The organism is Prauserella aidingensis, assembly GCF_024171865.1.
GTDB lineage: Bacteria > Actinomycetota > Actinomycetes > Mycobacteriales > Pseudonocardiaceae > Prauserella > Prauserella aidingensis.
Genome location: NZ_JAMTCN010000033.1, coordinates 1 through 46568 on the forward strand (window position 1 = coordinate 1; position 46568 = coordinate 46568).

44 protein-coding genes are annotated in these 46568 nt (G+C 70.9%); 13 read left to right on the forward strand and 31 right to left on the reverse strand.

Features of this window, described 5'->3' with window-relative positions:
• Positions 1 to 320: integrase core domain-containing protein (locus LY13_RS22790; protein ID WP_253830605.1), on the forward strand; the 320-nt coding region annotated here is incomplete at its 5' end.
• A gap of 63 nt (positions 321 to 383) precedes the next feature.
• Here LY13_RS22790 and ggt read toward each other — a convergent pair.
• Both ggt and LY13_RS22800 read right to left on the reverse strand, forming a co-directional pair.
• Positions 384 to 2240: a gamma-glutamyltransferase gene (gene ggt / locus LY13_RS22795; protein WP_253830606.1), complete on the reverse strand. Its 1857-nt coding sequence runs from the start codon at positions 2238 to 2240 to the stop codon at positions 384 to 386.
• A 92-nt stretch (positions 2241 to 2332) separates the two neighbouring features.
• Positions 2333 to 4198: a glycoside hydrolase family 2 protein gene (locus tag LY13_RS22800; RefSeq protein ID WP_253830646.1), complete on the reverse strand. Its 1866-nt coding sequence runs from the start codon at positions 4196 to 4198 to the stop codon at positions 2333 to 2335.
• A gap of 408 nt (positions 4199 to 4606) precedes the next feature.
• On the opposite strand from LY13_RS22800, the gene LY13_RS22805 reads away from it, so the two are divergent.
• The gene (locus LY13_RS22805) at positions 4607 to 5875 is read left to right on the forward strand and encodes a glycosyltransferase family 4 protein (RefSeq protein WP_253830607.1); all 1269 of its coding nucleotides are present in this window, start codon (positions 4607 to 4609) and stop codon (positions 5873 to 5875) included.
• A 194-nt stretch (positions 5876 to 6069) separates the two neighbouring features.
• Here LY13_RS22805 and LY13_RS22810 read toward each other — a convergent pair whose 3' ends face one another.
• From LY13_RS22810 to aceA, 5 genes are all read right to left on the reverse strand, one after another.
• Entirely contained in the window at positions 6070 to 6882 is an 813-nt protein-coding gene (locus LY13_RS22810; RefSeq protein ID WP_253830608.1) for a serine protease, read from the reverse strand.
• A 359-nt stretch (positions 6883 to 7241) separates the two neighbouring features.
• On the reverse strand, positions 7242 to 7640 hold the full coding sequence (locus LY13_RS22815) for a DUF5313 family protein (RefSeq protein WP_253830609.1): 399 nt from the start codon (positions 7638 to 7640) through the stop codon (positions 7242 to 7244).
• A 96-nt stretch (positions 7641 to 7736) separates the two neighbouring features.
• A complete protein-coding gene (locus LY13_RS22820; RefSeq protein WP_253830610.1) occupies positions 7737 to 8723 on the reverse strand; it encodes a Pr6Pr family membrane protein in 987 nt (328 codons plus the stop codon).
• Between the two features lie 141 nt (positions 8724 to 8864).
• Positions 8865 to 10472: a malate synthase A gene (gene aceB, locus LY13_RS22825; protein WP_253830611.1), complete on the reverse strand. Its 1608-nt coding sequence runs from the start codon at positions 10470 to 10472 to the stop codon at positions 8865 to 8867.
• Positions 10473 to 10622: 150 nt separating this feature from the next.
• Positions 10623 to 11900: an isocitrate lyase gene (aceA, locus tag LY13_RS22830; protein ID WP_253830612.1), complete on the reverse strand. Its 1278-nt coding sequence runs from the start codon at positions 11898 to 11900 to the stop codon at positions 10623 to 10625.
• Between the two features lie 225 nt (positions 11901 to 12125).
• On the opposite strand from aceA, the gene LY13_RS22835 reads away from it, so the two are divergent.
• Positions 12126 to 13559 carry a short-chain fatty acyl-CoA regulator family protein gene (locus LY13_RS22835; RefSeq protein WP_253830613.1) on the forward strand — a complete coding sequence of 478 codons (1434 nt, stop codon included), beginning with the start codon at positions 12126 to 12128 and terminating at the stop codon, positions 13557 to 13559.
• A gap of 52 nt (positions 13560 to 13611) precedes the next feature.
• Here LY13_RS22835 and LY13_RS22840 read toward each other — a convergent pair whose 3' ends face one another.
• The gene (locus LY13_RS22840) at positions 13612 to 14577 is read right to left on the reverse strand and encodes a GlxA family transcriptional regulator (RefSeq protein ID WP_253830614.1); all 966 of its coding nucleotides are present in this window, start codon (positions 14575 to 14577) and stop codon (positions 13612 to 13614) included.
• 52 nt (positions 14578 to 14629) lie between these two features.
• On the opposite strand from LY13_RS22840, the gene LY13_RS22845 reads away from it, so the two are divergent.
• Positions 14630 to 15049 (forward strand): cupin domain-containing protein, encoded by a 420-nt coding sequence (locus tag LY13_RS22845; RefSeq protein WP_253830615.1) that lies wholly within the window; start codon positions 14630 to 14632, stop codon positions 15047 to 15049.
• A 123-nt stretch (positions 15050 to 15172) separates the two neighbouring features.
• On the opposite strand, the gene LY13_RS22850 is transcribed toward LY13_RS22845, so the two are convergent.
• The 4 genes from LY13_RS22850 to LY13_RS22865 all read right to left on the reverse strand — a co-directional run bounded on the left by LY13_RS22850 (position 15173) and on the right by LY13_RS22865 (position 18890).
• A complete protein-coding gene (locus LY13_RS22850) occupies positions 15173 to 16465 on the reverse strand; it encodes a M14 family zinc carboxypeptidase (RefSeq protein ID WP_253830616.1) in 1293 nt (430 codons plus the stop codon).
• Between the two features lie 197 nt (positions 16466 to 16662).
• Positions 16663 to 17418 (reverse strand): acyltransferase, encoded by a 756-nt coding sequence (locus tag LY13_RS22855; RefSeq protein ID WP_253830617.1) that lies wholly within the window; start codon positions 17416 to 17418, stop codon positions 16663 to 16665.
• 138 nt (positions 17419 to 17556) lie between these two features.
• Positions 17557 to 17751, reverse strand: a complete 195-nt coding sequence (locus LY13_RS22860) for a hypothetical protein (protein ID WP_253830618.1) — start codon at positions 17749 to 17751, stop codon at positions 17557 to 17559.
• Between the two features lie 116 nt (positions 17752 to 17867).
• Positions 17868 to 18890, reverse strand: a complete 1023-nt coding sequence (locus LY13_RS22865; RefSeq protein WP_253830619.1) for a DUF222 domain-containing protein — start codon at positions 18888 to 18890, stop codon at positions 17868 to 17870.
• Positions 18891 to 19316: 426 nt separating this feature from the next.
• Here LY13_RS22865 and LY13_RS22870 point away from each other — a divergent pair, with 426 nt between their 5' ends.
• The 3 genes from LY13_RS22870 (at position 19317) to LY13_RS22880 (ending at position 22490) form a co-directional block, all read left to right on the forward strand.
• Positions 19317 to 20273 carry a nucleoside hydrolase gene (locus LY13_RS22870; RefSeq protein WP_253830620.1) on the forward strand — a complete coding sequence of 319 codons (957 nt, stop codon included), beginning with the start codon at positions 19317 to 19319 and terminating at the stop codon, positions 20271 to 20273.
• A 44-nt stretch (positions 20274 to 20317) separates the two neighbouring features.
• On the forward strand, positions 20318 to 21568 hold the full coding sequence (locus LY13_RS22875; RefSeq protein WP_253830621.1) for a C40 family peptidase: 1251 nt from the start codon (positions 20318 to 20320) through the stop codon (positions 21566 to 21568).
• A 67-nt stretch (positions 21569 to 21635) separates the two neighbouring features.
• Positions 21636 to 22490, forward strand: a complete 855-nt coding sequence (locus LY13_RS22880) for an alpha/beta fold hydrolase (protein WP_253830622.1) — start codon at positions 21636 to 21638, stop codon at positions 22488 to 22490.
• 42 nt (positions 22491 to 22532) lie between these two features.
• Here the strand turns inward: LY13_RS22880 and LY13_RS22885 are convergent, their stop codons facing one another.
• From LY13_RS22885 to LY13_RS22925, 8 genes are all read right to left on the reverse strand, one after another.
• Positions 22533 to 23771 carry a cytochrome P450 gene (locus tag LY13_RS22885; RefSeq protein ID WP_253830623.1) on the reverse strand — a complete coding sequence of 413 codons (1239 nt, stop codon included), beginning with the start codon at positions 23769 to 23771 and terminating at the stop codon, positions 22533 to 22535.
• A gap of 45 nt (positions 23772 to 23816) precedes the next feature.
• Positions 23817 to 24644: an ABC transporter permease gene (locus LY13_RS22890; protein ID WP_301299520.1), complete on the reverse strand. Its 828-nt coding sequence runs from the start codon at positions 24642 to 24644 to the stop codon at positions 23817 to 23819.
• Positions 24641 to 25597, reverse strand: coding sequence for an ATP-binding cassette domain-containing protein (locus tag LY13_RS22895; protein ID WP_253830625.1), 957 nt, complete (start codon positions 25595 to 25597; stop codon positions 24641 to 24643). The genes LY13_RS22890 and LY13_RS22895 overlap by 4 nt, the downstream gene beginning before the upstream one ends.
• Positions 25598 to 25853: 256 nt before the next feature.
• Positions 25854 to 26702, reverse strand: coding sequence for a DUF4097 family beta strand repeat-containing protein (locus tag LY13_RS22900; protein ID WP_253830626.1), 849 nt, complete (start codon positions 26700 to 26702; stop codon positions 25854 to 25856).
• A 95-nt stretch (positions 26703 to 26797) separates the two neighbouring features.
• Positions 26798 to 27325, reverse strand: a complete 528-nt coding sequence (locus tag LY13_RS22910; RefSeq protein WP_301299521.1) for a YlcI/YnfO family protein — start codon at positions 27323 to 27325, stop codon at positions 26798 to 26800.
• Between the two features lie 260 nt (positions 27326 to 27585).
• Entirely contained in the window at positions 27586 to 28758 is a 1173-nt protein-coding gene (locus LY13_RS22915) for an RNA polymerase sigma factor (RefSeq protein ID WP_253830627.1), read from the reverse strand.
• A complete protein-coding gene (locus tag LY13_RS22920; RefSeq protein WP_253830628.1) occupies positions 28755 to 29162 on the reverse strand; it encodes a YciI family protein in 408 nt (135 codons plus the stop codon). Before LY13_RS22920 ends, LY13_RS22915 begins: the two co-directional genes overlap by 4 nt.
• Positions 29163 to 29287: 125 nt before the next feature.
• Positions 29288 to 30199, reverse strand: a complete 912-nt coding sequence (locus LY13_RS22925) for an RNA polymerase sigma-70 factor (RefSeq protein ID WP_253830629.1) — start codon at positions 30197 to 30199, stop codon at positions 29288 to 29290.
• A 202-nt stretch (positions 30200 to 30401) separates the two neighbouring features.
• Here LY13_RS22925 and LY13_RS22930 point away from each other — a divergent pair, with 202 nt between their 5' ends.
• Positions 30402 to 30896 carry a carboxymuconolactone decarboxylase family protein gene (locus tag LY13_RS22930; RefSeq protein ID WP_253830630.1) on the forward strand — a complete coding sequence of 165 codons (495 nt, stop codon included), beginning with the start codon at positions 30402 to 30404 and terminating at the stop codon, positions 30894 to 30896.
• An 83-nt stretch (positions 30897 to 30979) separates the two neighbouring features.
• On the opposite strand, the gene LY13_RS22935 is transcribed toward LY13_RS22930, so the two are convergent.
• Positions 30980 to 31693 carry an SDR family oxidoreductase gene (locus LY13_RS22935; protein ID WP_253830647.1) on the reverse strand — a complete coding sequence of 238 codons (714 nt, stop codon included), beginning with the start codon at positions 31691 to 31693 and terminating at the stop codon, positions 30980 to 30982.
• 120 nt (positions 31694 to 31813) lie between these two features.
• Between LY13_RS22935 and LY13_RS22940 the strand changes: the two genes are divergently transcribed.
• Complete coding sequence (locus tag LY13_RS22940) at positions 31814 to 32161, forward strand: MerR family transcriptional regulator (RefSeq protein ID WP_253830631.1); 348 nt, start codon at positions 31814 to 31816, stop codon at positions 32159 to 32161.
• Between the two features lie 32 nt (positions 32162 to 32193).
• Here the strand turns inward: LY13_RS22940 and LY13_RS22945 are convergent, their stop codons facing one another.
• From LY13_RS22945 to glgP, 6 genes are all read right to left on the reverse strand, one after another.
• A complete protein-coding gene (locus LY13_RS22945; protein ID WP_253830632.1) occupies positions 32194 to 32619 on the reverse strand; it encodes a hypothetical protein in 426 nt (141 codons plus the stop codon).
• 106 nt (positions 32620 to 32725) lie between these two features.
• The gene (locus tag LY13_RS22950) at positions 32726 to 33916 is read right to left on the reverse strand and encodes a THUMP-like domain-containing protein (RefSeq protein ID WP_253830633.1); all 1191 of its coding nucleotides are present in this window, start codon (positions 33914 to 33916) and stop codon (positions 32726 to 32728) included.
• 31 nt (positions 33917 to 33947) lie between these two features.
• Entirely contained in the window at positions 33948 to 34952 is a 1005-nt protein-coding gene (locus LY13_RS22955; RefSeq protein ID WP_253830634.1) for a class I SAM-dependent methyltransferase, read from the reverse strand.
• Positions 34953 to 34954: 2 nt separating this feature from the next.
• Complete coding sequence (locus LY13_RS22960) at positions 34955 to 35734, reverse strand: enoyl-CoA hydratase/isomerase family protein (protein WP_253830635.1); 780 nt, start codon at positions 35732 to 35734, stop codon at positions 34955 to 34957.
• A gap of 63 nt (positions 35735 to 35797) precedes the next feature.
• The gene (locus LY13_RS22965) at positions 35798 to 36640 is read right to left on the reverse strand and encodes an ABC transporter ATP-binding protein (protein ID WP_253830636.1); all 843 of its coding nucleotides are present in this window, start codon (positions 36638 to 36640) and stop codon (positions 35798 to 35800) included.
• 171 nt (positions 36641 to 36811) lie between these two features.
• On the reverse strand, positions 36812 to 39367 hold the full coding sequence (gene glgP / locus LY13_RS22970) for an alpha-glucan family phosphorylase (protein ID WP_253830637.1): 2556 nt from the start codon (positions 39365 to 39367) through the stop codon (positions 36812 to 36814).
• Between the two features lie 122 nt (positions 39368 to 39489).
• On the opposite strand from glgP, the gene LY13_RS22975 reads away from it, so the two are divergent.
• Positions 39490 to 40962 (forward strand): neutral zinc metallopeptidase, encoded by a 1473-nt coding sequence (locus tag LY13_RS22975; protein ID WP_253830638.1) that lies wholly within the window; start codon positions 39490 to 39492, stop codon positions 40960 to 40962.
• 66 nt (positions 40963 to 41028) lie between these two features.
• On the opposite strand, the gene LY13_RS22980 is transcribed toward LY13_RS22975, so the two are convergent.
• Entirely contained in the window at positions 41029 to 41502 is a 474-nt protein-coding gene (locus tag LY13_RS22980; protein ID WP_253830639.1) for an Lrp/AsnC family transcriptional regulator, read from the reverse strand.
• Between the two features lie 91 nt (positions 41503 to 41593).
• On the opposite strand from LY13_RS22980, the gene LY13_RS22985 reads away from it, so the two are divergent.
• Positions 41594 to 42214 (forward strand): LysE family translocator, encoded by a 621-nt coding sequence (locus LY13_RS22985; protein ID WP_253830640.1) that lies wholly within the window; start codon positions 41594 to 41596, stop codon positions 42212 to 42214.
• Between the two features lie 106 nt (positions 42215 to 42320).
• Here the strand turns inward: LY13_RS22985 and trxA are convergent, their stop codons facing one another.
• Both trxA and LY13_RS22995 read right to left on the reverse strand, forming a co-directional pair.
• Positions 42321 to 43304, reverse strand: coding sequence for a thioredoxin (gene trxA, locus LY13_RS22990; RefSeq protein WP_253830641.1), 984 nt, complete (start codon positions 43302 to 43304; stop codon positions 42321 to 42323).
• A 161-nt stretch (positions 43305 to 43465) separates the two neighbouring features.
• The gene (locus tag LY13_RS22995; protein WP_253830642.1) at positions 43466 to 43768 is read right to left on the reverse strand and encodes a thiamine-binding protein; all 303 of its coding nucleotides are present in this window, start codon (positions 43766 to 43768) and stop codon (positions 43466 to 43468) included.
• A gap of 209 nt (positions 43769 to 43977) precedes the next feature.
• On the opposite strand from LY13_RS22995, the gene LY13_RS23000 reads away from it, so the two are divergent.
• Positions 43978 to 44478 carry a MarR family winged helix-turn-helix transcriptional regulator gene (locus LY13_RS23000; protein WP_253830643.1) on the forward strand — a complete coding sequence of 167 codons (501 nt, stop codon included), beginning with the start codon at positions 43978 to 43980 and terminating at the stop codon, positions 44476 to 44478.
• Positions 44479 to 44514: 36 nt separating this feature from the next.
• Here LY13_RS23000 and LY13_RS23005 read toward each other — a convergent pair whose 3' ends face one another.
• Positions 44515 to 44871, reverse strand: coding sequence for a DUF3817 domain-containing protein (locus LY13_RS23005; protein ID WP_253830644.1), 357 nt, complete (start codon positions 44869 to 44871; stop codon positions 44515 to 44517).
• Between the two features lie 321 nt (positions 44872 to 45192).
• Between LY13_RS23005 and LY13_RS23010 the strand changes: the two genes are divergently transcribed.
• Complete coding sequence (locus tag LY13_RS23010) at positions 45193 to 46314, forward strand: 5-methyltetrahydropteroyltriglutamate--homocysteine S-methyltransferase (RefSeq protein ID WP_253830645.1); 1122 nt, start codon at positions 45193 to 45195, stop codon at positions 46312 to 46314.
• Positions 46315 to 46568: the final 254 nt, after the last annotated feature.

Below are 46568 nucleotides of genomic sequence, written 5' to 3' on the forward strand. Positions count from 1 at the left end.
ACGGCGTGACCATCGAGCGAGTGCTCACCGACAACGCCTGGTCCTACCGCAAAAACACCTGGCAACAAGCCTGCGCCGACCTGGGCATCGCCCGACGGTTCACCCGCCCCTGGCGCCCACAAACGAACGGAAAAGTCGAGCGCTACCACCGCACCCTGCTCGACGAATGGGCCTACCAACAGCCCTACCACTCCGAAAACGAACGCCAGCGCGCGTTCGGTGACTGGCTCGACTGGTACAACTTCCACCGACCCCACACCGCAATCCACGGAGCCCCACCAGCCGACCGCGTCACCAACCTCTCCGAATCACACATCTAGCCGTACCGACGACGACGAAGCGCGGCCGTTGTGGCGGTGCCGCCCCTACCGCGGCAGCGGGCGCTACCAGCGCCCGGTCGGCCGCACCACGGCCGCGGAGCCACCGCCGTGCCGTTCCGGCTCCGCAACCGCTTGCGCCCTACCGCCGGGCAGGAGCTCGACCGCAGCCACGACGCCGATCGACGACGTCTCGGACACCTCGTGGCCGAGTGCCGTGAGCTCGTCACCGTAGGCGTCGACGAAGCCCGGCTCGGCCGTGACCCCGGCCGAGTTGTGCTGGTACGCCCGCGGCGCGGCCACCGCCGACGGCAGGTCCATACCGAGATCCATGCGGTTCACCATCGTCTGCGTGACCGTCGTGATGATCGTCGAACCGCCCGGGGAACCCAGCGCCAGCCACGGATCACCGTCCTCGAAGACGATCGTCGGCGACATCGACGACCGCGGCCGCTTGCCGCCCTCGATGCGGTTCGGATCGGTCTCGTCGTACACGTGGCTGAAATCGGTCAGCTCGTTGTTCAGGATGAAACCCCGATCCGGAACGGTGATGCCGCTGCCACCGGTCTGCTCGATCGTGAGCGTGTACGACACCACGTTGCCCCAACGGTCCGTGACACTCAGATGCGTCGTCGACGGGCCCTCCGAATTCGGCCGATCGGCACGCGGGCCCGTGGCCCCGTCACACGGCGTCGAGTAGTCGCCGTCCGCGTCCCCGGACGCCACCGGCTTGTCCGCAGCCCGGTTCGGATCCAGCTCGCACGCCCGCTCCGCCGCGAACTCGTCCGACAACAACTCCTCCAGCGGCATGTCCACGAAATCGGTGTCGCCGCTGTAGGCCGCGCGATCGGCATAGGCCAACGCGGACGCCTCGAGATAGTGGTGCATCGCGTCCGCCTCGGACATCGACGGCACGTCGAACTGCTCGAGAATGTTCAAGATCTCGGCCGACGTGTGCCCACCACTGGACGGCGGCGCCATCCCGTAGACCTCGTAACCCCGATACTCATGGCTCGTCGGCTCGGGCGTGTTCACCGCGTACTCGGCGATGTCCTCGGTCGTCATCTCCCCGGGCGCCACCGGCAGCTCGGCGCCCTCCACGGCCGGCGGGTTCTGCACGGTGTCGGAGATCTCCTCCGCCAAGGCGCCCCGGTAGAAACCGTCCATCCCCTCACGCGCCATCAAGCGGTACGTCTCCGCGAGATCGGGGTTGCGGAACGTCGAACCGACCGCGGGCGGTTCCCCGCCGGGCAGGAACAACTCCGCCGTCGACGAGATCGCGGCGAACCGCTCCTGATTGTTCGCCGTCATGCGATGGAACGTCTCGTCGACCTCGAAACCGTCCTCCGCCAACGTCGCCGCCGGCTCCACCGTGTCCGCCAACGAACGGCTGCCCCACGAATCCAACGCGGCCTGCCACGTGGCGGGCGTACCGGGCACACCGACCGAGACACCGCTGGTGACCATGTCGGGGAAGAACGGGTACGTCTCCCCCGTCTCCGGATCGATGAACGCGTCCTTCGGCATCGCCTCCGGCGCGGTCTCCCGACCGTCGATCGTCTCGACCTCGCCGGTCGCCGCGTCGTAGTGCACGAAGAACCCACCGCCACCGATCCCGGCGCTGTACGGCTCGGTGACCCCCAGTGCGGCGGCCGTCGCGACCGCCGCGTCCGTGGCGTTTCCGCCCTCGCGGAGAACCTCGATTCCGACGGCCGTGGCGTCAGCATCGACCGAGCTCACCGCACCGCCGCGTCCCTCCGCGACCCACTGTTCGTCCTGCTTACCCCGCTCCGGCGGGCCGACCCCGGCCGACGGGCCGACAGGGCCCGCCGCATTGGCGGAGCTCGCGACGACCACCCCGGTCCCCACGGCCACGGCGGACAGAACGGCCAGCGCTCGAGTGCGCGGACGGCGTGCAGACATCGACGCTCCTTCGGTTCCTCGTCGCGAAATTGTTGCCCTTCACGTGAATCGGGCACAAGGAACTTTCGAAGGCCGTCAGGACTGTTCCGACGTCACTCCGAACCGGCCTCGATGACCGCGCGGTTGGCCTCGGCCGCGGCATCGCGGTCGACCTTCACCACGCGCCGGTCGTAGGTCAGCAGGCCGTTGACCTCGTTCTCGACGTCGGTGGTCTGCGTGTAGACGGCCGCCGACAGGCCGAGGTCCCGCACCACGGTGCGCAGCTCTCGGGCCACCTCGACGTACCGCCGCGTCAACTCCTCGGCGGAACCGGTCATCTCGTAGGCCACGGGTTCGCCGGGCCACAGGTGCCCGTCGACGGCCAGCCCCAGCCCGCCGTACTCACCGTCGGCCGTGGCCCGGTGGTCCGTCGCGAGGGGCCTGCCCGGGCCGACGTAGGTGTGATCGTCGTAGACGTGTCCCGCGCCGGAGTCGGGGTGCGAATGGCAGCAGTTGACGCCGCTGTCGGCGACGACGAGCCGTTCCGGATCGGCCGCCATCAGCCTCTCGGTGATGCGGGCGGTGTCGTACTCGCCCCAGCCCTCGTTGAAGGGCGTCCACACGACGAGCGACGTCACCGAGCGCAGCGTGGCGACGATGCCGGCCAGCTCCTCCTCGAACCGTGCGCGGGCCCGGCCCACGGGTGGCGCCTGCGGCCCCGGTGGGTTGTCGAGCACGATCGGCAGCGACGGGATGTCCTGCCAGACGAGCAGCCCGAGCCGGTCCGCCCAGTGGTACCACCGGGCGGGCTCGACCTTGACGTGTTTGCGCACCGTGTTGAAGCCGTAGGTCTTCGCCTGCTCCAGGTCGTGGCGCAACGCCTCGTCGGTGGGGGCGGTGTAGATCCCGTCGGGCCAGTACCCCTGGTCGAGCGGGCCGTGGAGAAACGTGATCCGCCCGTTGAGAGCGATCCGCGGCCGTCCTTCCGCGTCGGGGACGAGACCGATCGTGCGCAGCCCGACGTGGCTGTGCACCTGGTCGAGGACGGCGCCCCCGGTGGTGCGCAGCCGGACGGTGACCTCGTACAGGTGCGGATCGTCCGGGCTCCACGGGCGCGGCGACGGCAGCTCGACCCGCACCGGCCGCTCGGCACCGCCCGTGACCGTCACCCCCGCGGCCTCGACCTCCACGACCGCGGCGATGTCCGGCTCACGGGCACCGGACACGTCTCGGGCGTCGGTGGGCTCCCCGGATCCGGTCGCCCCGGATGCGGTCGCCTCGGATGCGGTCGCCTCGGGCCCGCGGCGGTCCGGGCCGCCGCGGTGGTGCGCGGCGTCGGCCACGACGGCCGTGACGGTGAAGCCCGTGAGGTCCGGGGTGACGTCGAGCCGGTCGATGCGGGTGTGCGGCACGGCTTCCAGCCACACGGTCTGCCAGATTCCCGAGGCGCCCGTGTAGAGGATCCCGCCGGGACGGTTGGCCTGTTTGCCGACGGGGAAGGTGCCGCGGTTGCCAGTGTCCTCGGCGCGCACCACGATCTCCTGCTCCCCATCGACCCGGCCGTCGGTCGATACGTCCTGCGGGGCGTCGGCGCGGAGCACGTCCGTGATGTCGACGCTGAACGGTGTGAAGCCGCCCTCGTGGCGAGCGACGAGCTGATGATTGACCCATACCGTGGCGACCTGGTCGACGGCCCCGAAGTGCAGCAACGTCCGGTCGCCGCGCCAGTCCGCGGGCACGTCGAACGTGCGCCGGTACCACATCCGCTCGACCCGGCGGCCGATTCCGGAGAGTGCGGCTTCGGGCGGGAACGGGACGACGATCTCCTCCCTGCCGTGCGGCTCGCCGTCGCGGGCCGCGGCGGTGAACTCCCACCTGCCGTTGAGGGTGCGCCAGCGGTCCCCACGGATGAGGTGCGGGCGCGGGTGTTCCGGCAGCGGGTCGTCGGGGTCGACGTCGGCGGTCCAGGGCGTGCTCAGCGGCGCGACCGGCGAGCCGTCGGGACCGGTGGGCGCCGTGCGATCGTCGTCCGGAGCGTCGCCGGTCGGCGACCTGGCAGGCGAGGTCGGCGCCGAGGCCGCTGCCAACGCGGTCGCGTCGAGGCCCGCGGGAACAGGCGCCGCATCGGCACCATCACCGTCCGTGGCGCCGGGTTGAGCTGAATCCACGTGAGCTGAACCGGCGTGAGGGGCGCCGGTGTGAGGGGCGCCGGTGTGAGGGGCGGCGGCGTGGGTGGCGGCGTCATCCGTGGCGTCGGCGTTCATCGCCGTCGATGGTTCCAGAGACCGGAGGGGCCGTCGGGGTGCGGACGACCGCCGCATCCCCTCACCCGGCCGCTCCGGCGGGTGTCGCTGGCCGGTGCGCGTACCGATGAGTAACCTCCAACCATGCGCGTGTTGATGCTCTCGTGGGAGTACCCGCCGGTCGTGGTCGGCGGGCTCGCCCGGCATGTCCACGCCCTCGCCCGTCACCTCGTCGCCGACGGCCACGACGTGACGGTGCTGTGTCGGCACGTGGCGGGCAGCGATGCCGAGACGCATCCGACGTCCGACGAGGTCGCCGAGGGCGTGCGGATCATCCGCGTGGCCGAGGACCCGTTGCACGTGACGTTCGAACGCGATCTGGTCGCCTGGACGCTGTCCATGGGCCACGCCATGATTCGTGCCGGGGCGCGGTTGGTCCGCGAATGGCCTCCGGACGTGGTGCACGCGCACGACTGGCTGGTCACCAATCCGGCCGTCGCGCTCGCGGACACCGCGGACGTCCCGCTGGTCGGCACGATCCACGCCACCGAGGCCGGCAGGCACTCGGGGTGGCTGTCGCACCCTCTGAACCAGCAGGTGCACTCCGCGGAATGGTGGCTCGCCAACCGGTCCGACGCGCTCATCACGTGCTCACAGGCGATGCGACGCGAGGTGGCGCAGCTGTTCGACCTCGACACGGAGTCGATCAGCGTGATCCACAACGGCATCGAGGAGCGGGGCTGGCAGGTGCCTGCCGCCGAGATCACCACCGCGCGGCGGCACCACAGCCCGGACGATGCTCCCCTGCTGCTCTACTTCGGCAGGCTCGAGTGGGAGAAGGGCGTGCAGGACCTGCTCGAGGCCCTGCCCGCGGTGCGCGACCGGCATCCGGGCACCCGACTGGTCGTCGCCGGTGTCGGCAGGCACCACGACGAGCTCGTCGAGCAGGCCCACACTCTCGGCCTGGCGGAGGCGATCGACTTCGTCGGTCACCTGCCCGACCTACGGCTGCGGGCCGTACTCGCAGCCGCCGACGCCGTGGTGCTGCCCAGCCGCTACGAGCCGTTCGGCATCGTCGCGCTCGAGACGGCCGCGGCCCGGCGCCCGCTCGTGGCCTCCACCGCGGGAGGGCTCGGCGAGGTCGTGATCGACGGCGAGACCGGCCTGGCGTTCGACCCGGGCGACGTGCGAGCCATCGCGGAGGCGGTCGACACCGTGCTGGCCGACACCGGCGCCGCGGAGCGGCGTGCCCGCGCCGCACAGTCCCGGCTGGCGGCCGATTTCGACTGGGCACGCATCGCGGCCACCACCGCCGACGTGTACCGCCGCACGCGGCCCGGCGGCCCGCAGGATCTGCCCCGGCCGAAGATCCCGACCGGCAACGTCTTCGACCGCGACACCACCGAGGCATAGCCACCGAGGCACAGCCGCCGACACGTGAGCACCGAGCGCCACCGCCGACGTTCGGCCACCGGCCCCCGCCTGTTCGACCGGCCCCGCCTGCCCGACCTGCCCCTGCTCCGCATGCCGAAGCGCCGCTCGCGGCCGCTCCGCACCGTCGCGCCGAACGGGTGGGAACGCCTGCGAGCGGCGTCCCCACCCGGGCGTCACGCCCGGTCGGCAGCCAGCTGCCCGGCGATGTCGTCGGCGTAGGTGCCGACCCGCGCGTACACACCCGGATAGTTCGGCCGGGCGCAGCCGTTGCCCCACGACACGACGCCGGCCAGCCTTCCGTCGACGACCAACGGACCTCCCGAGTCACCCTGACAGGCGTCGACGCCGCCCTCGGGGAGACCGGCGCAGACCATGCCCTGGGCGTCGTACTCGGAGCCGTACGCCGCGGAACAGTCCGCGTCCGACCTGACCGGCACGGTCCCCTGCAGCAACGTGTCCGACGACGAACCGCCCTCCGACGTGGTTCCCCAGCCTGCGACCGTCGCGTCGGCACCCGGCGTGTAACTCGGGCCGCCGGGGGCGGAGGCGAGAGCGATCGGTCGACCGTCGGACACCGGCGAGGCGAGGGTGAGGACCGCGACGTCGGCGCCGGTGGTGACGCTGCTGTAGTCGGGGTGCACCCAGATGTCGCTGACGGGCGTCTCGCTGCCGTCGTTCGTGGTCAGATCGGTGCGGCCGGTGACGGCGACGACGTCGGCCGGGTCCTGACCCTCCGCGCAGTGCGCAGCCGTGAGGACCTTGTCCTCGGCGATCAGTGAACCGCCGCAGAACTGGAAGCCCGACGCGTCGGTGAGCGCGACGGCGTAGGGGAAATCGGCGATGTCCGCGGGCGATCCGCCGACGACGTCGGGTTTCACGCCGGCGTTCTCGTCGGCGTGGGCGACCGTGAGCGATCCGAATGCGACCGCGAGCACCACCGCGCTCACCCCCGCGGCGCGGGCGAAGGTGCGTGCGTTTCGAGCCATGGGAGCTGCCTCCAATGTGGGAAAGTCACTGACCGTCCACCCATGGCAGCGCACCGCGCCTCGCCCCGGCAAGCGACGGAAGGGCCGGCACAACCCGGGCCTTGCGTCGCCACGTGATCTGTGTTTTCGCAGCTTGGAGCAGTTCGGTGCAGGTCCGAACCGGTGCGAACGCCCGGTCGCCCCGCCGCGGGCCGTCGCCGTGGGTTCCTCACGCCGTCACGAACGGTCCACTCGCGGGCCCACACGACCACGCGAACGGCCCATTCGTGTGGCCCACAGGCGGTCCGGAACCGACCCGCCACCGTGCCCGCCCGGTGGGTGTCCTCAGCGCGCACGCCCGGCGGGCACCCTCGGCGGCGTCACGACCGGTAGATCGCCTTGTAGGTCTCCCAGCCCTCGGCGTCCGCGGCGTTCTCCCGCTCCCTGCGGACGGCGCGGGCCTGGCCGTACTCGTAGCCGTGCTTGGCGACGCGCAACTCGACGCTCTCGTCCCCGTAGGCCTGCGAGTAGAACACGCCCACCACCATCGCCATCAGCGACAGCGACAGTCGCAGGCCCAGCGGTCCGGGCAGCAGGAGCCAGACCGACGCGAGCGGAATCAGGTACACGAGGCTGCGCGCCGCGAGCCGCCAGCGCCACGCCCTGCTCGTCGCGTCCTTCAGCACCCACGGCGCCAGCTCCGCCGGCAGCCGGCCGCCCACCGAGTACCGGAGCCACTGCACCGGGCCGGGTCGCACCTTGTCCTCGCTCGCAGCCACGACAGCCAGGCTAACCGCAGGCGGCCCGGCGCCGACCCGCAGCGGCCTCACGTCACACGGTGGCCGCAGGGTCCGTGGTGCGGACTTCCCGTGTCGTCACGCAGGCGGACCGCCGTGCGCAGGGCCGGCGGTGGCCGCGGCCCGTACCGCGCCCTTGAGCTTGCCGATGCCGTAGAGCACGTACCCCACGCCGATCACACCCGCCAGCAGCATCGCGATCATGCCGGCGAACTCGTCGTCACCGGGGTCGAGGAAGCCGTAGCTGTCCAACCCCGCGGCGAGGTAGAAGACCAGATAGGCCAAGGGGAACGCGATCCACGTCAGCGGATGCCACCACCGCGCCTCGGACTGGTTCCGGCCCACCGCGCACCAGTCGACCAGCACCAGCAACGGCGTGACGATGTGCTCGAACGGCAGATGGTCGGCGTCGCCGCCCATGATCCCGAAGAATGCGCCGGAGACGAGCAGCAACAGCACCGTCGTGGCACCGCGCAGCCAGGGGCCACGAGGTTCGTGTCGTCTCCCTGCCGTGAACAACGGGTACGCCAGCAACCCGAGGTAGACGATCCCCGCGAGCAGGCTGGCGAGTTGGCTCAGTTCCTCGAAGTTCCGGCTCCAGCCGGTCGCGTCGCCGACGCCGTACAGCGCGCACCCGGCGATGAGCAGTCGCCACACGCTGACGCCCGCCAACACCGCGGGATGCACTCCGCCGGGCTGCGGCGCGGTGCCGTGCGGCGGCTGTGGCGGCGGGTACGGCGCCCCGGGCGGCGGGTACTGGGCCTGCGGGTACGGGGCCGCGGGATGCTGTGGCGACAGGTGGGGCGGCATGTGGGACGGCATGTGCGGCGGCCCGTGATGCGGAGGCCCACCCTGCGGACCCGGCTGAGCGTGCCCCTGCCGCCCCGGCACCGGCTGCCCCTGCGGAACCGGTGACGCCTGACCGGGACCGTGCTGACCGGGCTGGGCCTGGCCCGGCGGCACCTGACCCGGCGGTGGCCCGCCCGGCGGCATCTGCCGCGGGTCGCCGTGCGGCTGCTGCGGTCGGGGCCCGTACGCCGGCCCCTGCGGTGTCCACCCTGCCATTCACGCCATCGTGTCAGAGAGCGGTGGTACGGCGGTGGCGGGCGATCTCCCGCCACCGCCACCGCCGTGCCACGCGCACGCGAACGGGCACCGCCTGCCGCACGGCGGGATCGCGGCAGACGGTGCCCGGGGTTCGCGCTGTCAGACCGTGGCGTTGGTCAGGTAGCGCGCGTACGCACCCGTGGTGACGAAGCCCGGCAGCTTCTCCCCGAGCGCTGTCTCGACGAAGAGCTCGCGCGCGTCGGACAGCCGGGTCTCATCCCCAAGATCGGCACGCACCGCCGCGAGTTCCTCGTCGAGCCATTCGGTGACCAGCTCACGGCTGACGACGGTGCCGTCGGTGAGCTTGGTGTCGTGGCGGATCCACTGCCACACCTGGCAGCGGGCGATCTCCGCCGTGGCGGCGTCCTCCATCAGCCCGTGGATGGCGGCGGCGCCGGTGCCGCGCAGCCACGCGTCGAGGTACCGGAGCGTGACGTTGATGTTGCCGCGCACGCCCTCCTCGGTGACCTCGCCGCCCGCGCTGGCGACGTCGAGCAGGTCGGCGGCGGTGACGTCGACGTCGTCGCGCCGCACCGCGAGCTGGTTCGGCTCGTCGCCCAGGACGGCGTCGAACGCCTCCCGGCACGTGCCGACCAGGCCCGGGTGGGCGACCCAGGAGCCGTCGAACCCGTCGGCCGCCTCACGCTGCTTGTCCTGCCGCACCTTCTCGAACGCGGCGGCGTTCGCCTCCTCGTCCCGGCTCGGGACGGCCGCGGCCATGCCGCCGATCGCGTGTGCCCCGCGCCGGTGGCAGGTCTGCACCAGCCGCTCGGTGTAGGCCCGCATGAACGGGACGGTCATCGTGACGTCCGCGCGGTCGGGCAGCACGAAGTCCGCGCCGGCGTCGCCGAAGGTCTTGATCATCGAGAAGATGTAGTCCCAGCGGCCCGCGTTGAGACCCGCGGCGTGCTCGCGCAGTTCGTAGAGGATCTCGTCCATCTCGAACGCCGCGGTGATGGTCTCGATGAGCACGGTCGCGCGGATCGTGCCCTGCGGCAGACCGATCTCCCGCTGGGCCATGCGGAACACGTCGTTCCACAGCCGCGCCTCGTGGTGGCTCTCGAGCTTCGGCAGGTAGAAGTACGGGCCGAGCCCCTTGGCCACGAGCCGCTTGGCGTTGTGGAAGAAGTAGAGGCCGAAGTCGAACAGGCCGGCCGACACCGGGCGCCCGTCGATGCGGACGTGCTTCTCCACGAGGTGCCAGCCACGCGGGCGGACGACGGGTGTGGCGGGGTCCTCGCCGATCGTGTAGTGCTTGCCGCCCGATTCGAAGTCGATATTGCGACGGATCGCGTCGTAGAGGTTCAGCTGGCCGCCGACCACGTTCTCCCACGTGGGCGAGGTGGCGTCCTCGAAGTCGGCCAGCCACACCTTCGCACCCGAGTTGAGGGCGTTGACGGTCATCCTGCGGTCGACCGGGCCGGTGATCTCCACCCGGCGGTCCTCCAGCCCGGGAGCGGGCGCCGCCACCTGCCAGGAGGCGTCGTCGCGGATCGCGGCGGTCTCGGGCAGGAAGTCGAGCTTCTCCTCACCGGCCGCGATCCGCTCGCGGCGGTGACGCCGCACGTCGAGGAGCTCGCGGCGGCGCTCGGCGAAGGCGTTGTCCAGCTTCGCCACGAACGCGAGCGCGGCCGGGGTGAGGATCTCGTCGTAGCGGCCTGCGGTCTGGCCGGTGACGGTCAGCCTGTGGTCGAACCTGTCAGCCATGATCGGACCCCTCTCGGGCGGGCACTCCGGGCGACGGTCGCTGCGGAGTGGGGTGGAAAAACGGGTGGGCCGGTCCGGTGGAAGTGACCGGCCCACCCGCTATGGGGTGTCACGGGGAGCGCTACGCAACGGCCGTGACACGCTGTTTTCTCAGAACTGCGCTTCCTCGGTGGAGCCGGTCAGCGCCGTGGTCGAGCTCTCCGGGTTCAGCGCGGTGGACACCAGGTCGAACCAGCCGGTGCCGACCTCACGCTGGTGCTTCGTGGCGGTGTAACCCCGGTCCTCCGAGGCGAACTCGCGCTCCTGCAGGTCCACGTAGGCCGTCATGCCGTTGCGGGCGTAGCCGTGGGCCAGGTCGAACATCGAGTAGTTCAGCGCGTGGAAGCCGGCCAGCGTGATGAACTGGAACTTGAAGCCCATGGCGCCGAGCTCGCGCTGGAAGCGCGCGATCGTGTCGGCGTCGAGGTGCTTGCTCCAGTTGAACGACGGCGAGCAGTTGTAGGCGAGCATCTGGTCCGGGTACTCGGCCTTGACCGCCTCGGCGAACTTGCGGGCCACCTCGAGGTCCGGCGTGCCGGTCTCCATCCAGATGAGGTCGGAGTACGGCGCGTAGGCCTTGGCACGCTCGATGCAGGGCTCGATGCCGTTGCGGACCTTGTAGAAGCCCTCGGACGTGCGCTCGCCGGTGAGGAACTGCTGGTCGCGCTCGTCGACGTCGCTCGTCATCAGCGTCGCGGCCTCGGCGTCGGTGCGGGCGATGATGAGCGACGGGACGTCCATCACGTCGGAGGCGAGCCGGGCGGCGTTCAGCGTCCGCTCGTGGTGCTTCGTCGGGATGAGGACCTTGCCGCCCAGGTGGCCGCACTTCTTCTCGGAGGCCAGCTGGTCCTCCCAGTGCACACCCGCGGCACCGGCGCTGATCATGCCCTTCATCAGCTCGAACGCGTTGAGCGGGCCACCGAAGCCCGCCTCGGCGTCGGCGACGATCGGCGCGTACCAGTCGATGTCGGTGTTGCCCTCGGACCAGGCGATCTGGTCGGCGCGGCCGAGCGCGTTGTTGATGCGGCGCACGACGGCCGGAACCGAGTTGGCCGGGTACAGGCTCTGGTCCGGGTAGGTCTGGCCGGACAGGTTGGCGTCGGCCGCGACCTGCCAGCCGGACAGGTAGATCGCCTTGAGGCCGGCACGCACCTGCTGGACGGCCTGGTTACCGGTCAGCGCACCGAGGGCGTGGACGTAGTCCTCGGTGTGCAGCAGGTCCCACAGCTTCTCGGCACCACGGCGCGCGAGCGTGTTCTCCTCGACGACGCTGCCGCGCAGCTTGGCCACGTCCTCCGCGGTGTAGGCGCGCTCGACACCCTTCCAGCGGGGGTCGTTGTCCCACTTCTTCTTCAGCTCCGCGGCCGTCTGCTCCAGGTTCTGTGCCATCGAACTCTCCACCTTTGCGAACTTTGCGATTGACTCGCTGTGTAGATCGACCATGACATGCGCTGCGAAAACTCGGCCACATCTCCAATTTGCAAATTTCTGCAAAATTTCCGTAGGATGTTGTGAAGGTTGCGAACCAAGCATTCGCACGAACGGGAAAAGACGAAGACTGAACCGGTTACTTGACCGTTTCGGTACGAAAGATCTACGGGACGTGATGCTGCGATGGACAAGACTTTCGCCGGGGGCAAGCTGCGCCATCTGAGGGAAAGCCGGTCGATGAGCCAGGCGGACATGGCCAGACTGCTCGACATCTCGCCCAGCTACCTCAACCAGATCGAGCACAACTCCCGTCCGCTGACCGTTCCGGTGCTGCTGCGGATCACCGAGGCGTTCGGTGTCGACACCGAGTTCTTCTCCAACACCGACACCGCGCGCCTGGTCGCGGACGTCAAGGAGGCGCTGCTCGACGAGGCCGTCGGCATCGAGGCCACGACCGGCGAGCTCAACGAACTCGCCTCCAACCTGCCCAACGTGGCGTCCGCCCTGGTCAAGCTGCACCGCAGCTACCGCAACGCCGTCGAGACCACCGCCGCGCTGGTGACGGAGAACGGCATGGGCCAGCACGGCAGCGCCGCCGCTCCCCTCCCCCACGAGGAGGTGCGCGACTTCTTCTACGAACGCGAGAACTACGTCGGCGAGCTCGACGAACGCGCCGAGCGCATGGCCGCCGACATGGGCCTGCGCCGCGGCGAGACGGTGCACCGCACCCTGCTCGACCGCCTCACCGACCACTACGGCGTGCAGGTCACCAGCGACGGCATCGACGAGGCAGCCGGTCAGCAGCACCGCTACGAGCCGGACGCGAAGGTGCTGCGCCTGGCCCCGAGCCTGCGCATCGGGCAGCGGTCGTTCCGCATGGCCTCGCAGATCGCACTGCTCGAGTACGACGACCTGATCACCGAGCTCGCCGACTCGTGGGCGTTCTCCGGCCCCGCGGCGCGGTCACTGGCGCGCGTGGGACTGGCCAACTACTTCGCCGGCGCGCTGATCCTGCCCTACGGGCCGTTCCTGTCGATGGCGGAGAAGTACCGCTACGACATCGAGCGGCTGTGCGACGAGTTCGGCGTGGGTTTCGAGACGGTGTGCCACCGGCTGTCGACGATGCAGCGGCCGAAGGCGCGCGGGGTGCCGTTCTCGTTCGTGCGCGTGGATCGGGCGGGCAACATGTCGAAGCGCCAGTCGGCGGCGGGATTCCACTTCTCCCGGGTGGGCGGCGCCTGCCCGCTGTGGAACATCTACGAGGCGTTCACCTCGCCGGGCAAGGTCATCACGCAGGTGGCGACCTTGCCGGACGGCAAGAGCTACTTCTGGATCGCCCGGACGATCTCGCGCAACGTCGGCGGCTACGCCAGCCCCGGCAAGACGTTCTCGGTCGGCCTCGGCTGCGAACTGCGGCACGCCCGGCGGCTCGTGTACTCGGCGGGGCTCGACCTGGACGACCGCACCGCCGCCACGCCGATCGGCATGGGCTGCAAGGTGTGCGAACGCCCCGCCTGCCCGCAACGGGCGTTCCCCCACATCGGTAAGCAGCTCACGGTCGACGAGAACACCAGCACGTTCGTCCCCTACCCGGCCGTGCCGAAACCGGAGGAGTGATAGGCCGCCCGCGACCGGACCGCGGCGCGCGGGGCCCTGCGCAGGAGGCCGGTCACGCCGCGAAGGTGCGGCGGTAGGCGGTCGGCGTGAGGCCCGTGTGCTCGACGAGCCGGGTGCGCAGGTTGGCGGCCGTGCCCAGGCCGCTCCGGTGCGCGATCTGGTCCACGGCGAGATCCGTTCGCTCCAACAGCCGGCGGGCGTGCTCGACGCGGACCGCCGTCAACCACTGGTTCGGGGTGCAGCCGAGTTCGGCGCGGAACCGCCGGTGCAGGGTCGCCGGGCTCATGGCCGCCCTGGTGGCGATGTCGGCGACCGTGAGCGGTCCCGTCGCATGGTGTTCGGCCCAGGTCAGCGCTCCTGCGAGCGGGCTTTCCGCCTCCTTGGGAATGGGCCGTTCGACGAACTGCCGTTGTCCGCCGGGACGGTGTCCCGGAAACACGAGGCGTCGCGCGACGGCCGCGGCGATCTCGGCGCCGTGGTCGCGGCGCACGACGTGGAGCGCCAGGTCGAGGGCCGCGGCGCTGCCCGCCGCGGTGAGGATGTCGCCGTCGTCGACGAACAGGACGGCGTCGTCGACGACCACGCGCGGGAAGCGGTCGCGGAACTCGTCGGCCCACTGCCAGTGCATCGTGGCGCGGCGCCCGTCCAGGACACCCGCGTCCGCGAGGGTGAACGCCCCGCTGCACATCCCGATCATCCGGGCGCCGCGCTCGTGGGCACCCCGGATCGCGTGCAGCACGTCGGGGTGGTGCGGGGTGTCGGTGTCGGGGCGGTTGGGGACGATCACCGTGTCCGCGTCGTCCAGCGCCGACAGTCCCGCGATGCCGGTCATGGCGAAGAAACCCTGCCGCATCGGCACCGTGGGTTCGCGCGCACACAGCTGCACGTCGTAGAGCAGCCCGCCGACCTCGGGGCGGTCGATACCGAGGACCTCGGTCAGGCATGCCAGTTCGAAGGGGTTGGAGCCCTCGTCGACGAGCGCGACGACCCGGCGCACCCGCGAGGATTGTTGCGGCATACGCCATTCCTTGCACTGTCGAGCGAGAAGCGCAAGGCCGGAGGATCGGACCATGACGCATGCGACAGCGAACATCGACACCGTCCTCGCCTCCTTCGAGGAGCGGTGGAGCCCCCGTGTCCTCACCCGGGTCAACGACTACGACGTCCGGCTGGCCAAGGTGGAGGGCACGTTCGTGTGGCACTCCCACCCGGACACCGACGAGCTGTTCGTCGTGCTCGACGGCAGCCTCGACATCCACCTCCGGCAGCCCGGGCCCGGAAACGCCGGCCGGCACAGCGGCGCGACCGAGACCGTCGTGCACCTCGACCGCCACGACGTCTTCGTCGTGCCCCGCGGTGTCGAACACTGCCCCGCATCGGCCGAGGGCGCGGCGGTGATGCTGCTCGAGCCGACCGGAACCCTCAGCACCGGCGACTACGACGGCGACGTCCCCGACCACATCACCTCGACGACCGGCCTGTCCCCGTAGACCCGGGCCTGCGGGTGCGCCGGCGACTCAGCGGAACGGCACCGGCCGAGACGACGCCGAGGGCGGCCCGGAGTTCCGGGTCGCCCTCGGCGTCAGTCGGTACTCTCGGTTTCTCGGGGTGGCCTACGGCTCGGCGACCGTGCGCGCCGTGTCCCCGATACTCGGACCGCGCGGCGGGATCGCGTCGTAGACGGCCGGGTCGAGGTTGTCCACCTGACCGCTCGCCAGCGACGACAACATCCCGGACAGTCCCGTGTGGACGGTGCGCACGAGTTGTTCACGGTACTTCTGGCCGAGTGTCTGGGTCTGTCCCCGCACCTCGAACAACACCGCACCGCTGCCGTTCAACGCGAACGAGCCCAACCCCGTCCCCGGCAGGTTGATGTCCTGCGGGTAGAGGGTGATGTTGCCGAACAGCGGGTTGTTGTTCGCCTTGGCCTGCAACGCGTTGTAGGCCGCGACGTTGAGTTTCTTCGCGTAGTCGAGGTCGTACTCGTCGGCGTACTCCTCATGGCCCGGTGTCTGCGCCGGGTCGTCCACGAACTTGCCGGAGATCGACATCGTCACGAACCGGTCGGGGTCGTCCGGCATCACGTAGCACGCGCCCTGGTGATGGAGGTCGACGTACGTGTCTACGGTGCCGAACTCCTCCTCCAGCCCGACGTAGACGTCACGCACGGCGCGTGTCTCCGGCGAGAGGTACCAGCCGGTGTCGGCCGACGTCCCGGGGAAGTCCGCCGCCTGCGGTTCGTACGAGAGGTCGGGGTTGTAGTCACGGTTGATGTCGAAGCCGGGCCGCTGCGAGTAGTCGTCGCCCTGCAGCTCGCCGGTGTAGTAGTTCCACGCGGGCTCGGCGCCGGCGAGCTGGGGATACCGCTGGACCGCGTCGTCCCACGTCATGTCGTTGCCGCGGCGGTCGAGTTCGGCGGCGTCGGGATTCATCTTCGGGATCGCCACGATGGTCAGTTCGTCGCGCCAGCGCTCGGCCTTCGGGCTGTCACTGGTGCCGACGAAGCGGAGCAGCCGCAACAGTGCATCGGTACCGGTCTTCTCGTTACCGTGGATCTCGCTGGTCAGCAGGACGGCTGTCGGGCCACTGCCCGCGCGGGCCGACCAGATCTCGCGGCCGCGGTTGCTCCGGCCGATCTCGTCGACGTCGACCACGCCGCCGGACACGCTCTCGATACGCTGCAGCTCGTCTCCGAGTTCCCGGTGATCGGTGAACTCGTGGACGGGCAGGTCCCGCGGTTCGTCACTGCACTTCTGGGCTGCGGGTGCACCCGTGGCGGACTGAGTGGACTGAGCCGGCTGAGTGGACTGGGCCGGCTGCTGGGCCGTGGCGGGTGCGGCGGTGACGAGCGACAGCACGGCCACACCGGCGACGACGGCCGCCTTCGAACGCTCCGGTCTGGACACGGCACTCCTCTGGTGTCGGCGGGCCCCGTGGGACTCCGCGGGTTCGGCACGGAAATGTCGTGGTGGCGCCACCGGAAAAGTTAGTTATAACAGCTAACCACTTGCGGTGGGTGGTACCGAACCACCGAACGGGTGGACATGTCGTGAGTGGCCCACTGTCGCGGTGACGACGGCGCCCACGCCTTCGGGGAGGCGTGTCAGGATTCGTCGAGGGTCTGCCGCAGGGCTTCGTCGGCCTTGCGCGCCATGTCCTTGACGGCTTCCCGCCGCTCGGCGTCGGCCTCGTAGTCGGCCCTGCGGTCGCGCACGACCCGTGCGGGCGCGCCGACGGCGATGCCGAAGTCCTGGATGTCGCCGCGGACCACGGCGTGGGCACCGAGCACGCAGCCGCGGCCGACGCGGGTTCCCTTGAGGACGGACACCTTGGTGCCGATCCAGGTGTCGGGCCCGATCCGCACCGGCGCCTTGACGATGCCCTGGTCCTTGATGGGCAGGTTGATGTCGGTGGTCACGTGGTCGAAATCGGTGACGTACACCCAGTCGGCGATGATCGAGGATCCGCCGATCTCGATGTCCAGGTAGCCGTTGAGCACGTTCTGCTTGCCGAAGACCGTCTTGTCACCGATGCGCAGCGAGCCCTCGTGGCACCGGATCGCGTTGCCGTCACCGATGTGCACCCATCGGCCGATCTCCATGCGCCCGTACCCGGGGCGGGCGTGGATCTCGACGTTCTTGCCGAGGAACACCATCCCGCGCAGCACGATGTGCGGATTCGCGATGCGGAACTTCAGCAGCCGCCAGTACCGGACCAGATACCAGGGTGTGTAGGCCCGGTTGCGCAGCACCCAGCGCAGCGATTCCCTCGTCAGGAACCGGGTCTGATTGGGATCATTGCGCGTCCGTCGCCAGGCCTGGACGCGGTGCAGTACGGGCGAACCCCACATCGACGTCATGCCCCGGAGAGTAGCCGTGCCCCGCAGCGCCACCGGCCGGGAGGTGGCGAGGAGCGTGACAGGCTCGGGTCGTGAGAGGCCGGGGTGTGAGAAGCCGGATCGCGCGAGGCCGGGGTGTGACGGCCCGGCCTGGCGCCCCTACGTTCCCGACTTCTTCTGCGCGGCGACCGCGGTCCCGATGAGCACTCCCGCACCCGCCAGTAGCACGACAGCGCCGACGATCATCGTGATCTCCGCCGGCGCCGGCAGATCGAGTACCGCAGCCAGTCCGCCCAGCAGCGCCGCGAGGCCGCCGAAGCAGGCGGCGAGCGGACCGAACGCCTTGGGGTTCATAGCGGGACCGTACCGATCGCCCGTCCGGCGACCACGGCCCGGTTGGCACGGCCCGGTGGGCTCCGACAGCACCTCCTCCGCACAGCCTGCGTCGACGAATGGCCGACGCGGCCGGGTCAGAACGGCGGCGGGTCGCCGTCACCCTCGCGCGCCGGATCGTTGCGCGGGGCCGGATCGTTCCGTTGCCGTGCACCATCGCACTGTTTCGGATGGTCCCGCTGCCGTGAATGGTCACGCTGTCGTGATCCGACCCGCTGCCGCGCGTCGGTGCGATCGCCACGACCGGAACGGGGTTCACCTCCGTTACCGTTCGGCCGCTCCTCATCGGCGGTGCAGCGCTCCCGCGGAGCCAGCACGGGCTCCCGATGACCGGTGTAGGTGGTGCCGTTCGGCGTGGTCACCGTACTGGTGCCTTGCGCAGGGTCGTAGTGGAAGCCCCACCGCGGGTCGTTCTTCAGCCGGTGGTGACGTCGGCACCGCGCCCCGCCCTTGGCGACCGAGGTCTCCCCAGCGTGCTTGTCCCACTCCCGTTCGTGATCGCAGTGCCGGGCAGGCCGATGGCACCACGGAACGACACACTCCCGGTCCCGCGTCCGCACCAGTTGCCGGATCGTCTCGCTGGGCCGTCTCCGCGATCTGCCCAGATCCACCGGGTCCCCGGTGCCGGGATCGCACAACACGGCGCGCCACACACTGGCCGGTCCGGTCATGATCTCCCGGGCGATCACGGCGGGCACGGGTCCGTAGCCATCCAGCTCGCATCCCTGCTCGGAGATCGACAGGGCCGCGTCGACCGGCATGTGCAGCTGCACCATCACCGGCGCCGCGGGTGGTGCCACTCCGGGATCGTTGCCCAGCAGCAGCTCCACGGTCACGTCCGCGCGCAGCTGATCCCACGTCCGTCGCTCGCCGCCGCGACGCAGTGAACGGGCCATCGCATCGATCCGCGCGTAGCAGGCCGCCGCCACCTCGGCAGGCAGCTCCGCCAACAACACCGACACCGCGTTCTCCGCCGGCACGAGTTCGACCCGGCGTTCCGCACGCGCCCTCCGCGCACGGTCGACCTGTCCGCCCGGGTCGACCTTCTCCACCAACCGCGCCGCACACCGGGTCAGATTCCGCGGTTGCCACAGCGTCACGCCTGCCCCCGGCGAGCTTCTCCGCCAGCAACCGGTCCACGACGTGAGCCTGCTCGTCGTCCAGCACCGCGGTCGTCGCGAGAACCCGGTGCACGGCGTACGACTCGAGATGCCCGGCGCGCATCGATTCGACGAGCCGTGGCATGCGCCGCACCAGGTCGACCGCGCGCCGAATCCGCTCCCGCACGGCCGTCGGCGACGCCCGCAGTTCCGGCGCCAGCTCCTCCGCGAGACTCCACCAGTCGTCCCCGGCCGCCAGCTCGGCCAGGAACGTCACCTCCTCGGCGTCGACCTGCGCACGGCGCTCACGCAGGGTGCGCGCACGCTCCGCACGTCCCGTCTCCACTCGACCTCCGCCGCAGTCGCATCGACACTCCCTCGCGGCCGTAACCTGGCGGTGAACGACCCGAACGGTGAGGAGTGCCCGTGGCGCAGAAGCTGATCATCGACACCGATCCGGGCGTGGACGACGCGTTCGCGCTCGCGCTGGCGGCCCTCGGCAGCGATGTCGAGCTCCTCGGCGTGACCAGCGTGTACGGCAACGTCCCGCTGTCGGCGACGACGATCAACGCCCGCCGGCTCCTGGCGCTGTGCAAACGACCCGACGTGCCCGTCGCGGCGGGCGCCGCACGGCCGCTGGTCCACCGCCATCCCAACGAGGCCGGATACGTCCACGGCGCCGACGGTCTGTCCGGCCGGTCCACGACGCTGCCCGAACCGGCCCGCCCGCTCGACGAGCGCGACGCGGTCGCCCTGATGGCGGACCTCCTCGCAGCCGCCGACGAACCGGTGACGATCGCGCCGATCGGTCCGCTCACCAACATCGCCGCGTTGTTGGCCGCGCACCCGGCCGCGGCCGAGAAGATCGAGCGGGTCGTGATCATGGGTGGCGCGCTGGGCCACGGCAACTCGACGGCCGCCGCCGAGTTCAACGTCTGGAGCGACCCGGAAGCCGCGCACCGCGTGCTGACCGGCGGTGAGGCCCCGTGCGTGCTCGTGCCGATGGACCTGACCTATCGCTGCGCGGTGGACGCCGCGTGGCTCGACGAGCTGGCCTCGTCCGGACCGATCGGTGCGGCGCTGCACGCCCTCACCCCGGACTACCGCGAGCACTACCGCGGCGCGCTCGGCTGGGACGGCATGGTGATCCACGACGCGGTCGCCGTCGCGGAGGCGATCCTGCCGGGAACGCTGCACACCGAACGCGTCCCCGTGCAGGTCGAGTGCTCGTTCGGACCGGGCCGGGGCGCCACGCACGCCGACCGGCGGCTACCCGCGCTGCGCGCGTCGGGCGCCGACCCCGTCCCGGCGGCCGAGGTCGAGGTCGCCGTCGACACGGATCTCGACGCGCTGCGCGGACTGCTGCTCGACCGGTTGCGGTGACCTCGACCGTGCCCCGTCCCGCGGCGCTCCGTATCCTCTGAGCCATGACTTCGGGGGAGACCGAGACAGAGTCGTCCACGGCGCCCGGGCCCGGCTCGACGGCGCCCGCGACGGCCCCGCACGCCCGGCGCCGCCTCGCCGCGCTGCTCGCCCTCGCCACCGCGGTCGTACTGGCCGCGGGCGTGATCACCGTCGTGCAGTTGACGCCCGCACCCGCCGGTGACACGGGTGCCGCGGCAGCGGCGGCGGACGGTGCGGCCGCGGGCAGGCAGGCACCCGGCCCCGGCAGTACCCCGGCGTCCGGGCAGACCCCGCAACCGGAATCGACACCGCAGCCGACCAGTTCCCGGCCCGCCCGGGACGTGCCGCAGGAGCAGGGCACGCGGTTCGAGGCATGGGTCGACGAGGTCGCGGGGTGGCTCGACATCCCGCGTCCCGCCATGCACGCCTACGCCACGGCGACCGTGCGCATGGAGAAGGAGAAGCCGGGCTGCAACCTGTCGTGGGTCACGCTCGCCGGCATCGGCCGCACCACCAGCGACCACGGCCGGGAGGGTGACCGCACCCTCACGCGGGACGGCACGCCCACCTCGCCCATCGGCACCATCGAGCTGCGCAACTTCGCGGGCGACGTCATCTCCCAGGAGGGCGCCGAAGGCCCGCTGCAGCTCTCCCCCGCCGTCTGGCAGCAGTGGGCGGCGACCTCGGCGGGCGACGTGCCGAACATCCAGGACATCGACGACGCGGCACTCACCGCAGGCCGCGCGCTGTGCGACGGCGGGCGCGATCTGGACCAGGGGCAACAGTGGCTGGCAGGGGTCTCCGCGCTCCACGACGAACCGCTGTTCCTCCACCGGGTGCTGGCCACGGCCAACGTCTACGGCACGGTCGGCATGCAGGACGAACCGCCCAACGAGAAGGTGCTGCGGGCGGTCACGTTCGCCATCGAGAAGATCGGCCTGCCGTACGTGTGGGGCGGTAACGGCACGGAACAGGGCGACGCCGGTTTCGACTGCTCGGGCCTGACGACCGCGGCGTACGCGTCGGCGGGGGTCTCGCTCGAACGCACCGCCCACTGGCAGTACTCCTCACTCCCGATCATCGGCCCCGACGAGCAGCCCCGGCTGGGCGACCTGGTGTTCTTCGGCGACCCCGACACGAAGATCCACCACGTCGGGATGTACATCGGCAACCAGCAGATGATCGATGCGCCGACGTTCGGCCAGGCCGTGCAGGTGCACAACTACCGCAAGCCCGGTGATTCCTACGCCGGCGCGGGCAGACCGGTGGCATGACCCGCGCGGGCCCCGGTACGCCCCGGACATCACACGGTTCGACCACGACTGCGTCAGGAGCGTGACCATGGAGACGACGAGCGATTCCTTCCGCACCTCCACCGGGGTCGACCTCGGACTGGAACACTTCGGTGATCCGGCGGCACCGCTCGTCCTGCTCGTCGGAGGCCCGACGATGCTGTCGTGGCCCGACGAACTCTGCGAGGCACTGGCTCGCCGGGGACGCCACGTCGTGCGCTACGACCTGCGCGATGCGGGCGCGTCGACCACCGGGGACCCGGACGCCCCGGACTACACCCTGCGCGACCTCGCCCGCGACGCCGCCGTGCTCGCCCGCGACCTCGACGATCTACCTGCACACCTGGCCGGTATCGGGATCGGCGGCATGGTCGCCCAGGTGGCCGCGCTCGACCACCCCGACGCGTTCTCGGCGCTGACCCTCGCGGGCACGCGGCCCGTCGCTCCGGGCCCGGTCGACGCCGACCTGCCCGACCACGACGCCCACACCATGGAACGGGCGTTCGCGCTCCCGGCTCCGGACTGGTCCGACCGCGACGCCGTGGCCGACTTCGCCGCCGCGAACGCCGAGGTCCTCGGCAACGACCCGACGGCTGCACGCGCCACCGCGGCCCGCATCTTCGACCGCACGCCGTCGGCGGAGCCTGCGGTGCACCGCGCCAACCAGCTGGGCACGGTCTTCGCCGCACTGGACTGCACACCGCGCTGGCGGGAGCGACTCTCCGAGTTGGCCGTGCCGACGCTCGTCGTCCACGGCAGGCGCGACCCGTTCTTCCCCGTGGGCAACGGCGAAACCCTCGCCACGGAGATCCCCGACGCCCGGTTGCACGTGCTCGACGAGGCGGCGGCCGCGATCCCCCACGATCTCGTCGAGGAGGTCGCGGCCGCCATGGTCGCGCGGTAGACCGCCGACCGGGCCTGTCGAACCCGCCTGGTCCGTCGGCCGTCACGGCCGCCAGGTGACCGGAAGCGCGTGAACACCGTAGATGTTCATGTCGGTCCTGAGTGGAACGTCGTCGGCGGGCACGGCGAGCCGGAGCGTCGGGAAACGCCGTAACAGCGCTCCGAAACCGGCACGCAGCTCCATCCGGGCCAACTGGCCTCCGAGGCACTGATGCACCCCGTGGCCGAACGCCACCTGGCCACGGGCATCGCGGCGGAGGTCGAGCGTGTCGGGATCGTCGAACCGCCGCGGATCGCGGTTGGCTGCCAGCAGTGACACCACGACGGTCGACCCGGCATCGATGGTCTCGCCGCCCAACGGGATGTCCTCGGTGGCATAGCGGTAGAAGATGTCGGCGACGGACAGGTAGCGCATCAGCTCCTCCACCGCCCGTGGCAGCAGCTCCGGATCGGCCCGCAGCGCGGCCGCCTGCTGCGGATGCTGCAGCAGTGCGAAGGTGCCGAGCCCCAACATGTTCGCCGTCGTCTCGTACCCGGCGAGCATCAGCAGGAAGGCCGTTCCGGTCAGTTCCCCGATCGTCAGGTCGTCCTGCCCTGCCAGCTCGGAGAGGATGTCGTCACCGGGCTCGGCCCGTTTGCGGGTGACGAGTTCGGCCAGATACGTCGTCATGGCCGAGTAGGCCGCCATCTTGTCCTCGAGCGACGGATCCCGCATCAGGAAGGTGGCGGCGTCCTCCTGGAATCCCTGCCGGTCGGCGTAGGGCACCCCGAGCAGTTCGCAGATCACCAGCGACGGCACCGGTAGTGCGAACTCGGCCACCAGGTCCACCGGTGATTGCTTCAGCGACATCGCGTCCAGAACCCCTTCGACGACGTCGACGACGCGCTGCTCCAGCTGCTTCATCCGGGTGGCGGTGAACGCGGCGGTGAGCCTGCGCCGCAGCCGCGTGTGATCCGGCGGGTCCATCGCGATGAACAGTCCCGGCGTCGGTGGGCTCGGCTCGGTCTGTACCGGCATGCCCGGGGTCTCGTACGGCACGTGCACGACGCCGAGGTCCTGCCGGGAACTGAACCGGGTGTCCGCCAGCAGTCGACGTGCCTCGTCGTGGCCGGTGACGAGCCAGCCCCGGTGTCCGTCGGGGAAGCCGAGCGGACTGACCGGGCGCACGTCGCGCAGAGCGGCGAGGGCGCCGGGCGAATCGAAGGGTCCCCGGTCGCGTTCCGTGGGGAGTCGCTGCGGTACGGGGGCCGCACCGCCTGCGGGTGTGTTGGCGTGTGGCATTCGCGTTCCTCCGTAGGGTTTCACCGATCCGAGAGCGTTGCTCGGTCAGTGGGGGTATTCGCGGTTGAACAGGCGGCGTGACCACAGGTAGCCGGCCGCGGCGCACAGCACGCACCAGCCGAGCGCGAACCACGCCTCGTTGCCGATCGGGCCGCCGGTCAGCAACCCGCGCAGGGTCCCGATGATCGGCGTGAACGGCTGGTACTCGGCGAACCACCGCAGCCCCGCGGGCATCGACTCCACGGGCACGAACCCGCTGCCGAGGAACGGCAACAGCACCAGCGGCATCAGCACGTTGCTCGCGGTCTCGACGCTCGAACACGCCTGTCCGGCCGCGACCGCGAGCCACACCAGGGCGAACGTGACGGCCAGGAGCAGTCCGGCCGCGGCGAGCCAGGCCGCCGGCCCCGCCGACGGCCGGAAACCGACGAGCAACGCGACCCCGATCACGACGACGAGCGCGATCGCCGCCTGGATGACACTGCCCAGTACGTGGCCGGTCAGGACCGACATGCGGGCGATGTGCATGGTGCGCAGCCGCGCGACGATGCCCTCGGTCAGGTCCGTGGCGACCGAGATCGCGGTACCCTGCACGGTGGAGGTCACGGTCATCACGATGATCGCGGGCACGACGTAGGCCACGTACTCGGCGCGGCCGGCTCCGGCTGTTCCCGCGATGCCGGCTCCCAGTGCGTCGCCGAAGACGTACACGAACAGCAGCAGGAACACGACCGGCATGCCGACGAGGGTCAGCGTCATCGACGGATACCGGAGCATGTGACGGAGGTTCCGCCGGAGCATGGTCGCCGAGTCCCGCAACGGGTGTATCTGTCCAATGTGGACCTGGGTCGTAGGGGTGGTGGTGTGGGTCATGGCGTACCCGCTTTCTCGTCGGCCGGATGTCCGGTGAGTGCCAGGAAGACGTCGTCGAGATCGGGCGTGTGGATCGTCAGGCCCTCGACGTCGATACGGTGGTGGTCGAGCAGGCCCAGCAGGGTCCGGAGTGATCCGACACCGCCGTCGCCGGGCACCTGCAGCGCGAGCGCGTCGTCGTCCCGCGTCGCGGACCCGACCACCCGTGACGCGGCCTCGAGTGCGCCGATGTCCCCGAACTGCAACCGGACGTGCCCACCGGGGATGCGCCGTTTCAGTTCGTCGGGTGTCCCCTCGGCGACGAGACGGCCGTGGTCGAGCACGGCGACCCGGTCGGCGAGTGCGTCGGCCTCGTCCAGGTACTGCGTCGTCAGGAACACTGTGACGCCGCCGGCGACGAGTTCGTCGACGATGCGCCACATGTCTCGGCGGCTGCGTGGATCGAGTCCGGTGGTCGGCTCGTCGAGAAAGATCACCCGCGGCCGGCCCATCAGCGTCATGGCGAGGTCGAGCCTCCGCCGCATACCGCCGGAATAGGTGGAGGCGGGTTTTCCCGCGGCATCGGTGAGGTCGAACCGTTCGAGCAGCTCGGCCGCGCGGGCTCGGCCCGTGGCACGGTCGAGGTGGTGCAGGTCGGCCATCAGCCGCAGGTTCTCGGCGCCGGTGAGCAGTCCGTCCACGGCGGAGAACTGCCCGGTCACGCCGATGGCGGCCCGCACGGCGTCGCGGTCGGCGGCCACGTCGTGCCCGGCGACCCGCGCGCTGCCGCCGTCGGCGGCGAGCAGGGTGGTGAGAATCTTGACGGTCGTCGTCTTGCCGGCACCGTTGGCGCCGAGCAGGGCGAACACCGTGCCGGACGCGACGGTCAGGTCGAGACCGTCGAGAACGACGTGGTCGGCGAACGACCGGCGGAGCCCGTTCACGGCGATCGCCGGTGGACTGTGATTGGTCATGGTCGTCCTTTCTGGACAGGAGGCATCGACGGCGAAAAGGGGAATTCGAGGGAGAACCGTTCGCCGAATGCGGGAACGGCACGAGTCGACCGCCGTGTCGGTCACGGATCACGAGCGGTGAGGAGAACGGTTCGCCGAGGTGAGATACGGCGAGATGCGGCGAGGTGAGAGGACGCGAGGCGGAACGGACTCGGTGTGCGAACCGACCGGGAGCGGTGCCGGCGGATCGCCGACCGGTGACCGCGCCGGGGTCGCGTCAGGCGCGGCGGACGGTGACGTCGCCGGTCGAGGTGCGACCCCGGACCTCGACGGTCCGGTCGGACTCGTCGGGGCCGAGTGCGTCGTCGAGCAGGTTGCGGAGTTGGCCGAACGTGGTCTCGACGTCGAGCCACGCGGCGGTTCCCGCGGCGATGCCGAGGTCGAGGTCGCCCATCGACGTACCCAGTTCCACCCTGCCGCGTGCGATCTCACCGAGCCGGATGGGGCCGTTGTGGGTCCTGACGTCGACGTTCGCACCGGCCTCGTCCACGAGGATGGCCCCGTTGGCGGAGCGGACGCGCAGGTCTCCGGCCACGGCGTCGATCTCGGTGTCGCCGTTGGAGTTCTTGATCCCGGCGTCGCCCTCCACCCTGCCGACACTGACCTTGCCCGAACCGGTGCGGATGTCACCGTCGCCGTCGATCCTGTCGACGGTGACGTGACCGGCGCCGGTGCCGAGCTGTGCGGGGCCGCTGCGTTCGACCCGGATGTCGCCCATCCCGGTCTTGAGCTTCACCCCGCCCAGCGCGCCCTCGCACCGGACACCGCCCATGTGGAGCCTGCCGTCCACTCGGGACCCGGCGGGCAGTTCGATCGTGATGTCGGCCGAGCGGGTCTTGCGGGAGAAGTCGAACGCGCGGGGCTTCTGCCCGGTCACCCGCACTTCGTCGCCGGACTGGTCGACCCGGACCTTGCCGGCTGCCTCCACATCGGACTCGTTCGACGGGTCGCTCGCGGCGACCTCGACGACCGTGTCGGCCCGGTCACTCGCGACGATGTGGACGTCACGGGCGACACCGAGGTCGAGCATTACGAAGACAGGCCCGGGAGTGTCGAAGACAAGCATGATCACCCTTTCTCACGTGCCGGCACCGCCGGCCGGACGGCCGGGAGCCGGGCGATGGCGTGCTGACGTGGAGCACGTGCGGACATGCGGACCGGTCACCGCACCCAACCGGTGAACTGCTGCCGCGAGCGGACTCCCGACGCGGCGCCGCCACGGCGCCCGTCGTCGCCCTCGCCGCCCAGTGCCGCCGCGGCAGCGCGCACCAGCCAGGCGTTGACCGACCGGCCCTCCTCGGCCGCGGCCTCGTCCACCGCCGCCTTCAGCTTCTCGGGCAGGCGGACGTTGATCCGCGTGGTCGGGCCGTCCTCCGCGATCGAGACCGCGGACTCGGACCTGCCAGCGGTCGGCGGCGTGCGGTCGCCGACCGGCCCCGACGCTTCGGGCGTCGGTGTCACGACGAACTCGGGATCACGGCCCCGCAACCGCAGTTCGACCGCCCCGGGAGCCAGGTCCCGGGTGATCTCGTCGGCAGCCCCCGACAACGCGTCGAGCAGCGTCATCCGGATCGCCGATTCGAGCGAACCCGCCAGCCGCTCGACCAGTGCGCGAGCGTCCTCGCCACCAGCCTCGGCGAGCGCGGCGAACTCCCGGCCGAGGTTGTCCACGTACACGTTCAACTCCATGGCTCAACTATGGCATCACCGTGATGCCAATGCAAGCCCTGTTGGCTCAGGAACGGCTCGAGATGCGCCAAGACGAGAGTGCCGACCCCTTTCACCAGGGACAACTCGGGGCGTCAATCGTGAGCCAATGCGGTGCCACAGGTGGCTCATGTAGGCTCATCCTCTGGCTCACCCGGGCGCACCCGATGGCCGGCCGGTGCTCGCCGAGGGGGCGGTGCCGCCAACGCCGTTCGCCGCCGCGGCGGTGAACGGCGGCGTGGTCACGGGCGCGGGTGGCGCAGTCGCGCTGCCTGCCGGGTCAGGTGCTCACGCTCGGGAACGCTCGTGGCAGCGCGGGCGGCCTCGGCGTACAGGTCCGCCGCACGGACGTGCTCGCCCGCGCGCTCGTGCAGGTAGGCCAACGCGGCGGCGTACCGCGGAAGGCTGGGATCCACCTGCTCGAGCGCCGCCAAGCCCGCTCGGGCCCCGTCGGCCTCCCCGACCGCGACCGCCCGGTTCAACCGCACCACGGGGCTGCCGGTGAGTCGGAGCAGTTCGTCGTACCACTCCACGATCTGCGGCCAATCCGTCTCGGCCGCCGTCGGGGCATCGGCGTGCAACGCGGCGATCGCCGCCTGGGCCTGGTACTCGCCGAGCCGATCCCGCGCGAGGGCCGCCTGCAGGATCTCCACGCCCTCCGCGATCAGCCCGGTGTCCCAGCGGCCACGGTCCTGCTCGGCGAGGGGTACCAGCCGTCCCTCCGCGTCCGTGCGGGCCGCGCGGCGGGCGTGGTGCAACAGCATCAGCGCCAACAATCCCGCCACCTCGGGGTCATCGGTCAACGCGGCGAACTGGCGGGTCAGCCGAACGGCCTCCGCCGCCAGGTCGACGTCGCCGCCGTAGCCCTCGTTGAAGACGAGGTACAGCACCCGCAACACCGTCGCCGGGTCGCCGGACCTGTCGAACGACTCGCCCGCGATCCGCCGCTTGGCCCTGCTGATCCGCTGCGCCATCGTCGCTTCGGGCACCAGGTACGCCGCGGCGATCTGCCGCGTGGTGAGGCCGCCGACGGCACGCAGCGTCAGCGCGACCGCCGACGCGGGAGACAGCGACGGATGGGCGCACAGGAAGTACAGCCGGAGCGTGTCGTCCGTGACCGGGGTGGGGCCCGGCGGGGGCTCGGCCGCCACCGCGACCTCGCGCCCCCGCCGCGACTCCTCCGCCCGCCGGGCGTCGACGAACCGGCGCCACGACGCCGCGATCAGCCACCCCTTCGGGTCGCGCACGGGCTCCGCACCGCCGGACGAGTGTGACGGCGAGCCGTCGGGCCACGTCTCCAGCGCCCGGATCACGGCCTCCTGCACCGCGTCCTCCGCCGACGCGAAGTCCGCCCCGCGCCGGACGAGCACCCCGATCACGGCGGGCACCAGCTCCCGCAGCGCCGCCGGATTCACTCGGCGGTCTCGGCCTTGTTCGACAGGAACGGCCGCAGTTCGAGCCATTCGTGGATCGGCTCGCCGTTCGGACCGGGAGCCGCCGACAGTTCGCCCGCCAGTTCGAGCGCCCGCTCGTAGGATTCGACGTCGATCACCATCCAGCCCGCGACGAGATCCTTGGTCTCGGCGAACGGCCCGTCCGTCACCGGCGGGCGCCCCTCGCCGTCGTAGCGCACGAACGTGCCCTCGGGCGAGAGCGCCTGTGCGTCGACGAACTCACCCGTGGACTGCAGTTTCGCCGCGAAGTCGCTCATGTAGCGCATGTGCGCGTCGACCTCGTCGGGGCTCCAGCGGTCGATCGTTCCGTAGTCGACGACCGGCTCCGGCCCGCCCCGGTAGTGCTTCAGCAGCAGGTACTTCATGGTGCTCCTCCTTCGCCGTGGCGGCCCTCGTGGCCGCTCGCATGCCCCTGGGACGGAGCCGGCTCCTCATTCTCGACACGACGAGAGCACTTTTCCCGAATTTTCCGGCGCACTCGGACGGGCGTTCACAGACTCAGGACGGTCTCGCGGGTGACGCGGGAGAGCTTCTCGGGGTTGCGGACTCCGTAGAGGCCGCTGACCAGGCCGTCGTCGATGCGCACCGCCACCACGGTGTCGACCTCGTCGCCGCGCCACAGCACGAGTGCCGGGTGCCCGTTCACGCTCGCCGGGGCGAGCGTGCCGATCTCGGGAACATGCCAGGCGCCGGCCGCGAGGACCCTGCCCACCCTGTCCGAGCCCACGATCGGGTTCGGCACCGCCTGCGCGAGACCGCCACCGTCACCGATCAGCACGACGTCGGGGGCCAGGATGTCCAGCAGGCCCTGCAGGTCACCCGTGTCGACCGCGCGGCGGAACGCGTCCAGCGCCCGCCGCGCCTCGTTCGGAGACGCCGGGCCGCGCGGCCTGCGGGCGGCGACGTGGCCACGGGCCCGGTGGGCGATCTGCCGGACCGCCGCGGCGTTCTTGCCGACCGCCGCGGCGATCTCCTCGTACTCGACGGCGAACACGTCCCGCAACACGAACACGGCGCGTTCGGTCGGCGACAGGGTCTCCAGCACCAGCAGCATCGCCATCGACACACTCTCGGCCAGCTCGACGTCGTCGGCCACGTCGGCCGCGGTGGCCAGCGGCTCGGGCAGCCACGCGCCGACGTAGGTCTCCTTACGCCTCCCGAGCGAGCGCATCCGCGTGAGCGCCTGCCTCGTCGTGATGCGCACCAGGTACGCCCGCCGGTCACGCACCCGCGCCAGTTCGACGCCCGTCCACTTCAGCCACGTCTCCTGCAGCACGTCCTCGGCGTCGGTGGCCGAGCCGAGCATCTCGTAGGCGACGGTGAACAGCAGGTTCCGGTGTGCGACGAACACCTCGGTGGCCGCGTCGACGTCCGGCGCGGGCGGGTGCGGCGTGGCGGTCATGAGTCTCCCTTCTGCGGTGACACCCCTACGACGCCGCAGGCCGCCGCGGTGTGACACCCGCGGCCGTCACGGACCGGTGGCGACCGCGGGTGTCACAGGCCCCGCACCGCCGGCGTCTTCTGGTCGCCCCCCGGCGAACGTCCCCGCACGACACACGTCGTCCGGCGACATCGCCACCGCAGCAACGAGGAGGACCACCGCAATGGAAACCCGATTCGACATGTTCGGCAACGAACTGGCGCTCAAGTTCGCCAAACGGTTCGCGAACGCAGGCGCGGTCATCACAGACTCACCGCTGCCCACATCCATCCAGGAGCTCGTGTCACTGCGGGCCAGCCAGATCAACGGCTGCGGCTGGTGCGTCGACATGCACACCAAGGAGGCCGCCGCCCACGGGGAGAGCGCCGAGCGGCTCAACCTCGTCGCCGTGTGGCGGGAGACCACCGTCTTCACCGCCGCCGAGCGCGCCGCACTCGCCTTCGCCGAGGAGGGCACCCGGCTCGCCGACGCCCACCAGGGCGTGTCCGACGACACCTGGGCGGCGATCCGCGAGCACTACGACGACGACGAGACCGCGGCGCTCGTGGCGCTGGTGAGCCTGATCAACGCGGCCAACCGCATGGCCGTGATCGTCCATCAGAAGGGCGGTTCGTACCGGCCGGGCATGTTCGAGGCCGCCCTGTCGGGACAGTCGTGACAGGACGGCGGTGCGGGGGCGCTCGCGAGCGCCCCCGCACCGCCGCGGAATCTGGCTCTCGCCTCCGGGGAACGGTGCAGCGGTCAGACGACGCCTGCGCGGATCTCGTCGTAGATCCGGCGAGGATCGCCTGCCAGCGACGCCTTGACGTGCGCGCTCCAGTCATCGGCGAGAACCTCGACCGAGCCCGCCTCGACGCCGTCCAGGCCCGCACCGGCGACCACAGCCGGGTCACCCTTGGGGCCGTTGTAGGCAGCGCTGAAGTCGGTGTCGACGGCACCCAGGTGCAGGCCGGTGACCAGCGTGCCCTGGTTGTCGAGCTCGGTGCGCACCCCGTTCGTCAGCGCCCATTGTGCCGCCTTGGCGGCGTGATAGCCGTTCGTGCCGGGGTAAGCGTGCCAGGACTGCGCGGACAGCACGTTCAGCATTGCCCCGCCCCCACCCGCCGCCAGCACGGGGGCGAACGCCCGTACGACGGCCAGTGTTCCCCAGAAGTTCGTCTCCATCTCCGCACGAACGGCTGCGAGGTCCGAGGTGACGAGGTCGGTGAAGTTGCTGACACCGGCGTTGTTCACCAGCAGCGTCACGTCGTCCGCCGCGGCGGCCGCGGCGCGGACCGTCTCGTCGTCGGTCACGTCCAGCCGCAGCGGAACGGTGCCGGGCAGGTCGATCGTCTCCGGCCGCCGCGCCGTCGCGTACACGCGGGCCGCGCCGCGGTCGAGGAGCTGCCGGACGAAGTGGCGGCCCAGTCCGCGGTTCGCTCCGGTGACGAGTGCGACGGTGCCCTCGATGCGCAGGCCGGAAACCGGGGCGGCGAACCGGCGGGATTCGGTGTTCGGTGTCATGTCCCGTACGCTAGAATCTCACGTGGACGTGAGGTGCAAGTCGTGTGCCAGGATTCCGGGAGAAGGGAAGCCGTGCGCATCGGAGAGATCGCCCGGCGGTCGGGTGTCAGCGTCCGCGCGCTGCGGTACTACGAGGAGCAGGGACTGCTCGTCCCCGGCCGCAGCCCCGGAGGGCAGCGCGAATACAGCCAGGACGCCGTCCAAACGGTTCGGGCCATCCAACAGCTCTACGCCGCAGGCCTGTCCAGCCGCCGCGTTGCCGAGCTGCTCCCCTGCATGGACACCGGCACCACCACCGACCATCAGCGAGCGATGCTCAAGGCCGAACGCGACCGCATCCGCGCACAGATCAAGGAGCTCACCGCCACGCTCGCCCGTCTCGATGAACTCGTCGACGCCGCCGACCGCCGCGGATCGTGAACGCCGTCACCGGCGCTCACCGAGCGCGTCGGTCAGCTCGCCTCGACGCGGCCGTGGGTCAGAGCGGCCAGCGCGTCGGCGAGCTTCCGGTGCTGTCGCGTGACCAGCGGGCCGTACTGGATCGCCTTCGACTTGATACCGAGTTCCACCCGCGTGCCCGTGGGCTCGGGCGTGACCAGGACCGGGTAGAAGAAGCCCCACGTGGTGGCCGACATCCCCGATTCGAGTAGCACCATGCCGCGCCCGGGATCGGCGTCCGCCACGCTGAACCCGGGAGGACAGTGCTGCGTGACCCAGCCGTAGACGTGCTGCGGCGGCGCTCCCGTCCGCACGACGCACCGGCGTTTCGTCATGGGCACCGTGGTGAGTGATCCCTTCCGCCTCAGCGCGAACAGCACGAGGACGGTGACGCCGGCCGCCGCGCCCAACAGGGCCAACAGGAACGTGACGATGTCCATGGGCGCCGATTGTGCCTCGACGCCGGGCCCTCGAAGTGTCGGCACCGTCCAATCGGCGTGCCGACGTGACGAACCCCGCAGCATCGCTCCCGCGTGACTGCCCGCGTCAGGCGGGCACGCGTTCGGCCTTGCAGACGAACGCCGTCGGCCGCCGCCCGATACGGGTGAGCACGACGCTCGCCTCGCCCGATCCGGACGGCTTGAGCCTGCGGCGCAGCGTGTTCGGGTCGACGTCCAGCCCGCGCACGAGGATCTCGACCCTGCCGACGTCGTGGCGCCGCAGCATCGCCCGCAGTTCCTTCTCGCTGTAGCGGCCGAATTCCAGCACCCGGAACGCACGCACCCCGGGTGGCGGCTCGTCGCCGGTGAGGTAGGCGATGCGCTCGTCCAGTTGCCACAGACCGTGCCGCGCTCCGTAGTGCCGCACCAGCCCCGCCCGCACGACCGCGCCGTCGGGATCGACGAGCCACTCCCCCGGCTCACCGACGCCCGCGTCGTCCGGCTCGTCGTCGGTGATCGTCCACTGTGGCCCGCCGGTCCCGGCCTCGCCGGAGCGCAGGACCGTGGCGCGCCTGCGTGCCGTGGCGAGGCCGCCGGACCACAGACACGATTCCCGCACCTGCCCGTCGAGTGACACGAGCTCGACCTCGCGCGCCCACGGCGCGATCGAGGTGTCGAGGCCCGGCGCGCACTTCACGACCAGGTCGCGCCCGTCGTAGGCGGTGGCCAGCTCGTCGAGCGCGGGCACGAAGTCGCCCGGTTTCCACGTGCGGCGACCCGACGAGTCCCGCCGGGCGGGGTCGGCCACCACCACGGCGTCGCGGGTGACCGGCGCGAGCGCGTCCGCACGCACCACCGTGGGAGACACCCCGGCCACGGCGGCGTTGTGCCGCGCCATCGCCAGCCGCGCCGGATCGAGGTCCGAACCCACGCACCGGGCCGCAGTCCGGGCCAGCTCGACGAGGTCGGCCCCGATCGAGCACGTCACGTCGTGTACGTCGCGGCCCGCGAGCCGCTCCGCACGGTGGCGCGCCACCAGCGAGGCGCTCGCCTGTTGCAGCGCGTCCGAGGTCAACAGCCACGACGCCGGATCATCCAGTTTGGACGCCGCTTTCCGGCGCAGCAGGACGGTTTCCAGCACGGCGGCGTACCGTTCGCTTACGAGACGACGGGCACTGGTCACATCGGACAGCCAGCTCGCGTCGGTCAACGCCAGCCCGTCGCAGGCCGCGATCGCCTCCACACCCTCGGCCGAGGCCAGGAAGGCGACGTCGTCGGGTGAGAAGGCGTACGGCAACGGTTCCCGTGCTCCTACTGCGGCGAGCCGGTCACGGCTCGACGGGCTCCGGCGGCTTGGTACCCGTGAGCATCACGTTGTAGAACAGCTCGCGCGGCAGCACCTTGGACAGCAACTTCTTGTCCACAGCGGACAGTCGTAGCCACAGCTTGTAGGCGAACAGCCGCCACCGCAGCGTCAACTTCTCGTCCGGCACAGCGGCCTCGAACGTCCGGATCGGCCAGCCCGCCAGCGCCGCGCTGAACTCGTCCGTGACCGCCCGGACGTCGGCCGCACCCGCCGACGACGCCGTGCGCTCCAACTCGGACGGATCGAACGTGTGCAGGTCGACCACGGCCTCCAGCGCCGCGGCGCGCGAGGACTCATCCAGCTCGGCCTGCGGCCGCCGCCACCCACTCAGCGCGGGCAACTTCGTGACGGTCGTCGTCAGCCACCACGTCAGCTGACCCAGCCTGCGGGCGTAGAAGTCGCCGACCTTCGTCGGCTCACCCGCGAACAGGAACCGCCCGCCCGGCTTGAGCACGCGCAGCACCTCACGCAGCGACGCCTCGACGTCCGGGATGTGGTGCAGCACGGCGTGCCCGACCACCAGGTCGAAACTGTTGTCCTCGTACGGGATCCGCTCGGCGTCCGCCACCCGGCCGTCGACGTCGAGCCCCAACTGCTCGGCGTTGCGCAGCGCGACCTCGACCATGCCGGGCGAGAGGTCCGTCACCGAACCCTTCTTGATCACCCCGCCCTGCATCAGGTTCAGCAGGAAGAAACCCGTGCCGCTGCCCAGTTCCATCGCGGTGGGGTACGGCCGGTCGGCCTCCCCCGCCACGGCGGTGAACACGTCGGTGGCGTACTCGATGCAACGCTCGTCGTACGAGATCGACCACTTCTCGTCGTACGTGCCCGCTTCCCAGTCGTGGTAGAGCACGTTGGCGAGCTTCGGGTCGGCGTAGGCGGCCTGCACCTCGTCGGCGCTCGCGTGCGGATTCGGCGCGGGATCGAGGCGGCGTTCCTGCTCGGTGGGCTCGGTCGCGTCGGACACGGTCACTTCCCCTTGAACTGGGCCTTGCCGGGGCCGTTCTCGATGAACGACTCCATGCCGGTGGCCTGGTCCTCGGTGGCCCACAGCGCCGTGAACAGCTGCGTCTCGAGCTTCAGCGCGTTGCGCAGGTCCATGTCCTGCCCGCCGTCGATCGCGGCCTTGGCGGCCTTCAGCGCGACCGCCGGACCGTTCGCGAACTGCGAGGCCCACGTGTGCGCCGCGGTGTACACGTCGTCCGGGGCGACGACCTCGTCGACCAGGCCCATCGCGAGCGCCTCCTCGGCCTTCACGAACCGTCCCGTGTAGACGATGTCCTTGGCCTTGCTCGGGCCCACGAGCCGCGTCAGGCGCTGCGTCCCACCCGCGCCGGGGATGATGCCGAGCTGGATCTCCGGCTGGCCGACCTTCACGTTGTCCCCGACGATCCGGCGGTCGGCGGTCATCGCCAACTCGAGACCCCCGCCGAGCGCGTAGCCGGTCACGGCCGCGACCGTCGGCTTCGGCAACTCGGCGATCGTCGCCAGCGACGCCTGCAACTCGGCGCCGAACTCGTTGATCTCGACGTAGGACTTGGCCGCCATCTCCTTGATGTCGGCGCCACCCGCGAACGTCTTCTCCCCGCCGTAGAGGATCACGGCGCGGACGTCGTCGCGGCCCGCGGCCTCCTTCGCGGCCTCGGCGAGCTCACGCTGCACCTGGTTGTTCAGCGCGTTGACCGGGGGCCGGTCCAGCCTGATGGTGCCGACGCCTGCCTCGACCTCGAGTCGTACGAACTCGCCCACGCCTTCCTCCTTGAACGCTTGCTCGACGTGCCTGCGACCGGAAGCTACCGGTCGGTAATGAGCTTACCTGCGCCGTGCGAAGAAGCGATCACCCGAGCGCTCCAGCACGAGGTCCTGGCCGAACGTAGCCGACAGGTTCTCCGCCGTCAGCACGTCGTCGAGCAGACCACCGGCCACCGTGCGCCCCTCGGCCAGCAACAGTGCGTGGGTGAACCCGGGCGGAATCTCCTCGACATGGTGGGTGACCAGCGCCATCGCCGGCGCATCCGGGTCGAGCGCCAGCTCCGAGAGCCGCGCCACGAGGTCCTCGCGGCCGCCGAGGTCGAGCCCCGCGGCCGGCTCGTCGAGCAGCAGCAGCTCGGGGTCGGTCATCTGCGCGCGGGCGATGAGGGTCCGCTTGCGCTCACCCTCCGAGAGCGTGCCGTACTCCCGCGTGGCCAGGTGGGCGATACCCAGCGCGGCCAGCAACTCGTCGGCCCGCTCGGTGTCCAGCTCGTCGTAGCGCTCACGCCAGCGGCCCATGACCGCGTAGCCGGCGCTGACGACGACGTCACGCACCTTCTCGTCACCCGGAACCCGCGCGTTGACCGCCGCCGACGTGAACCCGATCCGCGTGCGCAGCTCGAACACGTCCGTGCGACCGATCTTCTCCCCCAGCACGTGCACGGTGCCGGTCGTCGGGTGCAGCTCCGCCGCCGCCAGCTTGAGCAGCGTGGTCTTGCCCGCACCGTTCGGGCCGAGAATCACCCAGCGTTCGTCCAGTTCCACCGACCAGTCGAGATCGGCGAGCAGCTTGTTGCCGCCCCGCCGGACCCCGACACCCGAAGCGTGGACCACCAGGTCCTCGAGGTTCTCCGGCTGCCCGGTGCTTGCGTCGTCCCGTGGAGTGTCGTGCGCCGCGTTCACGAGTGCCATTCTCACCGACCGGTCGCGCGCGCCCGCGTGTGGGCCCGCATCACGCCGACACGACTCCCGCCACCGTGCCCGCCCTGTGGGCTCACGCCACCCTGCCTTCATGTGGACTCCCGCCACCGCGCCCTCCCTGTGGACTCACGCCACCCTGTGCTCCATGTGGGCTCACGCCACGACGACCTTGCCGAGCTCGGCAGGGCTGGCCAACAGCCGGTGCCGCGGCAACACCCGCACCGTGTAGCCCAGTGCGCCCGCGTGCGGCAGCCGCAGCCGCGCCTCGAACACGCCACGTTCCACCGGCTCCATCGCCACCTGCACACCGTCGGCCAGCTCGTCCGTGTCGCCGACCCTGCCGACCACCGCCTGCACCTCGACGTCGGCCGGGTCCAGGCCCGCCAGGTCGACCTGCGCCCGCACCCGCACGTCCGCGCCCACGACGAGCGTCTCCGCCCCGTCGGCGGACAGCTCCGTGTCGGCGACACGCACCTTCGGCCACGCCTCGTCCAGCCGCGTGCGGTAGTCGTGGAACGCGCGGGAGCCCGCGTAGCCGCCGGCCGTGGCCTCGGCAACGGTCTCCGCCGCGGGCAGGTAGTACGACTCGACGTACTCGCGCACCATCCGCGAGGCCTGCACGTTCGGACCCAGCGTGCGCAACGTGTGCCACACGCGCGAAAGCCAGCCCTTCGGCACGCCCCGTTCGTCGCGGTCGTAGAACAGCGGCGCGATCTGCTGGCCGAGCAGGTCGTACAGAGCGGCCGCCTCGAGGTCGTCCCGTTGCAGCGGGTCGGCGACGCCGTCGGCCGTCGGGATCGCCCAGCCGTTGCTGCCGTCGTAGAACTCGTCCCACCAGCCGTCGCGGATGGACAGGTTCAGGCAGCCGTTGAGCGCCGCCTTCATCCCGGAGGTGCCGCACGCCTCGAGCGGGCGCGTCGGGTTGTTCAGCCACACGTCGCAGCCCCGGTACAGGTAGCGGGCCATCTGCATGCCGTAGTCCGGCAGGAACACGATGCGCCTGCGCACGTCGGGGTCGTCGTCGATGAACCGCACGATCTGCTGGATGAGCGCCTTGCCACCCTCGTCGGCCGGGTGCGACTTGCCCGCGACGACGATCTGGATCGGCCGGTGCTCGTCGAGCAACAGGGCCCGCAGCCGCTCCGGGTCCCGCAACATCAGCGTCAGCCGCTTGTACGTCGGCACCCGCCGGGCGAACCCCACGGTCAGCACGTCCGGGTCGAAGATCCGGTCCGTCCAGCCCAGTTCGAGCGCCGAGGCGCCGCGCTGCAGCCACGCCTCCCGCGCGCGCCTGCGCACCTCGCCGACCAGGTTGGACCGCAGTTCCCGGCGCAGCTCCCACAACTGTTCGTCGGTCACGTCGGCGGCGATGCGGGTGCCGTCCCCGTCTCCCTCGTGGCCCCACTCCTCGTCGTTGCCGCCGAGCAGCGCGGTCATCTCGCGCGCCACCCACGTCGGCCCGTGCACGCCGTTGGTGACCGAGCGGACCGGCACCTCGTCGACGTCGAAACCCGGCCACAACCCCGCGAACATCCGCCGCGACACCCGGCCGTGCAGTTCGGAGACGCCGTTGGCGCGCTGGGCCAGCCGCAACCCCATGTGCGCCATGTTGAACATGCCCGGGTTGTCCTCCGCGCCGAGTGCGAGGACCCGCCGCGGATCGACGTGCGGCAACAACGTGCCGTCACCGAAGTAGTGCTGCACCAGGTCCACGGGGAACCGGTCGATCCCCGCGGGCACGGGCGTGTGCGTCGTGAACACCGTGCCTGCGCGGACCGCCGACAGCGCCTCGTCGAACCCCAGCTCGCCGCCTTCGAGGATCTCGTTGGCACGTTCCAGTCCGAGGAAACCCGCGTGGCCCTCGTTGGTGTGGAACACCTCCGGCTGCGGATGCCCCGTGAGTTCGCAGTACCGCCGCACCGCGCGCATGCCCCCGATCCCGGCGAGGATCTCCTGGCGGATGCGGTGGTCGGCGTCCCCGCCGTAGAGGCGGTCGGTGATGCGCCGCAGGTCGTCGTCGTTGCCGTCGACGTCGGTGTCGAGCAGCAGCAGCACCGCCCGCCCGACGCTCGCCTTCCACAGTTGAGCGCGCAGCTCGCGGCCGCCGGGCATCGCGACGCTCACCATGGCGGGCTGTCCCCACTCCTCGGTGACGAGTTCGAGGGGCAGGCCGTCGGGATCGATCACCGGGTAGTGCTCGACCTGCCAGCCGTCGAGCGACAGCGACTGCCGGAAGTACCCGGCGCGATACAGCGGGCCGACACCGATGATCGGCACCCCCAGGTCGGAGGCGGCCTTGAGGTGGTCGCCCGCGAGCACACCCAGCCCGCCCGAGTAGTTCGGCAGCGCCTCGTGCACGCCGAACTCCATCGAGAAGTAGGCGACCGCCGACGGCACTCGCTCGTGGTCGTCGGCCAGTCGTTGGTACCAGCGCGGCTCGGTCAGGTACCGGTGCAGACCGTCCACGGCCGCGCGGGTGCGTTCCAGGAACGCCTCGTCGTGGGCCAGTTGCTCGAGCCGGTCGGCGGGCATCTCGGTGAGCATGCGCAACGGGTCGCGGATCCGCCGGAACAGCGCGTCGTCCATCGACGCGAACAGGTCGCGCGTCGGCGGGTGCCACGTCCAGCGCAGGTTCGTGGCCAGCGCGGTGAGCCCGGCCAGCCGGTCCGGGATGCGCGCGTGCACGGTGAAGCGGCGGACTGCTCTCATGCTGCGATTCAACCTACTGGATCACTCACGCGCCGCACGGGGGCCGTGATCATCGACATTCCGAGTACCCGATGTCCGGATCGCCGCGTGTCCCGCGCCGGCACTCAGTAAGGTGCACCCCCATGAGGACAGGGGGGCGCCCGGGGCGCGTCAACGCAGCACGGATCATCGCCGGACTGGCCGTCGTGGCCCTGACCGCGACCGGCTGCGCCGGCGAACAGGTCACCGGCGAACTGCAGACGGTGGGGGACGTCGCCGGACTGCCGGTGACGCACTTTGAAAGCGGACTCAAGGACGACGCGCCGAAGCCGGACGTCCAGGCCGAAGGCGCGACCGACGCCGTCGAGGACCGGCTGGCGCTGGCGTCGATCGCCGACGTGACCGACTACTGGGACGAGCAGATGCCGGAGCACTTCGGCGAGAAGTTCGAACACGTCGACAAGCTCATGTCCTACGACCCCGAGGGTCCGGCGCAGGAGGTCTGCGGCACCAGCACCCGGGACATGGCGCTCAACGCCTTCTACTGCCCGCCGGAGGACCTGGTCGCCTGGGACCGCGGCGTCCTGCTTCCGCTGCTGCGCGAGAAGTTCGGCGACATGGCCGTCGCGGCCGTGCTGGCACACGAGTTCGGGCACGCGGTCCAGACCCGGCTCGGCGAGAAGGCCGGCATCGACGAGGGAACCTCGACGATGGTCAAGGAACAACAGGCCGACTGCTTCACCGGCTCGTACATGCGGTGGATCGCCGAGGACACGAGCAAGTACTTCGAACTGTCGACGTCCGACGGCGTGAACGAGGTGCTCGGTGCCCTGTTCCTGATCCGCGACGCTCCCGGCTCGCACGCCAACGAACAGGGAGCCCACGGCTCCGGGTTCGACCGCACCTACGCCGTGCAACTCGGCTTCGAGGAGGGCGCGACACGCTGCGCGGAGATCGACAAGGCCGAGGTCGACCAACGCATCACCGAGGTGCCGTTCAAGAACGCCACCGACCAGGCGCAGCAGGGCCAGGCACCGATCACGGGCGGCACGATGGTCCACGTGCAACGCAGCCTCGACCAGGCGTTCTCCGCCACCGGTGTCGATCCGCCGCAGATCGTGGAGGGCGACGGCACCTGTCAGCAGGGCCGCTCCACCCCGCCGGTGTCGTACTGCGAGCAGAAGAACGAGGTCGTCATCGACCTGGCCACGCTCGAGAAGATCGGCCAGCCCGCCGACCAGGTGGGTGAGCTGACCGGGAAGAAGTCGCCCGACGCGGGCCTCGGTGACTTCGCGGTCTTCTCCGAGGTGGCGTCCCGGTACGTGCAGGGGATCCAGAAGGGCGTCGGGGCGCCCACCGAGGGCGGTCAGGCGGGGCTGCGCACGGCCTGCCTCGTCGGCGCGTGGGCCAAGTTCGCCAACAACCCTGACAGCGGCTCGACGCTGTACCTGTCCCCCGGCGACCTCGACGAGGCGATCGCCGAGCTGTTGCAGCCGCGCAGCCTGCTGGCCGCCGACATCAACGGACACCGGGTCGCCAACGGGTTCGCCCGCATCGAGGCCCTGCGCAACGGCTACCTGGAGGGCTCCTCGGTCTGCACCGAGACCTACAAGTAGCGGCGTCCTACGGGAGGCGCAGGCCCGACGCTGCGGCGGATGTCCGCTCGACGCTCGGCCACGGCGTCATTCGGGTGGCAACAGCGGGCCTGCGTCCCAGCGTTCGAAGACGAGATTCGTGTGGACCAGCGCGACCTCGGGACGGTCGGTGAACTCGTCGAGGACCAACCGCTGGAGGTCGTGCGGGTTCTCGGCGGCCACGTGCACGAGGAAGTCGTCGGGCCCGCTCACGTGGTAGAGCTCGAGCGTCTCCGGCAACGCGAGTACGTGCTGAACGAACGGGTCGACCAACGGACGCCGGTGCGGCTGGACACGGATGTACAGAAGTGCCTGCAGCGGCCGTCCGATCTTCTCGGCGTCGACGCGCACGCTGTAGCCGACGATCACGCCCGCCTCGCGCAGCCGGTTGACCCGGTCGAGGCAGGTCGACGGCGCGATGCCCACCGCGCGCGCGAGGTCCTTGTTCGGGATCCGGGAATCGTTCTGCAACGCCGCGAGTATGCGGACGTCGACCGAATCCAGTTCGGCATTTCTGCTCATTCGTAGAACCATAGCCGGCATCCATGGTTCCCGGCCGACTCCTGCCCGATGCTGCGGGGCGCATCCGTCCCCATCGACGCGGGAGCGTCCCATGCCGCAGGAACTGTCCGTGTTCGTCGCGACCACTCTGCTGATGCTCGTCGTACCCGGGCCCGACTTCGTCCTCGTGACACGCAACACCGCCGCCGGTGGCCGTCGCCGCGGGCACGCGACCACGCTCGGCATCTGCGGGGGCCTGGCGCTGCTGACACTCGTCGCCGCGGCCGGGGTGACCGCGGCGGCCACGCAACCGGACGTACTCACGGCACTTCGGGTCTGCGGCGGCGGATACCTGGTGCTGCTCGGGATGTCCTTCGCTCTGTCCGCGCGTTCCGGGCGCACCGAGGACTCCGCCGCCGGCACCCGGTCGCGCATCGACTCACCGGTGCTGCAGGGGTTCACCTGCAACGTGCTCAACCCGAAGGCGCTGATCTTCTATCTGACGTTCCTGCCGCAGTTCGTGCGCGCGGAGGGCTCGGTCCCGCTGCAGACACTGGCGCTCGGCGGTCTCGTGATCGGGTGCGCAGCGCTGTGGTGGACGATCTACGTCGCGACGCTCGGTTCCCTCGGCAGGGTGCTGGCCCGGCCCCGGGTGCGCCTGGGGCTCGACGTCGGCGCGGGTGTGGCCCTCTGTGCGCTGGGCGCGACGACTGTCGCGGGTGCACTGGGCTGAGCACGTCCGCGTTCCGGCCGGAACGCGGACGTCGGGCCGGGGCGACCGTAAGCCGCCCCGGCCCGACGCGCGGTGTGTTCGGGGCCCGGTGTGTTCGGGGCTCGGTTCAGAACAGGGCGCTGGCGAGGTCGCGGCGCGCCTTGGCGACGCGTTCGTCGGCCGGGTCGAACAGCTCGAACAGTCCGACCAAGTGCTCCCGGACACGGTCTCGGTCCGGCCCCGCGGTGCGGCGGATGGCGTCGATGAGCCGGGCGAACGCCGCCTCGACCTGCTGCTGCGCGACCTCCTGGTCGGCCGCGGCGAGCTGGGCGTCGAGATCGGAGGGGTCGGCGTCGGCCTTGGCGATCGCCGACGAGTCGGACTCCGCCGTCCTGGCGGCGAACCGCACCTGGTTCAGCGCGGCCTTCGCCTGCTCGTTGGCGGGCTCGGCGTCGAGGATCCGCTGATAGGCCGCCTCCGCGGCGGTGAGGTCGCCGCGCGCGAACGCGTCCTCGGCCTCGGTGAATCGCTCGTCCTCCGGCTCTTCCACCGGCTCGGCGGCGGCGCCTTCCTCCGCGGCGCGGATGCCGGGCAGCTTGTCGCGCAGCGCATCGAGCAGCTTGTTCAGCCACTGCTTGATCTCGGGCTCCGGCAGCGCGCCGGAGAAGGCGTCGACGGGCTGTCCGCCCGCGATCGCCACGATCGTCGGGATCGACTGCACACCGAACAACTGCGAGATGCGCGGGTTGGCGTCGACGTCGACCTTCGCCAGCACCCACGCGCCGTTCGCCTCACCGGCGAGCTTCTCGAGCACCGGGCTGAGCTGCTTGCACGGCCCGCACCAGTCGGCCCACAGGTCGACGACGACGAGCGTGTTCATCGACCGCTCGACGATCTCGGCCTGGAACGACGACTCGGTCACGTCGATCACGGCACCGCCGGTGGCTCCGGAACCACCACCGGCGCCCGCGGCCTGCGGCGTGGCCTCCCCACTCGACGCGGACGGACCGGCCTGCTGCTTCGAGGCCTCGGCGCGCTGCTTCAAACCGGACAGATCGACCGCTCCGGAGAGGGCCGCCGGTACCCCTGGAGTGTTGCGTGGCTGTGTCACGGTTCCATCCTGGCACGGACTACTGGGAGCTGGGTCACTGGTGGAATCCTAGCGAATCCGCAGCTCGGCGCCCCTCCCACGGGCGGCGCGGACCGATCCCTCACCAGGGTTCTCCAACGTCATCCCCGGCTCCCCTCCGCGGGCGGTACGGACGCGGGCGTTCACGCGTCGCGCAGGTGCGCCTCGACGCGGTCGAGCTTGGCGTCGAGCTGGCCGGTGTAGCCGGGCCGGATGTCGGCCTTGATCACCAGGCCGACCCTCGCGGCGCCCTCACCCGCGGCGTCGGTCGCGCGCTTGACCACGTCCATCACCTCGTCCCACTCGCCTTCGATCTCGGTGAACATGGACCCGGTGCGGTGCGGCAGGCCGGACTCGCGCACGACCCGCACGGCGCGGGCGACGGCCTCGCTCACCCCTCCGTCGGAGTCGGCGGCGGCCGGGCTGACGCTGAACGCGACGATCATTGGGACTCCCTGAGCTCTGGTACCGGTTCTCTCGTGCCGGTTCTCTCGCGCCGGTGGTCTCGTGCCTCCCCGACCGGCTCGTGGCCCCAGTGTTCTACCCCGATCCCGCCCCGGCCGGCAGCACCGGCCACGACACGTCGGGGCGACCGGCGCCGGCGGCTCGGGGCGAGTGCCCGGCGACCGGGTCCGCGCTGCTAACTTCGGGCGCCATGAACCGTCCGTTGCCGTTCGACCCGATCGCCCGCGCGGCGCAACTGTGGGAGGACCGCATCGGGCCTTCCGACACCATGGCGGCCGTCACCGGCGTCATGCGGGTGCAGCAGATCGTCCAGTCGGCGGTCGACGGCGCGCTGAAACCGCACGGGCTGACGTTCGCCCGCTACGAGGCGCTGGTCCTGCTGACCTTCTCCCGCCAGGGCTCGCTGCCGATGCGGGTCATGGGGGAACGGCTGCAGCTGCATCCGACGAGCGTCACCAACATCGTCGACCGGCTGGAGTCCGGCGGGCTGGTCGCGCGGACGCCGCATCCGACCGACCGGCGCACGACGCTCGTCGAGATCACCGACGACGGGCGCGCCCGCTACGAAGTGGCGACGAAGGCCGTCACGGACATCGACTTCGGGCTCAGCGGGCTGACCGGACGGCAGACTCAGCAGCTCACCGACCTGTTGACCAAGGTACGCAAAGCGGCGGGCGACTTCACCGAGTGAGCCGCCCGCCTGCTTCGTTGCGGGAGTGAGCGGTGTTCAGGCGCCGACCGGCTCGCGGAACAGCGCCGTGCCGCCCTGCCGGGAGCGCTGCGGGCCGTCGAGCTTGCCGCGGCGCAGCGCCCACGTCTCGAACCACCAGGTGAACAGCGGCGGGATGCTCGCGAGGAGTGCGGTGACGGTCGTACCGGCCGTCCAGCCCAGCGGCTTCGCGACGCCCAGCGTCACGGCCAGGTACACCACGAACATGGCGCCGTGCACGGCACCGAGGACGGGAACGCCGCCCTCACCGAGCTCGACGACGTACTTCAGGAACATGCCGATCAGCAGGCCGGCCCACGACAGCGCCTCGGCCACGGCGACCACGCGGAACAAGACGGCGGCCTTGTTCGACAACGGTTTCTCCTCCGCTCGGATGGGGCCACCTCGGACGGCGGCCACGTCACTTGCTGTATACGCCAACGCCGCCCGCGACGCGCAACCTGCCCGTACGTTCCGTGACGGCACTCACGAACGCAGGTTGACCTGGTGAGACCGTGACCACACGTAACCGCGCGGTGCGCCGTGTCACCGCTTCGGGCGGCGCGGCGGGAGTCGCCGCGCCGCCCGGCCGGACTGCTGCCTCGCAACCGGGCACGGCCGCACCCGGCGATCGGCCCGCACCGCCGCCCACTCGGCACCATTGATGGGTCCCGGTGACTGTGTGACGATGCGATCATGGCTCAGCGTCAGACACCGCCGTTCCGCGCAGACCACGTCGGCAGCCTGTTGCGCCCCGCGCAGCTCCACCGGGCGCGGGAGCAGGCGGCACAGGGCGCCATCACCGCCGAACAGCTCCGGTCCGTCGAGGACGAGGCGATCCGCGGCGTCGTCGCGATGCAGCGCCGGGCCGGACTGCAGTCGGCCACCGACGGCGAGTTCCGCCGCTCGTCGTGGCACATGGACTTCATCTACCAGCTCGACGGCGTCTCGAAGAGCGACGAGAAACTGCAGGTGAGTTTCCGCAACGCCGACGGCGAACTCGAGTTCAGCTCGTCCGCCCTCAAGGTCGACGGCAGGGTCGGCCTCGGCCAGGCGATCTTCGCCGACCACTTCGACTTCCTCAAGTCCACTGTGGACTCCGACGTGACGCCGAAGCTCACGATCCCGTCGCCGAGCATGGTCTACTACCGGGGCGGCAGGGCGGCCGTCGACGGATCCGTCTACCCGGATCTCGACGACTTCTTCGCCGACCTCGGCTCCGCCTACGCCGAGCAGGTCGCCGCGATGGGCCGACACGGCTGCCGGTACCTGCAGCTCGACGACACGAGCCTGGCCTACCTCAACGACCCGAACCAGCGCCAACTCGTCGCCGACATGGGCTTCGACCCCGAAACGCTGCACCTGCGCAACATCCGGACGATGAACGCGGCGATCGCCGCCAAGCCCGACGACATGGCGATCACCACCCACCTGTGCCGCGGCAACTATCGCTCGTCCTGGGCCGCGGAGGGCGGCTACGACTTCGTCGCCGAGGCACTGTTCAACGAACTCGACGTGAACGGCTACTTCCTCGAGTTCGACGACGAGCGCTCGGGCGGCTTCGCACCGCTGCGGTTCGTGCCGAAGGGCAAGTACGTCGTGCTCGGCCTGGTCACGACGAAACGCGGCGAGCTGGAGACGGTCGACGGGCTGCAGCGGCGCATCGAGCAGGCGTCGCAGTACATCGACGTCGACCAGCTCTGCCTGTCCCCCCAGTGCGGCTTCTCCTCCACCGAGGAGGGCAACGACATCACCGAGGACGAGCAGCTCCGCAAACTCGAGCTGATCGTCGAGACGGCCGAACAGGTCTGGGGCTGACACCTGCACCCGCGGCGTAGCGTCGGGACCTACGTGGTCGACGAGCCCCGTCACGCCCGCGACCCGTGCGGCCTGGCGCGCCGACGGAATGCCGCGCCAGACGATCACGACGACGGCCGCCCCGAGCACGCCGGCACGACCCGGAATCACCGATCTCAATCATTGAGGTTTTCTCGGTAAGTTGATCTTTGCTGGCTGTCGTCGACCGGCTGGGGTCAAGCCTGGCTGTGGATAGGCGTAGAGCCCCTGGTAGG

Excerpts from the sequence above, each read along its gene's own strand:
- ggt (WP_253830606.1), bottom strand. The coding sequence starts at position 2,240 with ATGTCTGCACGCCGTCCGCGCACTCGAGCGCTGGCCGTTCTGTCCGCC.
- LY13_RS22810 (WP_253830608.1), bottom strand. The coding sequence starts at position 6,882 with ATGGCTCGAAACGCACGCACCTTCGCCCGCGCCGCGGGGGTGAGCGCG.
- LY13_RS22980 (WP_253830639.1), bottom strand. The coding sequence starts at position 41,502 with ATGAGCAGAAATGCCGAACTGGATTCGGTCGACGTCCGCATACTCGCG.
- LY13_RS22920 (WP_253830628.1), bottom strand. The coding sequence starts at position 29,162 with ATGAAGTACCTGCTGCTGAAGCACTACCGGGGCGGGCCGGAGCCGGTC.
- LY13_RS23010 (WP_253830645.1), top strand. The coding sequence starts at position 45,193 with ATGGCTCAGCGTCAGACACCGCCGTTCCGCGCAGACCACGTCGGCAGC.
- LY13_RS22985 (WP_253830640.1), top strand. The coding sequence starts at position 41,594 with ATGCCGCAGGAACTGTCCGTGTTCGTCGCGACCACTCTGCTGATGCTC.
- LY13_RS22900 (WP_253830626.1), bottom strand. The coding sequence starts at position 26,702 with ATGCTTGTCTTCGACACTCCCGGGCCTGTCTTCGTAATGCTCGACCTC.
- LY13_RS22910 (WP_301299521.1), bottom strand. The coding sequence starts at position 27,325 with ATGGAGTTGAACGTGTACGTGGACAACCTCGGCCGGGAGTTCGCCGCG.
- LY13_RS22805 (WP_253830607.1), top strand. The coding sequence starts at position 4,607 with ATGCGCGTGTTGATGCTCTCGTGGGAGTACCCGCCGGTCGTGGTCGGC.
- LY13_RS22835 (WP_253830613.1), top strand. The coding sequence starts at position 12,126 with ATGGACAAGACTTTCGCCGGGGGCAAGCTGCGCCATCTGAGGGAAAGC.
- LY13_RS22945 (WP_253830632.1), bottom strand. The coding sequence starts at position 32,619 with ATGGACATCGTCACGTTCCTGTTGGCCCTGTTGGGCGCGGCGGCCGGC.
- LY13_RS22845 (WP_253830615.1), top strand. The coding sequence starts at position 14,630 with ATGACGCATGCGACAGCGAACATCGACACCGTCCTCGCCTCCTTCGAG.
- LY13_RS22855 (WP_253830617.1), bottom strand. The coding sequence starts at position 17,418 with ATGACGTCGATGTGGGGTTCGCCCGTACTGCACCGCGTCCAGGCCTGG.
- LY13_RS22925 (WP_253830629.1), bottom strand. The coding sequence starts at position 30,199 with ATGACCGCCACGCCGCACCCGCCCGCGCCGGACGTCGACGCGGCCACC.
- LY13_RS22880 (WP_253830622.1), top strand. The coding sequence starts at position 21,636 with ATGGAGACGACGAGCGATTCCTTCCGCACCTCCACCGGGGTCGACCTC.
- LY13_RS22930 (WP_253830630.1), top strand. The coding sequence starts at position 30,402 with ATGGAAACCCGATTCGACATGTTCGGCAACGAACTGGCGCTCAAGTTC.
- LY13_RS22975 (WP_253830638.1), top strand. The coding sequence starts at position 39,490 with ATGAGGACAGGGGGGCGCCCGGGGCGCGTCAACGCAGCACGGATCATC.
- LY13_RS22895 (WP_253830625.1), bottom strand. The coding sequence starts at position 25,597 with ATGACCAATCACAGTCCACCGGCGATCGCCGTGAACGGGCTCCGCCGG.
- LY13_RS22820 (WP_253830610.1), bottom strand. The coding sequence starts at position 8,723 with ATGGCAGGGTGGACACCGCAGGGGCCGGCGTACGGGCCCCGACCGCAG.
- glgP (WP_253830637.1), bottom strand. The coding sequence starts at position 39,367 with ATGAGAGCAGTCCGCCGCTTCACCGTGCACGCGCGCATCCCGGACCGG.
- LY13_RS23000 (WP_253830643.1), top strand. The coding sequence starts at position 43,978 with ATGAACCGTCCGTTGCCGTTCGACCCGATCGCCCGCGCGGCGCAACTG.
- LY13_RS22840 (WP_253830614.1), bottom strand. The coding sequence starts at position 14,577 with ATGCCGCAACAATCCTCGCGGGTGCGCCGGGTCGTCGCGCTCGTCGAC.
- LY13_RS22885 (WP_253830623.1), bottom strand. The coding sequence starts at position 23,771 with ATGCCACACGCCAACACACCCGCAGGCGGTGCGGCCCCCGTACCGCAG.
- aceB (WP_253830611.1), bottom strand. The coding sequence starts at position 10,472 with ATGGCTGACAGGTTCGACCACAGGCTGACCGTCACCGGCCAGACCGCA.
- LY13_RS22875 (WP_253830621.1), top strand. The coding sequence starts at position 20,318 with ATGACTTCGGGGGAGACCGAGACAGAGTCGTCCACGGCGCCCGGGCCC.
- aceA (WP_253830612.1), bottom strand. The coding sequence starts at position 11,900 with ATGGCACAGAACCTGGAGCAGACGGCCGCGGAGCTGAAGAAGAAGTGG.
- LY13_RS22890 (WP_301299520.1), bottom strand. The coding sequence starts at position 24,644 with ATGACCCACACCACCACCCCTACGACCCAGGTCCACATTGGACAGATA.
- LY13_RS22995 (WP_253830642.1), bottom strand. The coding sequence starts at position 43,768 with ATGATCGTCGCGTTCAGCGTCAGCCCGGCCGCCGCCGACTCCGACGGA.
- LY13_RS22860 (WP_253830618.1), bottom strand. The coding sequence starts at position 17,751 with ATGAACCCCAAGGCGTTCGGTCCGCTCGCCGCCTGCTTCGGCGGCCTC.